Raw genomic sequence first — 54,759 nt, 5'->3', positions numbered from 1 at the left:
GACCTGCCCATGTCCCGCTCCACCTGGGACTACGGCCGCACCATCGGCCACTGCGGCGCCGCCGACCAGGTCCTGTCCCTCGACCACCTGCTCCTCACCGGCCGGCTCGGCCCAGGCGACCACCTGCTCATGCTGGGCACCGGGCCCGGCGTGACCGTCTCCGGCGCCGTCATCGAGATCATCGACACCCCTCCATGGCTCTGAACACCGAAGGGAAACCGACGCGCATGGCCGACAGCCCCCGCGCAGACCGTCCAGAACCCGTGGCGGTGATCGGCATCGGCTGCCGCCTGCCCGGCGACGTGCACGCACCGGACGAGTTCTGGGACCTGCTGCGCGCCGGCCGCAACACCACCGCGCCGCTGCCCGACGGCCGGTGGCGCCCGTACGAGCGGCGCAGCCCCGAGGACGCCGCCGCGCTGCGCGCCGCCGTACGTCATGGCAGCTTCCTGCGCGACATCGACGGCTTCGACGCCGAGTTCTTCGGCCTGTCGCCGCGCGAGGCCGAGCTGATGGACCCGCAGCAGCGCCTGCTCATGGAGACCGCGTGGGAGGCCCTGGAGCACGCGGGCGTGCCGCCGCACACGCTGGCCGGCACCGACGCCGGCGTGTTCGTCGGCGTCTGCACCGCCGACTACGGCGGCAGGCTGCTCGAAGACCTGCCCCAGATCGAGGCGTGGACCGGGATCGGCGCCGCCACCTGCGCCGTCGCCAACCGCGTCTCCTACTCCCTCGACCTGCGCGGCCCCAGCATGGCGATCGACACCGCCTGCTCGGCGTCGCTGGTCGCCCTCCACCTCGCCGCGCAGAGCCTGCGGCTCGGCGAGAGCGACGTCGCCCTGGCCGGCGGCGTCAACCTGCTCGCCACGCCGGGCCAGACCCTCACCCTCGGCACCGCGGGCGCCCTCGCGCCCGACGGGCGCTCCAAGTCGTTCGACGCCGGCGCCGACGGCTACGGGCGCGGTGAGGGCTGCGGCGTCGTCGTGCTCAAGCGGCTGTCGGACGCGCGGCGCGACGGCGACCGCGTCCTCGCGCTCGTCATCGGCAGCGCCGTCAACCAGGACGGCCACACCAACGGCATCATGGCGCCCTGCGGCGAGGCCCAGGAGCACGTGATGGCCCGCGCCTGCCGCCAGGCCGGGGTCGAGCCGTCCACCGTCGACTACGTCGAGGCGCACGGCACCGGCACCCGGCTCGGCGACCCGCTGGAGGCCGCCGCGCTGTCGGCCGTCTACGGCGCCGCCCGTCCCCCTGGCGACCCGTGCCTCATCGGCTCGGTCAAGTCGAACATCGGCCACCTCGAAGGCGCGGCCGGCATCGCCGGCGTCATCAAGGCCGTGCTCGCCCTGCACCGCGCCGAGATCCCGCCGACCGTCCTGACCACCCTGAACCCGGCCATCCCCTGGGAGAGCTCGGGCCTGCGCGTGGTGACCGAGCCCACCGCCTGGCCGACCCGCGACCACCCCCGCAGGGCGGGCGTCTCCAGCTTCGGCTACGGCGGCACGGTGGCCCACATCCTCCTGGAACAGGCGCCTCCCGTCGAAGAGCGGCCCGAGGAAGGGACTGTGGGCGAGCGCCTCTTCCCCCTGTCCGCCGCCTCCACCCAGGCCCTCCGCGTGTACGCGGCCCGCCTCGCCGACCACATCGAGACCGGCCCCGGTCCGGCGTCGTCCGAGCCCGGCTCGGCGTCTGGCGGGGCTGGGCCGGCGTCGTCCGAGCCCGGATCTGGGCCGGCGTCGGTTGGGCACACGCTGGCGCTGCGCCGTACCCACCTGGCTCGCCGTGCGGTCGTGACCGCCGCCGGGCGGGACGACCTCGTCGCCGCGCTGCGGCGGCTCGCCGACGACGTGCCCGCCGAGACCGTCATCATCGGGGACGTGCTGCCGGACCTCGGGCCCGGGCCCGTGTGGGTGTTCGCCGGGCAGGGGTGCCAGTGGCGCGGGATGGGGCGTGAGCTGCCGGCCGTGCCGGAGTTCGCCGCCCTGGTCGACGAGGTCGAGCCGATCTTCGCCGAGGAGATCGGGTTCTCGCCCCGCCAGGTCCTGACCGACGGTGACCTCGACGCCATCGACCGCGTCCAGACCATGATCTTCGTCATGCAGCTCGGCCTCGCCCGGCTCTGGAACGCCTACGGCGTCGAACCCGTGGCCGTCATCGGGCACTCCGTCGGCGAGATCGCCGCCGCGGTGACCGCCGGCGCCATGAGCGTCGCCGACGGCGCCCGCCTCATCTGCCGCCGCTCCCGGCTGCTGCGCCAGGCCGCGGGCAAGGGAGCGATGGCCATGGTCGGGCTGTCGTTCGAGGAGGCGTCGGAGCGGCTGGCCGGGCGTACCGACCTGGTGGCGGCCATCGCGTCGGCGCCCGGATCGACCGTGCTGTCCGGCGACCCGGCCGCCGTCGAGGCCGTGCTGGACGAGTGGCCCGCCGAGGGCATCATCGTCCGGCGGGTCGCCTCCGACGTCGCCTTCCACAGCCCGCAGATGGAGCCGCTGGCCGTCGAGCTGGCCGCCGCCACCGCCGGGCTCGCGTTCGGCGCGCCGCGCATCCCCATGTACACGACCACGCTGCCCGACCCCCGGTCCACGCCGGTGCCGGACAGCGCGTACTGGGCGGCCAACCTGCGCGACCCCGTACGGCTGGTCGCAGCGACGGCGGCCGCCGCCGAGGACGGTCACCGCGTGTTCCTGGAGATCTCACCGCACCCCGTCGTCGCGCACTCGATCACCGAGACGCTGTCGGAGCACGGCTACGAGGACGTCTTCGTCGGCACCACCCTGCGCCGCAACCAGCCCGAGCTGCCCACCTTCGAGGCCGCGGTCGGCACCGCCCACTGCCACGGCGTCGAGGTGGACTGGCGGCGCCTCCAGCCGTCCGGCGGCCTGACCACGCTGCCCCCGTACGCCTGGCAGCACCGCCGCCACTGGCGCGACCCGTCCACCTCGAACGACCACCCGGGCCACGACGCGGACTCCCACACCCTGCTGGGCGCCGTGACCAGCGTCGCCGGCAGCGACGTCCGCGTGTGGCGCACCAGCCTCCAGGACGCCGACCGCCCCTACCCGGGCAGCCACGCGCTCAACGGCGTCGAGATCGTGCCGGCCGCCGTCCTGGTCAACACGTTCCGGCAAGCGGCCGCCCAGGGATCGGACGAGGACGTCACGCTGACCGGCGTCGAGATGCTGCATCCCCTGATGACCGCGGAACGCCGGGAGATCCAGGTCGTCCACGAACCCCCGGCCGTCCGCCTCGCCGCCCGCACCCCGGCGGCTCCCGGCGAGCCGGAACCGGCCTGGCTCGTGCACGCCGCCGCCGACGTGTCGGCCGCCCGCCAGGTCAAGCCCGACGTCCTCCCGGACGCCGGCGACCTGCGCCCCCTCGACCCTGGCCACGTCCACCAGCGCCTGGCCTCCGTCGGGGTCCCGTCCACGGGCTTCGACTGGACGATCGGGGCCCTCCTCGGAGCCGAGGGCGCCCTCCGCGCCACCGTCCATGGGGAGCAGGGGAGCTGGTCGGCGGCGCTGGACGCGGCGATGTCCGTCGCGCCCTGCGTGTTCCCCGGAGATCCGGTGCTGCGCATGGTGGTGCGGATCGACGAGGTGGTCCTGACCGGCACGCCGCCGGCCACGGTGATCATCGACGCGGCGATGGACCCCGAGGCGGAGGACACCGTACGGGCGCTGATCGCCGACGTGGACGGCCGCGTGCTCGGCCACCTCACGGGACTGCGCTACCCGGTGATCGACGCCCCAGCCCCGGCGGAGGACGACCTGCGCGGCCCCGCCGAGTCGTTCACCGGCCTGTCACCCGAGGACCTGCGCGAGCGCGTGCAGCCCGAGGTCCGCGCGGAGATCGCGGCCGTGATGCGGCTGGACCCCGACGACCTGGCGCTCCGGCGTCCGCTCGTCGAGCAGGGACTGGACTCGGTGATGACCGTCATGGTCCGCCGCCGTCTGGAACGGCGCTTCGGCTGCCGCCTCCCGGCGACCCTGCTGTGGCAGCAGCCCACGATCACCGCGATCGCCGCCCACCTGGCCCAGCTCCTCACCGCTCCCCGCCCGGAGCCGGAGGCCCAGGACGGCCCGCCCCTGATCGCCGGCTGAGCAGCGGGCGGCCCGAGCCTCGGGCCGCCCGCCCAGGTCATCAGGCCTTTCTGATGGCGTCGGCGACCTCGGCGGGGGAGGCGTGCCAAGGGGCGCCGTGGCCGGGCAGGACCCACGACGCCCGCAAGCCGGCGATGCGGTCGAGCGAGGCGAGGGCCTCGGCCGGGTCGTCGGTGAAGGGGGCCGGTTGGGGGCCGACGCGGCCGGTCAGGACGTGGCGGGTCGTCAGTGCGTCGCCGACGCAGACCGCGTCGGCGATCGGGACGTGCACCGCCACGCTCCCCGGCGAGTGCCCCGGCATGCCCACGATGACCGGGCTGCCGGGCAGGTCGAGGACGTCCCCGTCGGCGATCTCGGTGACCTCCTTGACGTAGCGGGTGCGCAGGCCGTTCTTGCGCAGGGAGTAGGCGAAGAACCCGGCCGTGGGGCCGATCCGCATGGGACCCACCGCGACCTTGCCCTTCTCTCCCGTACGGGCGCGCGCCGCGTCGCCCGCGTGCACGAACACCGGCACGCCATGGGCGCTGCGCAGGCGTTCGGCGAACCCGAGGTGGTCGGAGTCGCCGTGCGTGAGGATCAGCCCGCGGACGTCGGCCTCGGTCTTGCCGAGGGCGCGCAGCTCGTCCTGCAGGTCCTGCCAGTGTCCTGGCAGGCCCGCGTCGATCAGCGTGATGCCCTCGGGGGTGTCGATGAGGTAGCACGCCACGATGTCGTTGCCGAGGCGGTGCAGATGAGGTGCGAGTCGCATGGTCTCTTCCGGGGGCCGTATGGAACTGATTCAATGGCTAATGTAGTTAGCCATCAAGGCTAACGTCAATAGCTTTCAAGAAGGAGGAAAAGGGTGCCGGCTCCCGAGAAGACCTCGCTGAGCAAGATCGTCGCCGCGGGACGCGAGTTGCTGGAGGAAGTCGGCCGGCAGGGACTGACGATGCAGAACGTCGCCGAGCGGGTCGGCGTCCGCGCTCCGTCCCTGTACAAGCACGTCGCCAACCGCGCGGCGCTGCTGACCGCCGTCGCGGAGGCCACCGTCGACGACCTGAGAGCCCAGGCGGAGGCGACCGACGGCTCCCTGGAGGAGTTGATGCGCAGTTACCGGCGCTTCGCCCACGCCAGGCCCGAGGGGTTCAGGCTCATGTTCGACGCCTCGACCGAGGCGCTCGCCCGGACGACCGAACCGGTGCTGCGCGCCTCGGGGCGGCTCGCCGGCGAGCAGCACGCCCTGGAGGCCGCACGCACGGTGACGGCCTGGGCCACCGGCTTCATCAACATGGAGCTCAGCGGGCACTTCCGGCTCGGCGGCGACGTGGAACAGGGCTTCGAGTACGGCCTGGCCACCATCTGCCGCGCGCTCGGCAACGGAGCCGGTCAGGGGTAGACGCCCGCCACCGGGGAAATGGCCAGGTACAAGGCCCGTGCGCGGCGATGCCGGACGATCCGGGGCCGCCACCAGGGACGCCGCGCACGCACCGCCTCGGGGAGGAGGCGCATGATGCCCGCATCCATCGTGGCCGGGTTCGACGACTCGCGGCCGGCGTGGTCGGCGCTCGGCTGGGCGGCCGCTGACACCGCCCGCCGGGGACTGCACCTGCGGATCGTGCACGTACGCGAACCCTGGTGCGCCGAGCACCCGATGGACGCCTCCGTCGAGACCGACACCCTCACCGCCCGCTGCGAGAGCATGCTGGCCGGCGCGGCCGCCCGCGCCCGCGACACGGCTCCGGACACGCCGATCTCCACCGCGCTGGTGACGGGGGCGGTGACGGAACGGCTGGTGACCGAGTCGGAGGCGGCCGACACCGTCGTGGTGGGCAGCAGGGGGCTGGGCGGGTTCGCCGGGCTGGTGCTGGGCTCGGTCGGGCTCGGCCTGGCCGCGCACGCCGCGTGCCCGGTGGTCGTGGTCAGGCGGCTGCCCCGCGCGCCCACCGGCGAGGTCGTCGTCGGGTACGACGGGTCGCCGGCGGCCGAGCGCGCCCTGGAGTACGCCGCCAAGCAGGCCGTCGCCCGCCAGGGACGCCTGCACGCGCTGCACGGCCTGCGCTGCCCGCCCGCCGCCCCGCACCCCGTCGGCTTCGGCCCGCTCATCGTGGACGACGGCGACGACATCGCCCGCCGCCTCGCCGAATGGCGCGAGGCGCACCCCGGCGTCGAGCTGTCGGTGTCGATGAGCTTCGAACACCCCATCGCGGCCCTGTCCGCGGCCTCCCGCACCGCCGACCTCGTGGTGGTCGGCTCGGTGGGCCTCAGCGGCCTGCCCGCGAACCGGCTCGGCTCCGTGGGCCACAGCGTCCTGCACCGAGCCCACTGCCCGGTGGCCGTGGTCCCCGGCCCGAGCGCCGCGGCCCAGCCTTGACCCTCGCCGCAGACCGGCCTCAACCCTGCCGGGGGCGTACCACCGCGACAGGGCACACCGCGTGGTGGAGCAGGCCGTGACTGACCGAGCCCAGGACGGCGGAGGTGAAGCCGCCGCGGCCCCGCGAGCCGACCACGACCAGCTCGGCCGAGGCGGAGGCGTCGGCGAGAGCGGCGACCGGGTGCGCATGCACCTGCGAGCCGTCGAAGCGCACGTCAGGGTACTCCCGCGTCCAGGACGCGAGCCGCTCCTGCGCGGCGGCGCGATCCTCCTCGAAGGAGTCGGTGAACAGGCCGGCGAACTGCGGGCCGTAGGTGGCCAGGATGGGCTGCGACCAGGCGTACACGGCGAGGATCCCGGCGTCCTGGGCCCTGGCCTGCGCGACGGCGTACCGCATGGCCTGGTCGGCGGTCGCGGAGCCGTCGTCGCCGACCACGATCCTGCCGTGCTCGCGCGCGGCGGCGCCCGCCCGTACGACGACGACCGGCCCCTCGGCGTGCCCCGCGACGGCGAGGCTCACCGAGCCGAGCGCCAGCCCCGCGAACCCGCCCACGCCCCGGCTGCCCAGCACCACGCAGTCACCCGTCACCGCCTGCCCGAGCAGCGCCTCGACCACGTTCCCCACGAGCAGCTCGGTCTCCACCTCCAGGGCGCCCGCCGCGCGGGCCCGGTCGGCGGCCGACTCCAGCGTGCCCGCGCAGTACTTGAGCCCCTCGGCGCCCCGCTTCTGCTCGCACACGTGCACGAGCCGCAGCGGCAGGCGCCTGCGCCGGGCGTCGGCGGCCGCCCACTCCACGGCCGTGTGCGCAGGCGTGGAGCCGTCCACGCCCACCACGATGGGTCCGCTCACGTGCTCACCTCCTCAGTACGCCAGTCGGGCTCAGTACGTCAGCCGGGCTCAGTACGTCAGCCGGGCGGGACGGTGCGGTCGCATGACGGTCGCCGGCGTCGCGGTCCGGCTGCCCAGGGACGGAGCCGCGAGCCTCACGGGACGGTAAAGGCTCGGCCGCGCCATGCTTGCCCCGAGCCGCGTTTGCCGGGAACGCCCCCGGTGAGGGGACCTGAATGAGCGGTCTCGTGATCGTGGGCACCGACGGCTCCGCTCCCGCCGCCGCGGCGGTCGGGTGGGCCGCCGACGATGCCGTGCGTAAGCGCGCCGAGCTGCGCATCGTGCACGCGCTGGACCGCGGGCCCTACGCCATCACCGGGGTGGCCGTCCCCGCGCCCTACGTCATCGCGGGAGCCGACGTCCCCGAGCTGGACGAGGCCCTGAGACGCGCGGCGGCGAAGGTGCTGGAGGAGGCCGAGGCGGTCGCGCGCGCCCGGCAGCCCGAGGTGCCCGTCACCACGCGGGTCGTCGACGGGACGCCCGCCGCCGTGCTCATGGACCAGGCGCGGGACGCGGACGATCTGGTCGTCGGCGACCGCGGGCTCGGCGGCTTCACCAGGGCGCTGCTCGGGTCGGTGACCATGAAGGTGGCGGGGCAGGCGCCGTGCCCGGTGGTCGTGGTGCGTGACGGCCCCGTTGATCGGACAGGTGATCGGACAGGCGAGCGTACGGGCGGGAGTACGGGTGAGATCGCCGTCGGCGTCGACGGCTCGGAGAGCTGCGAACCGGCCATCGCGTACGCCTTCGAGCAGGCCGCCCTGCGCGGCGCCACGCTCCACCTGGTCCACGCGTGGGAGGTGCCGGTCCACGCGTTCGCGCCCGAGATCTCCTACGACGCGGACGAGGTCCGCGCCGCCAGGCAGGAGCTGGTCCGCGCCCGCACCGAGCGGTGGCAGGCGGCGCACCCCGAGGTGCCGACCGTCATGGACATCCGGTGCGCGCACCCCGTGGACGCCCTCACCACCACCCCGTACGACCTGGTGGTCGTCGGCTCCCACGGCCGGGGCGCGATCGGCGCGCTGCTGCTCGGCTCGGTCAGCAGAGGCGTGCTGCACCACGCGCGCGGCACCGTGGCGGTGGTGCGCCCACCGGCGTGAGCACGGGACCGAAGGCGGTCGCCCGCGGGACTTCCTACCCGGGTGCCGGGGCCTGCGACAGGGGAGGGTGAGAGCAGGAAGGAGGGGTCATGAACATCGAGTCGCTGACCGCGTCGCAGGTGATGAGCAGGGTCCTGGTGGTCGTCACGCCGGACGAGTCGCCGCTGATGGCATGGGAGCTGATGCGCAGGGCCGACGTGCATCACCTGCCCGTCGTGGAGAACCGGCACGTGCTCGGCATCCTGACCCGAGAACACCTGGCCGCCTCCTGGTCGGGCAGCCCGGAGGAGCAGTCCACCCGTCCCGTCCGGTCGTTGCTGCAGCGCGTGCCGCTGCCCCGGGTACACCCTGACGCGCCGCTTTCCAGGATCGCCGCCCTGATGCTCGACACCTGCTGCGACGCCGTGCCCGTGCTGTCGGACGACGGGCTGATCGGGCTGGTCACGGCCAGGGACGTGCTGTCGGCCGTGGCCGGGCGCGCCAGGCCGGAGGACGGGCCGGGCGAGGTCGTGACCGGAATGTTCCACCTTGAACCCGTCCTTCCCGGCGGGAAGAGCTGAAGGAGAGGTGACGTCATGCCGATCCCCGTCAAGGACGTCATGGGCCGGGTGGCCATCGCCGTCCTGCCGGACGCGACGTTCGCGGAGATCGTGGCCGCCATGAGACGGTACGCGGTCGGCGCGGTGACCGTGATCGACGCGGAGCGGCGGCCGATCGGCGTCGTCTCGGAGGACGACCTGCTGCTCAAGGAGGTCGATCCGGTACGGCACGGCGTGTCGATCTTCGAGTCGCGCAGGCAGCGGCACGAGCACGACAAGGCCGCAGGGGTCACCGCGGGCGAGCTGATGACCTCGCCGGCGATCACCGTCACCCCGGACACGCCCGTACGCGACGCGGCGCGGCTCATGCACGCCAAGCGCATCAAGCAGCTGCCGGTGGTCGATCAGGAGGCCGGCCGGGTCGTCGGCACCCTGCAGCAGCGCGACGTGCTGCGGGTCTTCACCCGGCCGGCCGCCGACCTGGAGAGTGACGTACGCGCCGTGCTCCCGGACGACGGCTCGTTCACCGTCGAGGTGGCCGCGGGCGTGGTGCGGATCGGCGGGCGGGTGCGCCGCAGGTCGCAGGCCATCGCGCTGACCGAGGCCGTCCGCGCGGTCGAGGGCGTGGTGGACGTGGCCTGCGACGTGACCTACGACGACGACGACCTCATCGGCGTCCCGCCGCTGCTGTGACCGGGGAGGCAGGTGATGGGCGGACACATCGTGCTCGGCTACGACGGCTCCGACTTCTCCATGCAGGCCCTCGACTGGGCGCTCGACGAGGCCGAGCTGCGCCACCTGCCGCTGCTGGTCGCGCACGCCTGGCAGTGGCCGTACGGCGAGGCGGACGAGGAGGCCAAGTCCCACCTGCGCAAGGCGGCCGAGCACGTGGTGTGGCACGGCGCCGACTGCGCCCGGCACACCAGCGCCGACGTCAAGGCAGAGACCGACCTGTACGAAGGGCCGGCCGCCGAACGCCTGATCGAGCTCTCCCGCGACGCCGAACTCGTCGTGGTCGGCTCGCGGGGGCTCGGCGCGCTGCCGCGGGCGGTCGTCGGCTCGGTCGCCGACCGCACCGCCCTGTACGCCGCCTGCCCCGTCATCGTCGTCCGCGGCCCCGGGCCGCTGCCTCTCGCGCCCGCCCCAGGGCCCGTCGTCGTGGCCGACCCCGAGCCGGGCGCCGCCGTCCTGGAGTTCGCCTGCCAGGAGGCGCACCTGCGCCAAATCGGGCTGGTCGCCCAGAGCGCCCTCCGGGAGTGGTCGGCGAGCCATCCCGGCGTACGGATCGCGCCCGCCGGCCACGCACCGGCCACGCTCATGGTCGTCCGTCGCGCCACCGCCACCCGCGACGGCCTCGCCCGCCACCTCCTCCAGCACGCCCCCTGCCCCGTCGCCGTGGTGGGCGCGGAAATGGGCGCGGAGATGGGCGCGGGCCACTGATCGGCGTGGGCGCGGGAACCTGCCGGAGCGGGCATCGGCCGTCAGTCGGTCTTGGCCGGGGTGCGGGTGAGGCGGGCGTCCAGCGTCCGCATGCCCTTCTCGTGCGCGATCCCCTCGAACAGGCTCCTGGCCTCCACCCAGACGGCTCTGGCCGTGCCGTGGTCGCCCGCCGCGCCGTGCGCGTCGCCGAGGTCCTTCAGCGCGTGCGCCAGGTACGGCACCCAGCCGCGCGTGCGCCACATCGCGACCGAGCGTTCGAGGGTGGAGATGGCGCCGGCCACGTTCCCCTCGGATAGGTCCAGCCGGCCGAGCACGGCGAGCGAGTCGGCGACGTAGTGGCCGTAGTTGCCCTCCTCGCTGTAGGCCAGCGTCAGCTCCGCGGTGGCCCTGGCCCGCTCGTCGCCGATGGCGGCGTACAGCTTGGCCAGATACAGCAGCGAGAACGTCTCCTGGTAGCGGTAGTTCGCCCGCCGCGCCATCTCCCGCGACCTCTCCAGCAGCTCCTGCCCGCCGGCGAAGTCGCCGCAGAACGCCTTCGCCGCCCCCAGGAACTGCATGATGGTCGTCCTGTAGTGCGGGTTGCCGAGGGCCTCGGCGACCTTCGTCGCCCGCTCCAGCACGGAGTGCGCCGCCTGCGGGTCGTCCTCGCCGTGAATGATCGCCATCACGTGCAGCGCCCGCGCCTGGCCGCCGAGGTAGTCCGCTTCGACGGCCGTCCGCAGGGCCCGCTCGGCCAGGGCGAGCGCCTGCGCGCTGCCGTTCCCGTCGGCGGTCATGCTCCAGGCCAGGCTGGCCAGCGCGTCGGAGATCCCGATCGGGTTGTCCAGCTCGGTCCACAGGTCGAGGAGCCGCGTGGCGCCGGTCCGCATCCTGATCATCGCCGGCCCCTGGCCGGGCGGTGAGTTCCAGGTGGTGACCTCCAGCAGGCCGCGCATCAGCACGCCCTCGCCGCGCCTGTCGCCGCTCTCGCGGCAGAGCGCGAGCGCCTGGTCGTGCATCCGCTGCCAGCCGTCGTACAGGCCGCGCGCGTTGAGGTACTTCTCGGTGGAGCCCGCGAGGTCCCACGCCAGCTCGGTCAGCCGCGCCTCGCACGCCTGCGCGACCCCCGCCATCAGCGCGGCGTGCTCCGCGCCGAACCAGGCCATGTGATCGGCCACCAGCGGGCCCGAGATCCGCGCGGGCAGCCGCCAGCGGGGCGCCTCGCTGTGGATGGAGGCGTAGCAGGAGCCCGGCACGCGCTCCGCCGCGACCTCCGCCAGCGCCAGCCACGCGCCCAGGGCCCGCTGCAGCGCGGCCTGGCGCTCGGGCTCGGGGTCCTCGCGGTGGGCGCGTTCGCGGGCGTACAACCTGATGAGGTCGTGGAAGCGGTATCTGAGCCGGCCGGTCTCGTCGGGCCCGGTCTGCGCCAGCAGATGCGTGTCGACCAGGGTCTCCAGCTCGCGCTCCGCCTGGCGTACCGAGACGTCGAGCAACGCCGCCACCGCCCACGAGGCGAAGTCGGGCGCGTCGAGCAGCCCGGCCAGGCGGAAGGCCCGCTGCGCGCCGGCGGACAGCATCCGGTAGCTCAGCTCGAACCCCGCGCGCACGTCGAGGTCGCCCGCCACCAGCTCGTCGAGCCGGTGGCGCTCCTCGCCGAGCACGCCGGCGAGGTGCGACAGGCTCCAGTGCCTCCTGCTGAGCAGCCTGGCCGCCGAGATGCGGACGGCCAGCGGGACCCGGCCGCACAGCCGCATGATCTCCAGAGCCGCGTCCATGTCGTCCTTGACGCGGTCGTCGCCGACGATGCGCTTGAGCAGGTCGATGGCCTGGCCCGCGGGCAGCACGTCCAGCTCCAGCAGGCTCGCGCCCTCCAGGCCGACCAGCCGGACCCGTCCGGTGAGCAGCACCGCCGTGCCAGGCGCCCCCGGCAGGAGCGGCCGCACCTGCTTCTCGCCCGCGACGTTGTCGAGCAGGATGAGCATCCTGCGGCCCGCCATGCAGCTACGGAAGAGCGCCACCCGTTCTTCCAGGGACTGGGGGATGCCGTGGGTGCTGACGCCGAGCGCGAACAGGAGACGGCTGAGCACGTCCTCGGGGCGGGCCGGGTCCGCGGAGGCGCCGCGCAGGTCGGCGTAGAGCTGGCCGTCGGGGAACCGCTCGGCGATGCGGTGCGCGACGTGCACGGCCAGCGTCGTCTTCCCCAGGCCGCCGATGCCCGCGATGCTGGCGATGGCGACGGTGCCGGGCCGGGGTCTGGTGAGGACGCCGGTCAGGTGCAGCACCTCGTCGTCCCTGCCGGTGAAGTCCGCGATGTCCGGCGGCAGCTCGGCCGGCGTGGGAGCCGCCCGCGTCGCCGGGACCGTGACCTGGGCGGGCGCTTCGGTGGGCTCCTGGGCCGGCTCGGCGGGCGGCGTCGTGCCGCGCGGCTCCAGGTCGAGCGAGGGGTCCTGGGTGAGGATCCGGTGATGCAGGTCCTGCAGCTCCTCGGCCGGGTCGAGGCCGGTCTCCTCCACCAGGATCGCGCGGGCGCGGGCGTACTCGGCGAGCGCGTCGGCCCGCCGGCCGCACCGGTACAGCGCCAGCATCAGCTGCGCTCGTAACCGCTCCTGCAGCGGGTACGCGGCGGTGAGCGCGGTCAGCTCGCCCAGCAGCCCAGCGTGCCGGCCCAGCTGCAGGTCCACCGCGATCCGCGACTGCAGCACCGACAGGCGGACCTCCTCCAGCCGGGTGGCCTCGGCCGCCAGCATCGGCACGTCCAGCCCCGCGAACGCGGGCCCGCGCCACAGGCCGAGCGCCTCCCGCAGCAGCCGGCCGGCCTCCGGCAGGTCGCCCGCGGCCTCCGCCGCCTGCCCCGCGCCGGCCAGCTCCTCGAACCGCGTCGCGTCCAGCTCGTCCGCGGGCACCGGCAGCAGGTAGCCGGCGTCCTGGCGGACGACGAGGTCCGGCGCGCCCAGCCGCCGCCTGAGCCGGTGGATGTACGTCTGCACGTTCTTCGTGGCGCTCTTAGGCGGCGTGTTGCCCCACAGCGCCATGACGAGCTGATCCTGCGACACCGGGTGATTGGCATGGCACAGCAGCACCGCCAGCAGCACCCGTGACTTGGGCGTGCCCACATCGAGCCGCGCACCGTCGCGCCACACCGCCAGCGGACCAAGTATTCCGAACTCCATGGCGCCCCCTCGGTCGGGACGCACTGTAAACCTTGCCAGAGCGCTTCGTCGCTTCTTCCGGGATATAGAAATCATTGCGATCCGGCCGGAAGCCCGAACCTCAGCCGCCGCGGGCGACCGGCTGCGCGGAGACGGCGTCAAGGACCGCGTCGCCGTGCTCGCGCGCCCACTCCGTCAGCACGTGGATCGGCTCGATCAGCGTCTCCCCGAGCGGCGTCAGCTCGTACTCGACCCGGGGCGGCGCCTCCGCGTACGCCTGCCTCCGGCCCGCCGCGCCGCACGCCCGGCTACGGGAACTCGGCCTGCCAGTGCTGCGGCACGGCCGGGCTGGTGGAGCTGTTCGTCGGGCTCTGGTCGGTCACGGGGCGGGCCTCCTGCCTGGAGTTCGCCCGTACGCTCGCCGCCGACCTGGTGGCCAGGGCCGACGACCACGACGGGCGCGGCTACCGCTGGTACCAGGCCTACCGCCGGGTCAGGCCCGGCGAGGTGAGCGCCGGCACCGGCTACATGGTCGGCGCGGCCGGCATCGGCGCGGCCCTCCTCCACCTGGACGCGGCCGGGCAGCCCGACCAGGCGCGCCGGGTGCTCCTCCTGCCCGACAACCCATTCCCCGTCCTCCCGATCCCGCGCATCACCATCCAGAACGGCTGACCTCTGCGAGCGGCTGCCCGGCGATCATCCGGCGCGGCGTACCGGGGTCTCAGCTCTCCGCCGGCACGATGACGCTGTCGTGCGCCTCCAGCACCAGCTCGGCGTCTTTGGGCGGGTTGAGCCGCACCCCGCGTAGGCCGGGGACTCCTGGCTGTGGTCGTGCACGCAGCAGGCTCATCCACGCCACGCCACGCCGGCCCAGTCGCCGTTCTCCTCGGTGTCGGAGTCGGTCAGCGACACCACCAGGATGGTGACGAGGGCGATCAGCAGGAGTGAGGCGAGCCCCAGCCAGCCGATCAGCGCGGGGGTGCCGCGGCCGGGGTGCGGCGGAGCCGGGGCAGGGCGAGCCCCAGGAGGACGAGCGCCACGCCCGCCAGCCGGATCGGCGCGGGCAGCGCGCCCTGCTGGACGCAGTCGATGACCACGGCCGACAGCACCTGCCCGCTGATCACCAGCACGGAGGCGGTCATCGCGCCGAGCCGGGGGAAGACGTAGCTGTTGACCGCGACGAACAGGGCGCCGAACACCCCGCCCGCGTACGCGGCGACGGGCGTGTCCGTGACGTCGGGCCAGGTGCGCAGGACGAGCAGGACCGCGCTGAGGAAGGCGAAGCCGACCACGTGGTTCCACACCGACGCGCGGAAGGCGCCCTTGTGGGTGCCGAGCCGGCCGTTGACCGTGCGGCTGGTGGCGATGAGGACGCCGTTGAGCAGCGCCAGGGAGACGAGGAAAATCATGATCACGCCCCCGCCACGATGAGGACGCTGCCCGCGAGCACGCAGCCGGCCACCGCGAGGTCCATGCCGGTGACGCGGCGGCGTGGCGTGTGCAGCAGGCCCAGATGGTCGGAGACCGTGCCGAAGATCATCTGGCCGGTGAGCATCAGCGCGACCGTGCCGGCCAGTGCGAGCTCGCTGTTGACCGCGATGGCGGACAGCACGACGACGAGCGCGCCGGGGACGCCGCCCAGGTAGTACCAGAGCGGCACGCGGCCGTCGTCGGGGCCTGGGGCCGGTGCGCGGCGGGCGAAGACCGGCACCAGGGCCGCGGCCACGAGGGCGCCGATCGCGTGGGCGGCCCAGGACGCGTACAGGGGGTCGGTGTAGCCGGCGAGCACCGCGTTGGCCTGGGTCATCAGCGTGAGCAGTACACCTCCGGCGATGGCGAGGGGGAACACGGTCGCGTGGCGCATGGCATCGAATGTAATGAGAAATTCGGTCAAACGGGTAGGTCTTAACGGTTGTGGCGAAATCGTGCTGAGCCGGGCTGAGCGGGGGAGGGACTTGCTGCCTGTGGAGGACGGTGGCCGGATGACGCCCGATAAGGTCGCTGCATGACCGCGCCCACCTCTCCCTGCGACGCGTTTGACGCCTCCCCGCCGGCCGACCCCTTGGCCGACCCGGTACGCGCCGCGCTGCTCGGAACGCACGCCCACCTCGCGGAACAGCGCGGCAGGGTGCTGCGCTACCCGCTCGACGTCTCCCCGTTCGTGTCGCTGCCACCCGACGCGGGCCCGGCCGACTGGGCGGACGCGGCGGCGCTGGCCGGCGCGGACGGCACCGTGCTGATGACCGGCCCCGCCCCGGCGCCGCCTGCCGGCGTTGCCGAGTCCATGCTCATCCCCGGCGTCCAGCTCACCGGCGAGCACGTCGCCGGGGCGCACGACGACGGCGTGGTACGCCTGGGGCCCGCGGACGTGCCGGAGATGCTCGACCTCGTCGCGCGCACCCAGCCGGGACCGTTCCTGCCCCGCACCGTCGAGCTCGGCGCCTACCTCGGCATCCGCCGCGGCGGCGCCCTCGTGGCGATGGCCGGCGAGCGGTTCCGCCCGCCCGGCTGGACCGAGATCAGCGCCGTCTGCACCGACCCCGCCCACCAGGGGCACGGGCTGGCGCGGCGGCTGGTGCTCGCGATCGTCGCGGGCGTCAAGGAGCGCGGTGAGCAGCCGTTCCTGCACGCCGCCGACACCAACACCGGCGCGATCCGCCTGTACGAACGGCTCGGCTTCCGGCTGCGCCGCCCGGTCGAGTTCCGCGTCGTGAAGCTACCGGCGTCAGCCTGAGGCTCAGAGGGAGGCTCAGAGGGAGGCTCAGAGGGAGGCGAGGAGGGACAGCTTCTCGGCGCTGTCGGTGCCGGCGTCGGGGTGCATGACGACGAGCGTCTGGCCGGGCGCGCCGTCGAGGCTCAGCCGCTCGCGGTTCAGCCACAGCTCGCCGACCTGCGGGTGGTCGAGGTTCTTCGGCGTGCCCGCGCACGTGTTGACGTCGTGGCGGGCCCACAGCCGGGCGAACAGCGGGCTGGCCAGCGACAGCTCGCCGACCAGCTCGATGAAGCGGGGGTCGTCGGTGTCGGTGCCCACGGACTTGCGGAACCCGGCGACCATGCCCGCCGCGCCGTCCTCCCAGCGGGGGAGCAGGGCCTGCTCGGCGGAATCGAGGAACATGTCGCGCAGCCGGTTGCGGCCCGCCACGAGCCGCGGTGACACGGCGGTGGCCAGGGCGTTGGCGGCCAGCACGTCGAGGTAGCGGCCCTCCACGTACGCGGGGAACGGCATCGTGCCGATCAGCTTGGCCACCCCCGGCGGCACGGTCTCCTTGCGGGCGCGCCGCCGTCGCCGCCCGGGCTGCTTCGCCCCGAGATGCAGCAGGTAGGCCGTGGCGTCGTCGTCGAGCAGCAGCGCGCGGGCGAGCGACTCGAGGACCTGCGGCGAGGGGTTGCGGTCGCGGCCCTGTTCGAGCCGCAGGTAGTAGTCGGTGCTGATGCCCGCGAGCATCGCGACCTCCTCCCGGCGCAGCCCGCGCACCCGCCGCACGCCTGTGGCGAGGATGCCGGCCTGGCCGGGGGTGACGAGCTCCCGGCGAGCGCGTACGTAATCGCCCAGAAGGTTCATGACCCCCACGGTACGCGGTGCCGGTGCGGCCGTGCCTGGCCCTGCCGCCCCCAGGATGACGGGGGCTCTGGTCGTGTCACCGTGTGCCCGGCAGCCTCGTGTCCTGCACGAACACCGCATCTGAGCGAGGAGCATCGAGCATGTCGACGTACGTACTGGTCCACGGAGCCTGGCACGGCGGGCAGTGCTGGGAGCGGGTCGTCCCGCTGCTGGCCGAGGCGGGGCACCGGGTGTTCGCGCCGTCGCTGACCGGCCTCGGCGACAAGGCCCACCTGCGCGGCCCGGAGGTGGGGCTGGACACCCACGTCGATGACATCGTGAGCCTGCTCACCGAGCAGGACCTCACCGACGTGATCCTGGTGGGCCACAGCTACGCGGGGCTGGTCGTCACCTCCGCCGCCGACCGCGTGCCCGAGCGCGTCGGCCGGCTCGTCTACCTCGACGCCATGGTCCCCGAGGACGGCGAGAGCGCGGTGGACGTGCAGCCCATGACGCAGGCGCTCATCGACCGCGCGGCCGCAACGGAGCCCGGCTGGCTGGTGCCGCCCATGCCCGAAATGCCGCCCATGGGGCTGTTCGGGGTCACCGATCCGGCCGACGTGGCGTGGCTGCGGGAGATGCTGACGGACCAGCCGGTGGGCTGCTTCGTGCAGCCGGTACGGCTGGCCGACCCGGCCCTGCGCCTCATCCCGCAGACCCACATCCACTGCGTGGCCGGCGTGCCCGAGGGGATCGAGCGGCGGCCTGTCCCGGCCTCCGCGCAGGTGTGGGAGCTGCCGACGGGACACGACTGCATGATCACCATGCCGGCCGAGCTCACCGAGCTGCTGCTCAAGCTGTGACGCAGGCGCCGGCGATCACGTGGCCGCCGCTGGCGAGCACCACCGCCTCGTCCCTGACCGGGTAGAAGGGCAACGCCGCGATCGCGGCGAGCCGCGCACACGGGAGCGTTGCAGCGCCGCCCCGGCCGGGGGCGGCGCTGCGAACGTGCTCAGCCCACCCTGGCGGCGAGCAGCGAGGTCAGCCCGTCGACGGTGACGCTCTCCAGCTCGGCCACCACCGCCCCGTGACCGTCGCCCAGCGCCGCGCCGTCCTCGGGCACGGCCACCACCAGGCAGCCCGCGGCCAGCGCGGACGCGACGCCGGGCACCGAGTCCTCCAGCGCCACGCAGCCGCGCGGATCGACACCCAGCCGCCGCGCCGCCGTCAGGTACGCCTCGGGGTCCGGCTTCGGCCGGCTCACCTCGTCGCCGCAGACCACGACCTGGAACGTGCCGGGGTCGAGCTGGGCCAGCACCTCGTCCACCAGGACGCGGTGGCTCGACGTCACCAGCGCCGTGGGGATGCCCCGCCGGCGTACGGACTCGACCACGGCCTGCGCGGCAGGCCGCCACGGCACGCCGAGGGCGAACAGCTGCCTGGTACGTTCCAGCAGCCACGCCGCCGACTCCGCGGCGTCCGCCGTGACGTGCAGATCGTCGTGGAGGAGCTGCGCGGTGTCGCGCAGGTTCCTGCCGACCACCTGGCGGCGGATCTCGGGCCGCAGCTCGCCGCCGAGCCTGGCGGCCAGGCCGGCGAGGCTGACGTCCCAGAGCGGCTCGCTGTCGAACAGGGTGCCGTCCATGTCGAACAGCACCGCTTCCATCCCGGCCGTCCGCACGGTCAACGCAGCGCCTCGGCGAGCCAGCGCTGCACCGTGCGGGGGTCGTCGCCGGTGGTGCCGTCCACGCCGAGCTCGACCCAGTGGCGCAGATCGTCCTCGGTGCGGGTGGGCCAGCCGTGCACTGGGAAGCCCTCGTCGTGCAGCCGCTTGACGACGTCGGCGGTCAGCCCCTCGCCGCCGCTGTGGATCCGGCTGGAGCCGGTGTCCTTCAGCAGCTGACGGTAGCCGCCGGGGTGTGCCTCGGCGTCGGTCCACTTGGAGACGATGATGCCGCGCGGGATGTCCGGCAGCCTCTCGGCCACCGTGGCCATCGCCTTGACCGAGAAGCCGGTCAGGATCGTGCGCTCGGCGTACTCGGGATGCTGGGGGAAGAAGTCGGTCAGGCCGTCGATGGCGGCCAGGTCCTTGATCTCCAGCTGCACGAACCTGGTCGTCGCCTGATACATCTGCTCCAGCGTGGGCACCCGCTCACCCCCGCCCACGTCCACCGCGCTGATCTGCGCCCAGGTCAGCTCCGCGACCGGCCCCAGGTCCTTGCCGTCGGGGCCGGCGGCGGTCCGGTCGAGCGTCGCGTCGTGCAGCATGAACAGCTGCCCGTCCGCGCTGATGCGGACATCGGTCTCCAGCTCGTCGACCCCGACCTCCTCGGCCACCCGGTAGGACGCGATGGTGTTCTCGGGTGCTTCGGCCATGGCGCCGCGGTGTCCGACGATGGCAAATGCCACGATCTTCCTTCCTCGATTCTTCTCTTTGTCCGTGACGTCCCGTGGGGGCGGCCGTCGGAGCGGCGGCACGAGAGGTCCGAAATCAGGGCGCCACCAGCCGGTGATACTTCGGCATCACCCGCTGGACGGCGGGGTCGAGGTTGCGCATCGCCTCGCGCAGCGTCTCGGCCGGGTCGGCGTTGGCGGAGTAGACCTTCTGCAGGACGATCAGCATCTCGGAGATCGTCTCGTTGACGTAGCGGCGCATGACGTCCGCCTGGCGGGCCCGGCTCAGCTGGTCTTGGGCCACCTGGTACTGCGGCGACTTGGCGTTGCGCTCCTTGATCTTCGGCGAGTCGAGCGAGCTGGTCGTCACCGGGAGATAGCCGGTGTTGAGGCTCCACTCGGGCGCACCCGTACTGGCCAGGTACTTGACCAGCTCCCAGGTGGCCTGCTTGCGCTCCTTGGTCGCGTTGCGCATGATCGCCAGCCCGCTGCCGCCGGTCGGCACGCCCGGCTGGTCCTGCTCGGGCAGGAAGGCCGCGCCGATCTCGAACGTGGCCGCCTTGAGCAGCGAGGTCAGCGCGCCGGTCGAGTTGCAGATGGTCGCGGTCACGCCGGCCGCGAAGTCGGCGTTCACGTCGCCGGACAGGTAGGCCATCTTGTCGTCGTGGATGAACGCCCGGTCGAACTCCAGGGCGGCGACCGTCTGCTCCGACTCCAGCATCGGCGTCATGCCGTCGGAGTAGGCGCCGCCGAAGGCCCAGGACGAGCCCTGGAAGTACCAGTCGTCCTTGCCGTTGTAGGCGCGCATCCTGATCTGCGAGCCGTTGTGCTTGTAGCCCTTGAGCTGCTGTCCCCATTCGCGCAGCTCGGTGAAGGTCTTGGGGCCGCGGTCGGGCAGGCCGGCACCGGCGAAGATCTCCTTGTTGTAGTAGAAGAGCGGCGTCGAGCGGGCCCAGGGCAGCCAGAAGATCTCGTTCCTGATCGTGCCCTCGGCCAGGAACGTCGGGTGGAACGCGTCGGAACGGAAGCCCGCGTCGAAGTAGCCGCTCAGCGGCTCCAGGGCCTCGGCGAGGTAATAGCGGTTCCAGTTCACGTCGCTGAGCGTGACGATGTCGGGCACCTGCGCCACCGCGAAGCTGGCGGCCAGCTTCGAGTCGAGCGCCGGGTAGCCGGGGAACAGCTGGATCTCGCAGTAGATGTCCTGCTGCGAGTTGTTGAACCCGTCGATGATCGTCTGCAGGACCTCGGCGTTGTGCGCGGTGAACGCGCTCCACAACACCACCCGCTCGCGGCGGGCGAACGTGTCCGGCACCTGCCCGCTCACCTGGGCGTAGTCGCCCTCCTTGCGGCCGGCGCAGGCGCTCAGCGCCAGGCCGGCCGCGGTCGCGGCGGCGGCGGACAGGAGCCGGCGTCGGCTGAAACTCGGTCCCGTCACGCTGCTTCCTTTCTCAAGTACGTGATGCTCATCGGCGCAGCGCGCTCCCGGCCAGGCCGGCGACGATGTAGCGCTGCGCCAGCAGGAAGACGATGGTCACCGGAAGGACGACGAACAGGGTCCCGGCCATCAGGGCGCCCCAGTCGTTGATGCCGTCGTTCTCCTTGAGGTAGAGCAGGCCGATCGGCAGCGTCCGCATGTTGACCGAGTTGGTGACGATCAGCGGCCAGACGAAGTTGTTCCACTCGTCGATCAGGGCGATGAGCCCGACCGTGATGATCGCCGGCCGGGACATCGGCACGATGAACGACCAGATCGTCCGCAGGTGCCCGGAGCCGTCGATCTGGGCCGCCTCCAGCACCTCGTACGGCAGCGACCGGAAGAACTGGTGGAGCAGGAACGTACCGAACGCTGAGGCCACACCGGGCAGGATGAGGCCGGCGTAGGTGTTCAGCAGGTTCAGCTGGCCCACGGTGATGTAGTTGACCAGCAGCGTCACGTGCCCTGGCACCATCAGCGCGCCGAGCATGAAGACGAACAGCCAGCGCTTGCCGGGGAAGGGCAGGAACGCGAAGGCGTAGGCGGTGAAGACCGCGAGCACCACCTTCAGCACCGTCCCGACCGCGGCCACCACGACCGAGTTGACCAGGAACTGCCCGAACGGGGCCAGCTCCCAGGCGGTGACGAAGTTCTCCAGCGTCAGCGACTGCGGGATCAGCCGCATCGGCCAGCTGTTGATGTCCTCGTTGGTCTTGAACGCCGTGGTGACGAACAGGTAGATCGGGACGAGGAAGATCAGCGCGGTGGCCACCAGGCCGAGCACGCCCCACCAGGGCGTGCGCCGGGAGGCCGGCGACTTGTGGCGGGTGGGCTCGGTGGCCGCCGCGGTCGGCATGACCGTCATCAGTAGTGAACCCTCCGCTCGACGAATCGGAACTGCAGGACGGTGATCGCCATCAGCACCACGAACATGATCATGGAGGCCGCGCTGGAGACACCGACGTTGGTGCGGTTGAACGCCTCGTCGTAGATGAACCAGCTCAGCGTGGTCGTGGAGCGGGCGGGCCCGCCGTTGGTCATCATGGCGATCACGTCGAACGCCTGGAAGGCCGAGATCGTCTGGGTGATGACCAGGAAGAACGTGGTGGGGGAGAGCAGCGGGAAGATCATGCGCCGGAACTGCGTCCACCGGCCGGCGCCGTCGATCCTCGCCGCCTCCAGCACCTCCGAGGGGATCTGCTGGATGCCCACCAGGTAGACGATCGCGACGAAGCCGAGACCCTTCCAGATGGAGACGATGATCAGCGCCCACAGCGCCCACGAGCCGTCGGTGGTCCAGGCCGGCGAGGTGGCGCCGAACGCCTCGAACACCAGCCGGCTCAGGCCGTGGTTGGGGTCGAAGATGAACAGCCAGATGGTCGCGATCGCCGCCCCGGACAGCACGTGGGGGGCGAAGGCGAGCGTCTGCACCGAGGTGGTGCCGCGTATGCGTTGCGCGAACAACATCGCCAGCGCCAGGCCGAGCACCAGGGTCACGACCACGACGACGACCACCCACACCAGCGTGCGGAGCAGCACGTCGGGGAATGACCAGCTGCTGAACAGAGCCCGGTAGTTGAGGAACCCGGCCCACTCGGCCGCCGGCGAGATGAAGTCCCAGGTGGTGAAGCTGAGGTAGATGTTCTGGATGATCGGCCAGTACGCGAAGACGGCGATCAGCACCAGGTTGGGCATCGCGAAGGCGGCGAACAGCAGGTAGCCACGCCGGCGACGGCGTGCCGCAGCCTGCTGGCCGGACGCCTTCTGCCCGGTGTCGTCAGGCCGGCGGGCGCTGACGGAGAGTGCCGATCCCGATTCGAGATCGCTGACTCCACTGCTCACGGGCTACCACCCATCGCGTCGGGAACGAACGTGTGCCGACTTTACTGGCGGTTAAGTGCTCGATTCTGGTCATTTGGTGCCGAATCTGTGACCATTGCGCGAACGTTTCCATCACATGTGCAAGGGTGTCAGCAGATGTCGAGCGTGTTTCAAGGTCGTGCCTTCGACCGTCAGCAGCGCATCCTCGGCTACGTCCGCAGCGAGGGCCGTGCCGTCGTCTCCGAGATCGCCGACATGTTCGCGATCTCGCCCGCGACCCTGCGCAGGGACCTGCGGGCACTGGAGGCGCAGCGGCTGATCGTCCGCTCGTACGGCGTCTTCTACCCCACCGACATCGGCCGGTACGAGACGCCGCTGGAGCACCGGCACAAGGCCAAGACCCAGGAGCGGGTGGCGATCGCCGAGGCGGCGACCGCGATGATGGCCGACGTCGGGACCGTGTTCATCGACGAGGGAGCCCTGCCGGAGGACCTGATCGGGCCGATGCGCCGGCTGAACAGGATGACGGTGGTGACCCGGTCGGTGACCGTCGCCGCCGAGCTCGGCCGCCACTCCGACCACGACGTCATCATCGTCGGCGGCCGGCTGCGCCCGGCGACCATGGGCACCGTCGACAAGTGGGCGACGGCGATGCTCGCCGAGCTGAACGTGGACCTCGCGGTCATGGGCACCAACGGCGTGTCGATCGAACGCGGGCTGACCACTCCCGATCCGACGGTGGCCGCGGCCAAGACGGCGGCGCTGCAGGCGGCCCGCCAGTGCGTGCTGGTGTGCGAGCACACCAGGTTCGGCGTGGCCAGCTTCGCCAAGTTCGGCGAGCTCGACCAGGTGACCTGGGTCGTCACCGGCAAGCAGCTGCCCAGGGCGGCGGCGCAGCGCTACGGAGAGGCCGGCCCCAAGATCCTGCGCGTCTGACCAGGACCCGCCCCGATCTCCTGAGAGCCGCGGGCTAGGGATAACCCTGGGCAGGGCCCTGACGTCGGGCCGGTCGTACGGGAGGACACTGAGGCCCTCAGCGGCCCGGTAGGGGTGGCCGGGCCGTCGCGGTAGGCGCCGAGGTGCGTGGTCGCCTTCCCGATGCCGTACGCGCCGCGCAGGCAGAGCAGCGGCGTCCCGCAGCGCCCAGGTCGCGGTTGTGCTCGGCGGCGGGCAGCCGCCACGGCCTGGTGCCGACGTGCGACAGCCGGGCGTCCGGCGCTCGGAGGACCCGGCGACCCGGCGCAGCAGGTCGAGGCCCCTTCAGCCGCCTCGACGGCCTGGCATGACAGCGCCTACCCCTCCGGCCCCGCTCAGGGCCGGAGGGGTCGTCGAAGTGATCAGGCGCCGGCGGCGGCGAGCCGGGCGAGCTGGTCGTCGGTGAGCTTGACGTCCAGGGCCGGCAGCGCCGCCTCGTACTGCTGAAGGGTGCGCGGCCCGATCAGCGGGACGATGCTCGGCGCGCTCTGGTGCATCAGCCACGCGAGGACCAGCGCGTTCGGCGCCACGCCCGCCTCCGCGGCCACCTCGGCGACCGCAGCCAGCCTGGCCTCGGCGTCCGGGCCCTCGTACGGGTCCATCGCCCAGTGGCCGCGCCGCTTGGCCGGGTCGTCGTAGATGCCCTTGAGGATGGGGGAGTAGGCGACCAGCGTGAGGTCGTCGTGCGTCTCCAGGTAGTCGAGCTGCTCGTCGTCCACGATCGAGGCGTGCCGCAGCCCGGCGCGGCGGCGCAGGTAGGAGTGCTGCTGCTGGAGCGCGACCGGCGCCGGCCAGCCGTGCTGCGCGCACAGCTGCCTGATCCGCTCCAGCCGCCAGGTCCGTACGTTGGACCAGCCGATGTAGCGGGCCTTGCCGGCCTGGACGATGCCGGCCAGCGCCTCCAGCGTCTCCTCCAAGGGCGTGGCCCGGTCGTCGACGTGCACGTAGTACAGGTCGACGTGGTCGGTGCCGAGCCGGCGCAGGCTGCCGTCGATCGCGTCGCGCAGCGTCTTCGCCCCGGCGCCGACGAAGGTGCGGTAGGCCGCGTCCCAGTCGGGCCCTTCGTCGGTCCAGACGGCGTCCAGGTCGCGGACGACGGCACTGCCCTTCGTGGCCAGGAACACGTCGTCACGCTTGCCCGACCGGCGCAGCCAGCGGCCGATCAGCTCCTCGCTCTCGCCGCCGAGACTGCCCCGGTTCTCCCACCAGCAGTAGCAGTCGGCGGTGTCCAGGAAGGTGCCGCCGGCCGCCACGTACCGGTCGAGCATCGTGACGGACTCGTCCTCCGGCGTGACGGTGCCCATGATCATGCAGCCCAGGGCGAGCCTGCTGACCTGCTCGCCGGTACGTCCCAGCTCTACGGTCTTCACGCGACTTCTCCTGTCGTCGAGGACGGTCGGATGCCCGCGGCGCCTCACGGTGAGATCGAGGCTAGGAGCTGAAGTGCGCTCCAGGTCAAGGCGCGCTCAGCCGGGTGTTCTGGAAGGAGGCGAAGCGCCACCCTTCGGCGGTGCGGACGGCGGTGAAGGAGACGGTCGAGCTGCGCAGCTCCCCGCCGACGGCGGTGCCGCCCTTGGAGACCACGAGTACGGCCCCGTCGGCCAGCCGCTTGAACCGGGGCTCGGCGGGGGCGGGCATGGTGGAGCCTTTGAGCGGCCCGTCGAAGAGCCACCGGTGCGTGGCCTCGATATCCAGCCTGCCCTCGGTGTGGGTGCCGTCGAAGGTGATGTAGTCGGCGTCCTCGGTGAAGAGGGCGGCGTAGGCGGTGGCGTCGCCCGCGTTCCAGGCGTCGGCCAGGCGGGTGAGCAGGGCGGTGATCTCGGCGTTCTCGGGCATGGTCGCGGCTCCTTCGCTGATGCTCTAACCATTATTGCGAGTTGCACTATAGCCTCATCGTATGCCTATAGTGCAACTCGCCATAGAGAAAGGTGCCTTAGCGTGAAGATCCTTGTCATCGGCGCGACCGGCCGTACCGGAAAGCACGTCCTGGCCCAGGGCGCCGCGCGCGGCCACGAGATCACCGCCTTCGCTCGCCGCCCCGAGCTGCTCACCGACCGCGGCGGCCTCGCGGGCGTGATCGCGGGCGACGCGCACGACCTCGCGACCGTACGCGCGGCCGTCCAGGGGCAGGACGCCGTCATCTCCGCGGTCGGCGGCAGCGGCATTGCGCGCACGCTCATCACCGCCATGCGCGAGGCCGGCGTGCGGCGGGTGGTGATGACGAGCAGCAGGTCGGTGCCGGCCACCCGCCCCAGGCTCGCGGTCACCCTGGCCTGGCTGTTCTTCCGCGCGGCCTACGTGGACCTCGCGCGGGCGGAGGGCATGCTGCAGGTCAGCGGGCTCGACTACACCATCGCCCGCGCGACCATGCTGAACGACAAGCCGCCCGCAGGACGGGTGCACATCGACTTCGAGGACGACGCCACGGGCGGGGCGGCGCAGCTCACTCGCGCCGACTATGCGATGGCGCTCCTCGACGCGGCCGAGGACGCCGCGCTGGCCGGCCGGGCCATGGGCATCTGCGGCCCCAGATGACGCCTTAAGGTATCGATCATGATGAGCCCGGATGAACACTTCCAGCAGGTCGGCGCCGAGCTGGCCGACCTCGGCGTACGGATCTCCACGATGATGGGCAGGCCCGCGCTCAAGGACCAGGCGGGGAAGGTGTTCGCGAGCCTGCAACGCGACGGCGCGATGGTGTTCCGCCTGGTCAGGGACACTCCCGAGTACGACGCCGCACTGGAGCTGGACGGTGCGTCCCTGTTCGACCCGATGGGGCAGGGCAAGGTGGTGAAGGACTGGGTGGTCGTGCCTCCTTCCGCGTCCGAGAGGTGGACGGACCTCGCGGAAGCCGCTTTGAGCCGCCCGCGCTGACCCGTTGCCACAGCTGTGGCGCGAGGGTGCTACAGCCGTAGCCATGGACGCAATATCCGGCCCCAGTATTGGCCGTTACGAAGTTTCTTGTACACGAATTCCGCTGGGACCTTCTCCATCGACATCCGCCCAAGCTTGACCATGTCGTCGATGGCACCGATGATGGCCGCCCGAAGTTCCGGCGGGAGCTCGCCGACCAGGTCATGCTTGCCGTCCCACGCTTGCTTGGGTTTGGTGCTGGTCACCAGGACGTAATGCGCCGGTCGGGCGGGATTGCCCATGAGACCTCCTTGGCAGGAATCTTCCTCGACGCTAGGAAGCGCCCGCGCCGCAGGTCCACGAACGGTTATGGGCACGAACCTGTCCGATGAGCGGCAGGGATCCGCCGGAGCGGCACCTTCGGGTGGGCGCTCGGCGATCGTGGTGTTCAGGCTCTAGCGATCCAGAAGGGACTCCTGTCTGCGGTGGCCGTCCACGTCGCGGTTGTCGACCCCCTGCCCATGTTCCGGCAGGGGGTCGCCACTGTGTTGTCCGCTGCGGGCTACGACGTCGAGACTCCTGCGGACGTGCTGGCATGGGTGCGACGTGGCAGGCGGCAATTGGTTCTGCTGACGCTCGTCCGAGAGCCTGACTGGGACCTCCTCGAACGGCTATGTGACGAGGGAGGAACGCACGCCGTGATCGCGGTCATCGGCGAGGACGACCCGGGAGCGGTCGGGGCCAGAGCGGTGCGTACCGGCGCGCGATCGGTGCTCGAGCGGGAGGTGACGCCGGGAGCCCTGCGCCGCACTGTCGAGGCGACGGCCGACGGGCAGGCGGTGATGCCAGCGGCGGTGGCGAGTGCGCTCAGTTCAGAACCGCGGTCGGCCGACGGGGTCCCGGTATTCCTCAGTGCGCGGCCAGCTGTCGTGGCTACGACAGCTGGCCGCGGGATCGACGGTCGCCCAGCTGGCCAGGCGGTCCGGATACTCGGAGCGCGCGATGTTCCGGATGTTGCAGACGCTCTACCAGGAGATGGGCGTCTCGACCCGCATCCAGGCGATCATCCGCGCGCAGGCGGAGGGCTGGTTACGCGCGGACGTGGAGCCGGAAGAGGACACCGTCGCGGGCTCCCGGGGACCGTCAGCCAGCGGCCTGGCCAGGTCGTGCCCGGTCGCCTTGTCCAGCTCGCGCAAGTAGCGGGTGAAGTCCTTGACGGGCAGCGCGCCGACCGCGAAGGAAGTCACCATGGTCGGCCAGACATGGCGTTCCGAAACGCGCGGCGCCGTCCGCGTCACCAAGATCACGTAGGTCCGGTGGTCCGTCGTGGTGGCGAGCGTCTCGAACGCCTCGTTCAGCTCGTCATCGGCGATCTCTGCGGTGCCGGCGTCCAGCAGGTGTTCGGCGCTCTCGATCACGATCACCAGGCGTCTCTTGCCGAGCGCCTCCAGAGCCGCCCTGAACTGATCGGGCGCAGCCGCGTGCGGCTCGTATTTCTCCCACGCGACCGGCTGGACCCCGCGCAGCCGTTCCATGTCGTCGACCAGCGCGCTCAAAGGTAATCGCCGGTCGGGCGCGGCCTCGTAGGAGATGACGTGCGGGCGCACCGGCGACCAGCGCCGCTTGCGCAGATCGTCCAGGACTGTGCTCACCAGCCGCGACTTGCCGATGCCAGGCTCGCCGCTGACGACTACCACGCCACCGGAGCCGTCGAGCAGCCTCCAGCGCAGTGTCGTCCGCTCGTCCGTGCGATCCCACAGCCGGGAGGTCGTGGACACCGTCTCGACGGGAGGCAGGGCGGCGGGACCGACGCGTGCCGCATGCGCGACGGGTCCTGCCTCGTCCGCGGTCCGGCTCTGGGCCTGCTCGCGGTGGGCGGTTCTGCTCTGGAGGACGAAGAAGAGGACCGCGAGCGTCGGGCCCAACGCGCCGGCCACCCAGCTCGCCTGCTCCCAGAAGTCCTTCTGCTCGGAACGGAAGAGCAGCGTGACCGTGAACGGTGCGACCGCGATGCACCCGGCCCACACCCACCGCCGCCACCCGTCTGGCCCCACCACGTCATCATCGCGCCATCGACATCACCGAGAAAGTCAGGTTTCTGCCACCTTCCGTCTCCGTCACCGGGGGTACAGCCCGATCTGCCGGTAGACGCTCTTGAGGTAGGCGAGCATGCCGTCGGCGTCCGGTGGGTCGGGCTGGAGGACGCGCCAGGTGACGGCTCCGGCCATCATGTCGATGAGCACGTCGAGGTCGGCGTCCTCGGCCACTGTGCCGTCCTGCTGGGCGCGCCGCAGCATGGCGGTGGCCAGTTCGCGGCGGGGCAGGACGTGGTGGCGCCAGTAGACGGCCATGAGCTGCGGGTGGCTGACGGCCGCGCCCATCATGCGGGCGACCAGCGCGCGGAAGGCGGGGCTCGCCGTCGTCTCCGCCGCCGTCTTCAGGCCGGCCTCGATGATGTCCTGCGGCGCCAGCGCCCGCACCTCGCCGGGGGTGGGCACCATGTCGGCGCTGACCAGTTGCTCGACGGCCTGCGCGATCAGGTCCTCCTTGGTGGTCCAGCGGCGGTAGACGGTGAGCTTGCCCACCTCCGCGCGCTTGGCGATCTGCTCGATGCTGGTGCCCTCGACGCCGCGCTCGATGAACAGCTCAAGCGCGGCACGCAGGATGGCGGCGTCGGTCTCGGGGTCGCGGGGGCGTCCGCGTCCTCGGGCGGCGGTCAAGCGAGTGCTCCGTCCAGCCAGCGGGTGATCTCGGCGGGGCCGCCCTCGCAGGCGAGGTGGGCGTCCGGGCGTACGAGCATAGTGGGCGCGGGGCCGGTCGGCCGCAGGTGGAGCACGAGGTCGCCGAGCCGCCGGCGGGCCGCGTCGAACGCGGCGCCGTCGCCGAGCACCGCCCAGCGGCCGCGCAGTTCGGCGTGCAGCCGGGTGGGGGTGCCGTCGGGGCGCGTGCAGTCCAGGTCGGGGATCCGGTCGCCGGGACGTGGCCGCCGCCCGCCGCCCCCGAGCGGCCCGCGCCGGTAGCTGACCCACAATTGGGACGTCGTGTACGTGACCCGCCGCTGCAACCACCCGATGTTGAACACGGGGACGAGAACCCGGTCGCGCAGGAAACGGCCGAAGGGCCCGGAGGCGATGTTGACCTTGGTGGTGGCGCTGCTGCCGCGCAGCACCTGGGTGGCGAGGGGGCGCCGCTCGGCCTCGTACGTCTCCAGCAGCCGCTCCCCGGCCCCGCCCCGCACGACGAGCGCCAGCTTCCATGCGAGGTTCTCGGCGTCGCCGACGCCGGTGAGCATGCCCTGCCCGCCGAACGGCGCGTGCACGTGGGCCGCGTCCCCGGCCAGCAGGACGCGCCCGCGCCGGTAGGTGTCGGCCAGCCGTCGATGCACCCGGAACAACGACGCCCACGACGCGTCGAGCAGCCGGATGTCCCGCAGGCCCGTGCGCTCGGGCAGGATGCGGCGCATGCGCTCGACGATCTGCTCCTCGCCCGGCTTGTCGTCCTGGAAGGCGGGGTCGTAGGCGAGCAGCCGCCAGCGCCCGCCGGGCATGGGCATCGCGCCCAGCATGCCTTCCTGATGCACCCAGCCGCTCGTGCCCGAGCGGTCGAGGGTGGTGTCGAGGCGGGCGTCGACGAGCAGGAAGCGTTCGCTCAGCTTGACGCCGGGAAAGCCGATGCCGGCGAGCTTGCGTACGGTGCTGCCGCTGCCGTCGCAGCCGACCAGCCAGCGGGCCCGCACGGTACGCCCGTCGCCCAGCACGGCGGTGACGCCGTCGGTGTCCTGATCGGCGGAGACCAGGGCGGAGCCCCATTCAGGAGCGCCGCCCAGCTTGGCCAGGCGCTCGCGCAGGCGCGCCTCGACGCGGGCCTGGGAGATCACCATCGGGGGAGCGGCGGTCTTCATGCCGGGGTCGCCGAACCTGATGCGCATGATGGCGCGGTCGCCGGCGTAGGTGGTGATCGTCATCGCCCTGACCGACTCCTCGGGCAGGCCGCTGAGCGCGTCGAGCCGGTCGAGCACCTCGGTGCCGCGCGCGTGGACGAAGTTGGCCCGCGAGGTGGTGGCCGGGGCCGCGGCCCTGTCGATCACGCGTACGGAGACGCCGTGTTGCAGGAGAGCACACGTCAGGGCCAGGCCGACCGGCCCGGCACCCACTACGAGAACGTCGGTGTCCATCGCCACTCCCTCAATAATTAACGGAACGGTATCGTAAACAAAATGGAGCGCCGCTGTCCATGGCCCTCCGCGTCAGAGAACCGTCAGTCCGCGACGGCCCAGTCCATGAGCGCCTGCAGTGTCACCGCGCCGATCAGCCGCCCGTCCTCCACCACCGCCACCAGCGGGCTGTGCGTACGGGCCATCAGCGCCGCCATCTCCAGCACGGTCGCGCCCGGGTCGGTGATCGGCAGCTCGCGCGGCTGCTCGGGAAGGGCGTCGCGGACCGTACGGCCGGCCAGGGAGCGCAGGAACCGGTCGGCGTGCGCCTCGTCCACCACCCTGGCCAGCGCCGGGTCGTCCTGGCAGTACGCGGGCACCGCGAGCCGCAGCACCTGTGTGCCCGGCAGGATGCTCAGTGGCCGGCCCCGCTGGTCGAGCACGATGAGGCCGGGCAGCTTCTGCTCGGCCAGCAGCTTCGCGGCCTCGTGCACGGAGGTGTCGAGCGTGACGGTGGGAAAGGGTGCGGTGAGATCGCGGGCGCGCATGTGAGGGGACCTCTCATGATCGACGGTTACGGCATCGCCGACCAGACTTCCCGGCACACCGACCACGAACGTACCAACAAGGAGCGGTCCGGCGTGGTGAATTCGATCGGCGGCGAGAAACCCGGCCGGTATCTAGATATGGGAAGCAATATCTGTATATGGTCGCGTCATGAAGGACAGCAGCGATAGACCGCTCGATGACCTGACGGCGCGTGCCAGGATCAGGGACGCCGCGCTGGCCCAGTTCGCCGAGCGCGGCGTCAAGGCCGCCCGGCTGCAGGACATCGCCGCGGCCGCGGGCGTGTCCGTGGGCCTGGTGCAGCACCACTACGGCACGAAGGACGGGCTGCGCGACGCCTGCGACGCGTATGTCCTCGACCGGCTCGTCGAACGCTCGAAGGACGAGGTCGCCAAGCCGGGCCCGGGCGGCCTGGCCGCCCTGTACGACGGCAGCGAGCCGATGGCCCGCTACCTCGCCCGTGCCCTCGTGGACGGCAGCCCCGCCGCCGACGCCTTCTTCGAGGGCGCGGTCCGGGTGACCGAGGAGTTCCTGACCGGCACCTGGCCCGACCGCTTCCCCGCGGGCTCGGCCAAGGCCCGCGACGCGGCCGCCGTGATGAGCGCGATGCATGCGGGCACGATCGTCCTGCACGGCCACCTCGGCCGCAGGATGGGCGTGAACGTGCTCTCGGGCGAGCACGCCACCGCCATCGGCGCCGCCATGGCCGACGTGTACGCCGCCATGGGCGACTTCGTCCGCTCGCCGGCCGGCCGCCGGGTCACCGGGGAGCACGACGATGACTGACCCGATCGAGATCACCGGCCTGGTCAAGACGTACGGCAGGACCCGGGCCCTGGACGGCCTGGAGCTGTCCGTCCGCCAAGGAGAGGTGCACGCCTTCCTCGGCCCGAACGGCGCGGGCAAGACCAGCACGCTGCGCATCCTGCTCGGCCTGCTGCGCGCCGACGCCGGCCACGTCCGGCTGCTGGGTGGCGACCCGTGGCGGCAGACCGTCGAGCTGCATCGCCGGCTCTGCTACGTGCCCGGCGACGTGCGGCTGTGGCCGGGCCTGACCGGGGGAGAGGTCATCGACGTGCTGGCCAGGCTGCGCGGCGGCGTGGACCCGGCCCGCCGGGCGGAGCTGATCGAGCGCTTCGAGCTGGACCCTGGCAAGAGGACCCGCGCCTACTCCAAGGGCAACCGGCAGAAGGTGGCCCTGGTCGCCGCCTTCGCCTGCGACGCCGAGCTGCTGCTGCTCGACGAACCGACCTCCGGCCTGGACCCGCTGATGGAGGCCGTCTTCCGCGACTGCGTGGCGGAGGAGCGGGCGCGCGGCCGGACGATCCTGCTGTCCAGCCACCTCCTGGCCGAGGTCGAGTCGTCGTGCGACCGGGTGACGATCATCCGCGCCGGACGCACGGTCGAGAGCGGCACGCTCGCCGACCTGCGCCGGCTGACCCGCACCGCGATCACCGCCCGGCTGCCCGGCCCGCCCGGCGGGCTGGCGTCGCTGCCCGGCGTGCACGACCTGGCCGTGGACGCGGACGGACAGGTGCGCTGCCAGGTGGATACCGGCGAGCTGCCCGGAGTGCTGGCCCGGCTGGCGGCACTCGGCGTCCGCGAGCTGACCGCCAGGCCGCCCACTCTGGAGGAGCTGTTCCTGCGCCACTATCAGGCGCCGCTCTCCGGCAGGGCGGGCTGACATGGCCGGGACGACCGCGCTGATCCGGCTGATCCTGCGCCGCGACCGCGTCTGGCTGCCGCTGTGGCTGCTCATGGTCGCCGGCTTCGCCTACGCGACCGTCGCCACCATCGAGACCCTGCTGCCCACCCTGGAGTCGCGCCGCCAGTACGCCGAGCAGATCGCCGCCAACCCCGCCGTGCTGCTCATGCAGGGCCCCGCCTACGAGCTGGGCGTCGGCGCCATCGCCGCCCAGCAGCGCGCCGCCGCCACGATGATCTTCGCGGCGCTCGGCAGCGTGATGTTCCTGGTCCGCCACACCCGCTCCGACGAACAGGCCGGGCGGCGCGAACTCCTCGGAGCCGCGCCGGTCGGCCGGCACGCGCCGCTCACCGCCGCGCTGACCGTCGTTCTGGCCGCCGACGCCGTCCTCGCCGCCCTGATGGCCGCGCTGCTGACGGCGGCGGGCATGCCGGCGGCCGGCTCGCTGGCCTGGGGCCTGGTCGCGGGCTGCGGGGGCGCCCTGGCCACGGGCATGGCCGCCGTCGCCGTGCAGCTGACGCGCGGCGCCCGGCCGGCCGCGGTGGGCACGCTCACCCTGTTCTTCGCCCTGTACCTGGCCCGCGGGGTCAGCGAGCTGACGGGCGCGGCGTGGCTCGGCTGGCTGGTGCCGACCGGCTGGCTGCTGCGGGCACGACCGTACGCCGGCGAACGCTGGTGGGTGTTCGCCGCGGCCGCCCTGGTCGCCGCCGGGCTGGTGGTGCTGGCGTACCGGCTGGCGGAGCGCCGTGATCTCGGCGCCGGGCTGCTGCCCGATCGCGCGGGCCCGGCGACCGCGGCGGCCTGGCTGCGCACCTCGCCGGCCCTGGCCTGGCGGATGCAGCGCGCGGGGGTCGCCGCCTGGCTCGCCGGCGCCGTGCTGTTCGGGCTGGTGCTGGGGTTCGGCGGGCAGGAGGCGATCGAGCGGTTCGGCCGGAGCCCCGGCCTGGCGGTGTGGGCGTCCAGGATGGGCGGCGCCGGCGCATCGGAGGTCTTCTACGGACTGGTGATCTACGTCTTCGGCGCCTACACCGTCGCGCTCTGCTCCCTGCTGACGCTCTCCCGGCTGTGGCGGGAGGAGGCGGACGGCAGCGCCGAAGTCCTGCTGGCGGGGCCGACCGGGCGGCTGCGATGGGCCTCGGGACACGTGCTGATCGCCCTGGCCGTGCCCGCGCCGCTGCTGGCGGTCGTCGGCGTGCTGTGCGGGATCGGCGCCGGTGACGTACCCGGTGTGCTCGGCATGACCATGGCGCTGCTGCCCGCCGTCTGGGTGCTCACCGCTCTCGCGACCGCCGCGTACGGGCTGCTCGGCCGGGCCGGAGCCGTCGCCGCCTGGGCGGCCTTCGCGCTGGTCGTGCTCCTGGAGTTCGGCTGGGAGATCGGCGTGCTCGGCGACGGCGTCTTCCTGCTGTCCCCGTTCGCGCACGTGCACTACTCGGCGCTCGCCGACCCGGGGCCGGTCACCATGGCCGCGCTGAGCGGCGTCGCCGCGGCCCTGCTGAGCGTGGGCCTGGCCGCGCTGCGGCGGCGTGACCTGATCGGGTGAACACCGGCGAACCGGGTGCTGTTACGGTAGGTCGCGGTGTGCCGGGAAGTCTGGTCGGCGGAAGTCTCAGCTTCGGATGTCGACCGGAGGTCTCCGCCCCTCATGCTCCTGACAGCGTTCGCTCTCCTGCTCCTGCTGGCCGTGCTGCTGTCCAGCCTCGCCCACCGCACCATCCTGTCCACGGCGGCGCTGTTCCTGGTCGCCGGGTTCGTCCTCGGGGACGGGGTCCTGGGCGTGGTCTCGCTGACGGCGGCCGACCCGCTGGTGGCCACGCTGGCCGAGCTGGCGCTGTTCGCGGTGCTCTTCACCGACGGCATGCGCGTGGGCTGGCAGGATCTGCGCAGCGCGTGGCGGCTGCCCGGCCGGGCCCTGGGCTGGGGGCTGCCGCTCACGCTGGTCATCACCGCGGTCGGCGCTCACTACCTGCTCGGGCTGGGCTGGATCGAGTCGCTGCTGGTCGGGGCGATCCTGGCGCCCACCGACCCGGTCTTCGCCGCCGCGCTGGTCGGCAACGAGAAGGTGCCGCCCCGGCTGCGGCAGCTGCTCAACGTCGAGTCGGGCGTCAACGACGGGCTCGCGCTGCCGTTCGTGCTGGTGTTCCTGGCCGTCGCCGCCGGCTCGCACGACCTGCACCTGGGCGAGCTCGGTCTGGAGCTCGGCCTCGGCGTGCTGATCGGGGTGGCCGTGCCGTGGCTGGCCATCAAGCTGGAGCGGACCCGCTGGTTCGCCGCCTCCACCCAGTACGAGCCGCTCAACGCTCTGGCCATCGGCCTGCTCGTGCTCGCCATCGGCAAGGCCACGCACGGCAACCTGTTCCTGGCCGCCTTCTCCGCCGGCATCACCGTGGCCACCTTCGGGCCGCGGCAGCGCGAGTCGTTCGAGCACTTCGGCGAGCTGATCGCCGAGCTGTTCAAGCTCGCGGCGCTGCTGGTGTTCGGCGCCCTCATCACGCCCTCCCTGCTCGCCGTGGGCTGGCAGGGCTGGCTGTTCGCGCTCGGCGCGCTGGTGCTGGCCAGGCCCATCGCCATCTGGGTGTCGTTCCTGCGCTCCGGCCTGACGATGCGTGAGCAGGCCGCGGTGGCCTGGTTCGGCCCGAAGGGCTTCGCCTCGGTCGTCTACGGCCTGCTCGTCCTGGCCTCCGGGATCGGCACCGCCCAGCAGGTGTTCCAGATCGTGGCGGTGACCATCGTGGCCTCGATCCTGCTGCACTCCTCGACCGACATCGTGGTCGCCCGCTGGTTCGACGAGGAGCGCGAAGTCCCCGCCTGGTACGGCGTCGCCCGGCGGATCCGCGGCTCGAAGGAACGACGCGACGAGCCGGCCTCATGAGGTGATGCGGGCGATGGCCGTCGCGACGCCGTCCTCGGCGGTCACGCGGGCGGCCCCCGCGCCGGCGGCCGGGGCGAGCGGGATCGCCGCCTCTATCGCGGCGGCCAGGCGGCCGGGGGTGAGGCGGCCGGTCACGGGGGCCGGTGCGACGCCGAGCCGGTGCAGGCGGCCGGCCCAGAACGGCTGGTCGCCCAGGAACGGGCGCACCACCTGGGGGACTCCGGCGCGCAGGGCGGCGGCCACCGTGCCGATGCCGCCGTGGTGGACGGCGACCGCCACGCGCGGGAACAACCACTCGTGCGGAGCCTCCTCGATCACCAGGACGCCGTCCGGCTCGCCCTCGGGACGCAGCGCGCCCCAGCCGGTGGACAGGACGGCGCGGCGCCCGGTCAGCCGTACGGCCTCCAGCACCGTGGCCGTCAGCGTGCCGGGGTCGCCGCCGGCGGAGCTGCCGAAGCCGACGTAGACGGGCGGGTCGCCGTCGTCGAGGAAGCGGGCCAGCCGCTCGGGCGGCGTCCAGCCGCCGGTGGGCAGGGACCAGAAGCCGGTCGGCCGGGCGGCGGCGGGCCAGTCGGCGGGCGCGGGCAGCAGGTGCGGGCTCCAGGCGTGCAGGACGTCGCCCGCCTCGACCAGCGCCGTCACCGGCCTGGGCGTGCCGCGCAGGCCGAGCTTGTCCGCCCGCCAGCCCCGTACGGTGCCCCGGTACGGCGCCTCGACGGCTCCCGAGATCCGCCAGCTCGCCCGGTTGAGGCCGCGCGGCACCCTGAAGGGGAGGATCGGCGAGGGGAAGGCGGCGGTGGGCAGGTAGAGCGGCACCAGCAGGCCGGGCAGGGCAGGGACGCCGAGCTTCTCGGCGATCGAGGGGCCGCCGAGCGATTTCGGATGATAAATCACGACGTCGGCCGGTTCGGCGGTGAGCGCCGCCTGGTCGTCGAGCATCCGGCGCAGCATCGGCTTGACGGAGCGGGCGGCGGTGATGGCGGCGGTGATGGCGGCGCGCACGCCCTGCCCGCGGACGGTGTCCTGCAACCCCAGCATCTCGTCGTTCAGCGGCGCGAACTCCACGCCATGGGCGGCGGCGAGCGGCGCGAAACGGCGCGGCGCCGCCAGCAGCGGCCGGTGCCCGGCGGCCCGCAGGCCGAGCGCCAGGGCGAGGTACGGCTGCACGTCGCCACGGCTGCCCACGGTGATCAGTAAGGGTCTCATCGGCGGTCCTTGATCTCGTCCCACTCGTCGAGCAGCCGGGGGAAGCGGTCCATCATGAACGCGTACATGTCGCGCATGAGCTCCAGCCGCCGCCGTCGGGCCGGGTCGTCGCCCACCGCGCGCAACCCCTGCTCGGCCAGGGCGCGGAAGCCTTCGAACTCGGCCATCTTCGCGCGGAAGGCGCGGGCGAACACGTCCTCCGCCAGGCGGTGGCGGTCGCGCCGCTCGCCCCTGACCCGGAACCGCTCGATCAGCCCCGCCTGCTCCAGCTGCCGGAGGGCCACGCTCATGCTGCTCTTGGCCACGCCCAGCGCCCCGGCCAGCTCCGGCGCGTCGGCGCCGCTCGAGTCGGTGGTCAGCAGCAGGCCCATGACCCGGCCTGACGTGCGGCTCAGCCCGAGCCGCTCGTAGAAGAGGCCGGCGTCCTCCACGAACTCATCGACGCTCATACGTCGATCCTATCGCTTTGTTCGGGCCGATCCGAACAAAGCGAATCAGAAGGTGGCGACCGGGTTGACGGGGCTGCCGGAGGTGCCGGCGAGGCGGAGGGGGGTGAGGGCGAGGTGGAAGTCCCACTGGCCCAGCTCGGCGGCGGTGGTCGCGCACGCCTCCAGGTCGCAGTTGTCCAGGAGCCACAGGCCCATCGCGACGAGGGCCACCGCGTGGACGGGCATCAGCACGTCGTCGTAGCCCGACGGCAGGACCTCCTGCGGCGTGTCGGCGCCGATCAGGGCGACGCCGCGCTCGTGGAGCCACGGCAGGCAGGAGGCGTGCCAGCCGGCCTGAGTCCAGCCGTTGTCCGCCGCGCCTTCGTGGCGGGCGCGGCCCTGGCCGGTGCGCAGCAGCACGGCGTCTCCTTGACGTACCCGGACGCCCTGGCGGCGTTCTGCCGCCTCCAGGTCCTCGGGGAAGACGCCCTGACCCGGCTCCAGCCACGGCACCTCGCGGACGGCCGCGACGTCGAGCAGGACGCCGCGGGTGACGATGCCGTTCGCGGCGGCCGTGACCGTGCCCCACCCCGACCCCGTGGCGGCGTCGACCAGCTCGTGTGAACGCCCGTTGTAGAGCTTGCCGTCCCAGAAGATGTGGCACGGCGCGTCGAGGTGGGTGACGGTGTTGCCGTGGAAGGTGAGGCCGAGCCGCTCGGTCGAGAAGCCCCAGCGCCGGTCATTGGCGAACGTCGGCGACGGCATGTTCTCGGCGCCCGGCATCTCGGCCGCGCACGGGCAGGCCATCGTCGAGCGTTCCATGTCGCGCGGCACGGCGACCTCCCACGCGCACGACGCGCTCCTGCCGTGCCGCACGGCCCGCGCCGCCGCCAGGCGGACCTCGTCGGTGATGTGGTTGAGGGTGCCGAGCTGGTCGTCCTCGCCCCAGCGCCCCCAGTTCGACAGTGTGTCGAAGTAGCCGAGCACGTCGTCCTGCGTGCGTCGCCGCCTGGTCATATGGGCATCCCTCCGGTCTCACGCGGACGTCGAAGGCACGCTACCGCTCACCGGGCCGAGCGGGCGATCATCGGCGCGGCGCAGGACGTCGGCGAGCGTGACGTCCTTGCCCGTGAGGAGGGTGGCGAGGCGGTCCATGACGAAGGGCATCCGGCTCAGCCCCAGCATGAGGCGCCGGATCCGCAGGTCGGCCGGGGTGGCGGGCAGGAACCAGCGGGCCAGCGAGCGGGCGTTGCGCTGCCGTTCGGTGACGACCGGCCGCCACAGCCGCTCGAAGCCGGCGATGGCCGCCTCGATCGACGGCACGCGCACGAGCCGGTCGGCCAGCAGGTACGCCCCCGCGATCCCCAGCGACGCGCCCTGCCCGGCGATCAGCGACACCGCGTACGCGGCGTCCCCGAGCAGGACGACCCGGTCCGAGCTCCACCGCGGCAGCTCGATCTGCGCGACCTGGTCGTAGTAGATCTCCTCGGCCGGCGGGCACTGTTCGAGGGCACGCGGCGTCACCCAGCCGAGGCCGGCGTAGGCCCGCCTGATCGCCGCCCGCGGGTCGCCGGGCAGCGCGGGGTCGGCGCTGCGGTGCACGGTGAACGCGGCGACCCGCCCGTCACGCAGCGCGTAGAAGCCCATCTGCCGGTCGACCGAGTCGGTGAGGCGGAACGCGTGCTCGGTGGCGGCGTGCACGTCAGGCGCGTCGAAGGTGAACGCCGCCGTGTGCAGCCCCAGGTAGCGCAGGTAGCGCTGCTCCGGCCCGAACACCAGCCGGCGCACGGTCGAGTGGATCCCGTCGGCGCCCACCAGCAGGTCGGCGTCGAGGACGGTGCCGTCCGCGAGCGTCACGGAAACGCCGTCGGGGCGCTCGGTCACGCCGGTCAGCGCGGTGTCGTAGCGCAGCTCGACCCCGGCGGGCAAATGCTCGGCCAGGACGGCCTCGATGTCGGGGCGCATCATGCTCAGCAGCCGGCCGCGCGCGAAGCTCTTCGTCAGGACCGTGGCCTTCCGCCGGCCGTCCGCGCCGACGAGATGCCCTTCCTGATAGTGGTACGCCGCCCGCTCGAACGCGGGCAGCAGCCCCATGGCCTCGACCCCCTCCAGTCCGGGACCGAAGAAGTCGATCATGTACCCCTGGGGTCGGCGCCCGGGAGCCCGTTCGACCAGCACCACCTCGCCGCCCTCGGCCGCGAGCCGATGGGCCAGGGCCAGCCCGCTGATGCCGGCTCCGCAGATCACTGTGCGCACGGTCATTCCTCCTTGGCAGGGTCGGTGAGCAGCCTGCGCAGCACCGCCGGGGTGTCGTCGGCGGTCAGGCCGAGGCCGCGGTGCAGCAGCAGGCCGTCCACGCTGGCCGCGAGCACGGCGGCGGTCGCGTACGGGGCGGGCACCGCGTGCCGCTCCAGCGCCGCGCCGAACCGCTGACGGAACCCGGCGATCAGCGCGGCGATCCGCTCGCGCAACTCGTCGTCGCGGGTGCTCGCCAGGTAGGCCTCGACGAACAGCAGCGAGGTGGGGTCGGTGCCGGTGTAGGCGTCGATCGAGGCGAGCATCGTCCCGATCGCGGCGCCGGGCTCGGGGGCGCTCGCCAGCAGCTCGTCCATCTCGGCGAGCATGGCGCTCATCCTGCTGATCGCGGCCTCGTTCAGCAGGCTCGCCAGCGAGGGGAAGTGGTAGTGCACCACGCTCGGGGTCACTCCGGCGCGCTCGGCGAGTGTCCGGGTGCTGACCGCCGTCCAGCCGCGTTCGGGGATGAGCTCGGCCGCCGCGTTCAGCAGGCGTTCCCGTACGGCGCGCCCGCGCTCAGCCGCCGGTGATCTCATGACACCTCCTGATCAGGGCAGTCGTCCTGTACGACTGCCCTGATTCTAGGCGCGCCCGGCGGAGAAGCTCAAGCCGGGCCTGGTTCTCGGGGGCGTTCGAGGAGGAAGTGGCGCTCGGGAGCGTCATAGGCCGCCCGCAGGTGCCGGCCGATCATCGTGATGGCCGCACGCGCGGTCTCCACCGGCCTGACGTGGGTGAACCCGTGATCGGAGCGGGCGAACTCGCGGTGCTCGACCTTCGCGCCCTGCGCCCGCGCCCGCTCGGCGAACGCGCGCATGTCGTGCCTGAGGGGGTCCAGGCCGCCGGTGAGGACGAGCAGCGGCGGGAAGTCCCCGAGCCTCGGGTACGCGGCCGGCGACACGACGGGATCGGCCAGGTCGGCGCCCGCGAGGTAGGTCGCGCGGACCATCCGCGGCATCCAGCCGCCGAAGACCGGGAACCGCAGCGGCGGCGTTCGGCTCCCGTCGGGCAGCCTGAAGTCCGACACCCCGTACTCCAGGCTCGCGCCCACCGGCGCGGGCCTGCCGTCCTGCAACGCCTGGACGATCACGCTCAGCGCGAGCTTCGCGCCCGCGCTCGCCCCGCCGGCCGAGACCCGGCTCTCGTCCCAGCCCCACGCGCCCGCCTGGCCGAGTATCCACGAATAGACGTCGTAACACTGCTGCTCGGCGACCGGAAAACGAACCTGCGGGGCCACGTCGTAGTCGGGCAGGACGACGTAGCAGCCCACCTCGCTCGCCAGATACCTGGCGACGTTGTCCTCCTGCTCGGGACGGCGGGCCGCGAACGCGCCGCCGTGCAGGAGCAGGTGGACGGGCGGACGCCGCCCGGCCGCCCGCTGCGCCTCGATGTCGGCGGAGATCGGCCGGTACAGCAGGGCGCCCACGTCACCGTGCCGGGTCGGGACCGCGATCCTGGCCGGCACGGTGAGCGGTTTCGTGGCGAAGCGCAGCTTCGGCGACTCCAGCAGCAGCCGGCTCAGGATCGGGAAACCCGCCTGGAACGCGCGGGCGAGCAGCGCGGGCCGCCAGGCGATGGCCGCGTCTTTGAAGGGCATCGAAGAAGCTCCTGGTGTCGGGAGGGCGGCCGGCTCGCCGGTGCCGCGGAACGGCGGCGCCGGCGAGCCCGACGGGGTCAGCCGAGCCGTCGCGTGCCCGGATGGTGCGGGCACCCGATCACGGCCGTCACGCCGCCCGTTCCTCCGCCGCCCGTGCCTTGGCGAGCTTGCGCTCGCGCATGGCGCAGGCCAGCCGCACCGCCACCGAGCGGACGACCTCGATGGGCACGTTCGACGGCACGAACAGCTGCCCCTTCACCCGTGCGAGGTGCTGATGCCGGACGACGGACGGCCGCAGCTCCGACTCCCAGGCGGTCAGCGCGGCGTCGAGGGAGTCAGGGTGCTCCCGCAACGCCCGGCCGAGCTCGGCCCCGCCCCGCAGCGCGTACGTGGCCCCCATGCCCGAGTAGAGGTTCAGGCACCACGCCGCATCGCCGGTCAGCATCACCCGCCCGCTGCTCCACCGCGGCATCTTCACCTGGTGCACCGAGTCGAACAGGAAGTCGGGCGTCTCCTCCAGGGCGTCCAGGGCGTGCCGCACCACGGGGTCGTCCATGTCGGCGAACACCTCCCGCAGCCGCTCGACCCTGGCCCCGGCGAACTCGGCGTCGACGTCCGAGGTCCGGTACGTCAGCAGCACGGTCGGCGGCCGGTCGGCGAACCCGAACACCCAGGCGGCCCGGCCCGCACGGGCGACCGTGATGCTGTCCGCCTCCTCGAACGACGGCACCTGCTCCTTGAGCTGGAACGCGCAGATCATGGCGTTCCACCCGACCATGTGGTCCTCGTGCGGCCCGAAGACCATGCGGCGCACCTCCGAGCGCAGCCCGTCCGCGCCGACCACCAGGTCGAAGCTCTCCCAGCACACCTCGCCCGTGGCGGCGTCCTCCAGGAGCACGCGCACCTCGGCACCGGTGTCGTCGATGGCCAGCGGCCTCGTGCCGAACCGCACGGGAACGTCCCCGTGCACGCCCTGCCAGAGCGCGGCTTCGATGTCCCCGCGGACCACCGCGGCCGGGTCGCCCGGCTGGTGCAGGAAGCCGAGGCCGGATTCGAGGTCGCCGCGCCGGGTCAGCGACCACGCCTTGCCGCCGCCCGGCGGATTGCGGGTGTGCAGGTGGTCGCGGATGCCGAGGTCCGTGGCCGCCTGCCGGCCCTCCGGCATGAGGCCGACGAAGTAGCCGCCCCGGCGGCGTTCCGGAGCCCGTTCGACGATGACCGGCTGCCAGCCGGCCTGCCGCAGCCCGATCGCCGCCGCCATGCCGGCGATGCCGAGCCCGGCCACCAACGCGCGTCTCGCCATGATGGATCTCCTTTTCCGCGCGGCCTCAGCCGTGGACGACGACGGCGCGGGTGCGGCCCTGGTGCGCCCATGCCTCGCCGACGCGGCTGAGCGGGTAGGTGGTGTACGGCGCGTCGAAGGTGCCGTCGGCGAACCGGGTGATCATCTGGGGGAACTCGCTGATCATGTCGGCCTTGGAGACCGCGCCGAGCCCGCTGCCGGTGACCCGGAACCGCCGGCTGCGCAGCAGCGCCGCGGGCAGGGCCGCCTCGTCGCCGGCGAGCGAGCCGATCTGCACGTACGAGGTCGTCTCGCCGTCCTCGTCGGGGCGGAAGCCGGCCAGCGCGCCGAAGGCGGCCTCGGCCACCCAGCCCCACACGAAGTCGAGGATCAGCGTGGGCCGCGTCTCGGCGAGCACGGGGGTGAGCGCGTCCAGGGCCCCGCCCTGGGTCAGCGGGACGGTGAGCGCGCCGACGCCGGCCAGCGGCTCCAGCGCGCCGCGGTCGCGGCCGGCCGCGATGACCTGCTTGGCGCCGAGCGCCACCGCCGCCCGTACGGCGAGGCTGCCCGACATACCGGTGGCTCCGAGCACCAGCACGGTGCCGAGCCCGCCGGTCTCCTTGCGGTGGGCGGCCAGCGGCATCCAGCCGGCCGACGCGGGGTTCATGCCGGCGGCGACGGCGAGCGGGTCGGCCCCTTCCGGCACCTCCACCTCGAACGGGGTGACCATCGACTCCGCCATCGTGCCCCAGGGGCCTCGGGGCAGGCCCGTGTAGACCAGCCGCCCGTCCTCGGTCCTGGCAACGGCGTCCATGCCCAGGACGAGGGGGAACGCCTTGCCGCCGCGGTAGTGGCGGCCGGTGGCCATGCCGCGGACGACGTGGTGCAGGCCCGCGCCCACGAGCCGGACGGGCGCGCGGCCCGGCTGGGGCTGCGGCTCGGGGAAGTCCGCGCACACAGGGGTGGCGTCGGGAGAGGTGACAACGGCAGCACGCATGACAGCGCCTCCTGAACTAAGTTCAATTCCGGACGCCGTCAACGGTGCCTGAACTTTGTTAAGGTGTCAACCGTGGCGAAGGGCATCACTCGGGAGCGGATCGTGGCGGCGGCCCTCGACCTGCTCAATGACAAGGGCATGGACGCGCTGACGGTCCGTGCGCTGGCGTCCAGGCTCGGCGTGGGGGCACCCGCGCTCTACTGGCACGTCCGCAACAAGCAGGAGCTGCTCGACGAGATGAGCACGTTCGTCATGCGCCGGGTGATCCAGGCGCTCTCTGAGATCGATCCCGGCGCGGGGTGGCGGGACGCGATGGCCGCGTACGCGCGCGTCCTGCGCTCCGAATACCTCAAGCACCGCGACGGCGCTCGCATCTTCAGCGGCACCCGGTTCTCCGATCCCTCGGTGGTCACGGCGAAGGATCCGTGGCTGGAGAGCCTGACCGGGGCGGGGTTCGCGCTGGCAGAGGCGGACGACGCGATCGATCTGGTCACCGCGTTCGTGGTCGGCTTCGTGATCGAGGAGCAGGAGCGCAACCGGCCCGACGGCGAAGATCCCGAGCGATACTCGCTGGAGGGGCGCGACGCGTGGCTGGGGGAGGGCGCCGACCTGGTCAAGGCCGCCGGGCATCTGCGCGACGACGGTGACCAGCGCTTCGAACGGCAGCTCGGCGTCGTCCTCGACGGGCTGGCGGCCCGGTTGCGCTGATCTCCGCTACGCGCCGTTCAGGCCGAACAGGCGCTCGGCGTTGCGGTGGGTGATCTGCTCCCGCTCGCCGCTGGTGAGGCCGAGCCCGTCGATGAACTCACGTGTGCCGTCGAGCCGCAGGAAGGGGTAGTCCACCGACCAGATCACCCGGTCCAGCCCCACGACGGCGCGCACGAAGTCGAACTGGGGCCGCTGGTACATGCCGCTCGGGGTGACCCAGACGTGCGAGCGGTAGGTCTCGGTGATCGTCTGTGACAGGCCGGTGTCGCCGGGGGAGAGGACGTCGTCCAGCCTGCTGAGGTAGAAGGGCACCATCTCGCCCCAGTGGCCGCTGACGACCTGGAGGCCGGGGAGGCGGTCGAAGACGCCGGCGAGGATGAGCCGCAGCACGTGGATCCCCGCCTCGTGGTGCCAGCCCCAGCCGGCCAGCGAGAACTCCGTGGTCACCTTGTCGCCGAACCCGGCGTAGTAGGCCTGCTGGACCTGCGGCACCGGCGCGTACGGGTGCAGGTAGAGCGGCACCCCCAGCGCGGCGATCCGCTCCAGGACGGGCAGGTACGCCGGATCGTCGAGGAACCGGGCGCCCGGCCGCCCCATGATGAGGACCCCGCGCAGACCGAGGCCGGCCACGGCGCGGTCCAGCTCGTCCACGGCGGCGGCCGGGTCCTGCCACGGCAGCGCCGCGAACCCCTGGATCCGGTCGGGACGGGCGGCGGCCGCCTTCGCCAGCCGGTCGTTGGCCGCCCGGCACAGGGCGAGCCCCCGGTCCGCCGGCACGAGCTGCACCGGGTTGGTCCAGGAGACGATCTGCAGGTCGATGCCGTGCTCGTCCATCAGCCTGACGCGTCCTTCGCCGAGGTCGGCCCCGAGCTCGAACGCCTCGTCGATGTTCACGGCCGGCCGGCGTCCGGGGCCGGGACGCACGGGCGAGTCGCTGCGGCTCTGCAGGCGCATGTACGGCGTCTCGCGGGCGATGGCCGGGCCCGCCGCCGCGGCGATCGCCGGGTCGACGGCGTGTTCCTCGATGCAGATGAGTGTCATGAATGGTCCCCGATCTCAGGCCCTCGTCGCGCTGTCATGCGGCTGGGTCTGGTGCCGATTTGCCTGGTCGGAGCGGTCGTCACCATCATGGTCGGTGGTTCCGACCAGCTAAGTAAACTCTACTGTACCGTTTACTTTGAGGTGAGTGTGGCATGGCCCGACGCGGGCAAGAGTTGCGCGAGCACATCCTCGAGACGGCGAAGCTCGCGTTCCTGGAGGACGGCTTCGAGCGGACCTCGATGGACGCCGTCGCCGCGCGGGCGGGCACGTCCAAGCGGTCCCTGTACGCGCACTTCCCGACCAAGGACGTGCTGTTCCTCGCGGTCGTGGAGCACATCCGCGGCTCGTTCGGCGGCCGGATCCGCACCCCCGCCACCTACTCCGACGACCCGCACGAGGCGGTCGTGCGCTACTGCGGGCGGTTCGTCCAGCTCCTGCACTGGTCGGCGGCGGCCAGGATGATCAGGCTCGGCATCGCCGAGGCCGACCGCCTCCCGGATCTGGCGGCCGGCCTCTACGACGTCCTCTTCGGCACCACGGCCGCGGACCTGGCGGCCTACCTGACGACCGCCCTGGACCTCACGCCCGGCCGGGCGGAGGCGGCCTCACACGAGCTGTTCGGCCTCGTCCTGCATCCGGCGCTGCCGCGCCTGCTGTTCGGGCTGGAGCCCCTCGTGGACGAGCTGCCGGACGAGTCCACGCTGGCCTCCGACGTGGACCTCGACAGGATCAGACGGCTCCTGCGCGAGGTCCTGCCGTCGGCGGCGTGAGGCTACTGCGCCTGCTGGTCGTACAGGCCGTCCATCATCCGGACCAGCGGGGCCGCGTACGTCGAGCTCTCGCCCTCCTCGCTCGCCGACCCGCCGTACTCCACCTGCCAGTCGCCGGTCGAGGTGTTGCGGATGGAGGTGTGGCTCAGCGTGCCGCCGCTCGCGTTCTCGTCGTACAGGGCCCAGTGGTGGGCGGTGCGCTTGTTCGTCGCCGAGTCGACGCTGACCGTGTCGTCATGCCGCGAGGCGAGGAAGGTGTAGTCCGTGCCCATCTGCGACTGCGGCTGCTTGCCCAGCCAGCTGATGAAGCCGCTGCCGGGACGCATGTCGCTGCACTGCTCGTGAGTGATGGCGCACGCGGTCACCAGCGCGCTGCCGATGCCCTGGTGCGGGGTGGCGAAGGTGACCATGTCCTCGATGTAGAGGAAGGGCGGCCAGTCACGGGGCCAGTCGGTGGCGCCGATGTCGTCCGGGTCGACGGTCAGCCCGCTGATGTCGGGCGGCGTCTTGCCCACGCCGTACCTGTTGACGCCCTCGATGGCCGCCTTCGCGACGAGGCCGCCCATGGAGTGCGTCACCACGTCGATGGCGATGTCCTTGCTGGAGTACAGGTAGTAGACGGTCCACGCGAACTGGCGGCCGACCTCCTGGATGCGCGTGTCGGTCGTGCCCTTGAGCCTGAGGTCGCAGTTGGTGGCCTTGTTGTAGTAGCCGAAGGTGACGACGTCGCCCCAGCCGTTGCCGTTCAGCAGGTTCCTGGCGCTGTTCCACGCGCCCGAGCAGCTGATGTCCGCCTCGCGGTCGAACCCGTGCACCATGACGGTGACGCGGTGCCCGTCGGCCCGTGCGGGCGCGGCCGACGCGGCCGTTGCGGTGGCGATGAGGGTGGCCGCGACGATGGCCCCGATCAACGACAGGGATCTGGCTAACTTGTGCATCCACGGTCTCCGTTCCGTTGAGCCGGAGGCAGAGTAACGCGTGGACGATCATGGCGAGCCGCAGTTGAACGCCGGCACCGGCCATGGGAAGGCCCGCCGCCACGGCGGCAGTTGAACACGTCCCCGCCGCATGCGGCGGGGACGTGTCAGGGGATCGTGCCGTAGGCCAGCAGGTCCTCCAGATACGCCACGTGCGCCGGGGCGAGTTCCAGCCGGTACGTCTCGCCGTTCGCCGGATCGGTGATCGTCAGCACCGTCCGCGGCGCGTCAGGGCTGTAGTCGTGCACGCCGTCGACCAGTTCCTCCTGGAGGGTGAGGACCAGCGACTGCGCCGCCGTGTAGGGGGTGTCCATCGGTCAGGAGTCCCGTCTCCGTCCGCTCATTCGGTACGCAGCGCTTCCGCGATCGTCAGGGTGGCCGCCGAGCGGGCGGGCAGGAACGCGCCCAGCATGGCGATGGCCACGCCCGCCACGACCAGCGCACCCAGGGCCGCGGCCTGCCAGACGTCGAGCAGGATCGCGGGCGCGTTGAGCCCGACGGCGTCGAGCATGGCCTGCACGATGACCCGGTGCGAGGCCATGCCGATCGGGATGCCGACCAGGCCCCCGATGGCCCCCAGCGCCGCCATGGACGTGATCATCATCAGCGTCACCTGGCGCGGCGTCATGCCGATGGACTTCAGCATGGCGAGGTCGCGGCGGCGCTCGCGGGTGTTGAGCACGACGGTGTTGAAGACGCCCAGGGTCGCGACCGTGCCGAGGAGCAGCGTGAAGAGCGAGGCCGCGCCGATGATGGCCACGCTGTTCTGGTCGACCTGGGACTTGGCCTGCGGATAGAGGCCGGGGTCGGCGGCTTTGACGGCGGCGTTGAAGGTGTCGACGTCGGTGCCGGGGGTGAGCTGCACCTCGTACTGGGTGGCGCGGGCGCCGGGGTCGATCGCGGTCAGCGTGGGCCAGCTCACCATGATGAGGTCGTTGGAGGCGTCCATGACCTCGCCGACGATCGTGGCCTGGGTGCGGGCGGCGCCGAGCGCGATCGTGAGCCGGTCGCCGACGCGCAGCCCGAAGCGTTTCAGGAACGCCGAGGGGGCCGCGACCTCGTTGGGGCCGGAGAAGTAGCGGCCCGACACGACCACGTCGCCGCGGGTCGAGGCGTCGCCGCGCAGGAACTGCGCCTTGCTGCGGCTGGTGTGGCCGGGCAGCTGCACGTCGATCCAGGCGTCGGCGGTGACGTAGCGGACGCCGGGCTGGGAGCGCAGCAGCGCCTCGATGGCGGCGTCGTCGAGCTTGGGCCTGACCTGGTCGGGGCGTCCGACGTAGATGACGGAGTGGACGTGGCCGACGCGCTGCGCGGTGTCGCCGTACGCGGTCATGGTCTGGAACAGGCCGGTGGCGAGCGTCACCGCGGCCACGCCGAGCACGATGGCGGCGAGCGTCAGCGTCGAGCGGCCCGGCCGGGCGAACGGCATCCCCAGCCCGAGGCTCATGCTGCGGGGCAGCCGCGTGCCGGACAGCACGCGCTGGATCGCCTGCCCGCGGCCCGCCCTGGGCGCGCTGCCGGAGCGGATGGTCTCGGCGGCCGACAGCCGGTGCGCGCGCGAGGCGGGGATGAGCGCGGCCAGCACGACCACGGCCGGCACGCCGAGCAGCGCGACCAGGTAGACCCACCAGCTGACGCCCAGGCCGATGGACGCGCCGATGCCGGCGAACACGCGATCGAGCAGCGGCTGCGAGATCAGCGCGCCGAGCCCGGTGCCGACGAGGCACCCGGCGGACCCGGGCAGCAGGACCATGGCCAGATAGACCGCCATGACCTGGTTGGGGGTGAAGCCGAGCGACTTGAGCACGCCGATGTGCCGCTGCCCCGCGACGACGGCGCCGCTGATGACGTTGGCCACGATGAGCACCGCGACCAGCAGCCCGAGCAGCCCGAACCCGGCGAGGAACGGCAGGTAGGAGGTGGCCGCCCTGGAGACGTCCTGCTTGACGGTGAGGTACGGCTGCTGGTTGAGCACGCCGGCCGGCGGCAGGTCCGCGGTGACGTTCGCGGTGGCGGCTCGCACGTCGTTCTCGGTCTCGGCCTTGGTGAACCGGTAGAGCATCTGGGCGGTCGTGGGCTTCATCGCCTGCATCTGCGCGGGCGTGACCCAGGCCTCGGCCGTCCTGGTGACGCTGGAGGCCAGGCCCACGATGGTGAAGCTCAGCCCTTCCCTGGTCTGGACGGCGGAGCCGACCATGTCGCTGAAGAGCGGCTCGACCGGCCGGTTCACCACGATCTCGCCCGGCTTGGCGGCCCAGCGGCCCGCCCACAGGTCGACCTGGTCCACCGGCCCGCCGGGGCCGGGCCGCCCGACGACCGTGAGCGGTCCCTGCGGCAGGCTCTGCCGGGTGTCGGCGACGGTGAGCACGCTCTGGCCGTACGGCCCCGCCGCCGCCTCGACGCCCGGCTTGGACGCCGTCTCCGCGAGCCGCGCGTCGGGGACCTCGGCCCGGTCGAAGGTGACCACGACGTGGGGGCCGCGCTGCTCGGCGAAGGTGCGGTCGAACGGCCCCGACGACGCCTCCAGCAGGCCGAGCGCCACGACGATCGCGACCGTGGAGCACAGGACCACCACGGCGAGGATCGTGCTCTGCAGCCGGCGCCGCCGCACCGCGGCCAGCGCGATGCGCATCACCACGTTCATGGGGTCCACTCCAGCGTGCGCTCCGCGGTGACCCGGCCGTCGGCCAGCTCGATGACCCGGCCGGCGCACCGCTCGGCGAGCCGCTCGTCGTGGGTGACCAGCATCAGGGTCTGCCCGATCTGGTGCAGGTCGAGCAGCAGGTCCATGACCTGCTCACCGGAGTGGCTGTCGAGCGCGCCGGTCGGCTCGTCGGCCAGCAGCACGGCGGGCCGGTTCATCAGCGCGCGGGCGACGGCGACGCGCTGCCGCTCGCCGCCGCTCAGCACCGCCGGGTACATGCGGGCGCGGTCGGAGATGCCGAGCTCGTCAAGCAGTTCCATCGCCCGCCTGCGCGCCTGGGCGGCGGGTGTGCCGGTGAGCTGCGCGGCCAGCGCCACGTTGTCCAGCGCGGACAGGTCGTCGAGCAGGTTGAAGAACTGGAAGACCATGCCGATGCGGCGCCGCCTGAACAGCGCGAGCCCGGTCTCGTTCATCCCGGTCAGGTCCTCGCCGTGGACGATGACGCGCCCTGCGGTGGGCCGGTCGAGCCCGGAGATGAGGTTGAGCAGGGTCGACTTCCCGCAGCCGGACGGCCCCATCACCGCGACCGCCTCGCCGGCGCGGATCTCCAGCGAGACGCCGCCGAGCGCCACCGTCTCGCCGTATTGCTTGCGTACCTGATCAAGTTGTACGACGATCTCGGTTCCGGTTGTCATGAGAAGGAGGCTACAAACGGCGCGGGAGGCCGGTCATCCTTCCCCGGATGTAGATCCACCCCGATGTCATCCTGTGGATGTAGTGCGGATCTCCACGTCGTTTGCCAGGGTGGAACGGTGGGCGGAGTCTGGGCGTACGCCTTGGTCGTCGTCGTGGTGGTGCTGCTGGGAGTGACGCTGGCGCTGAGCGTCGCCCTCGTACGAGCGCAGCGGCGGCACCGCGCGGCCATCGAGGAGCAGGGCAGGTTTCTTGAGCGGGAGAGCGACCGGGCCGCCAGGGCGGCGGTCGACGCCGAGCGGGCGAGGATCGCCAGGGAGCTGCACGACATCGTCAGCCACAACGTCAGCCTCATGGTCGTCCAGGCCAGCGCGGCCCGTGAGGTGATGACCCTGCAGCCGGAGGCGTGCGCGGAGGCGCTGAAGGCGGTGGAGAACGCCGGCCGGTCGGCGATGTCGGAGCTGCGTCACCTGCTCGGCCTGCTCGCCCCCTCGCCCGACGGCGTCGAGGACCCCGCGGAGGACGCGCTGGTGCCGTCGCCGAGCCTGAGCGGGCTCAACCCGCTGATCGACCGCTTCGCCTTCGCCGGGCTCACCGTCGAGACCCGCATCCTGGGCGAGCCGAGGCCGCTGCCGCCGGGCATCGACGCGACCGTCTACCGGATCATCCAGGAGGCGCTGACGAACGCGCTCAAGCACGCCGAGCCGGACACGAAGGCCGAGGTGACGATCCGCTACGCCGACACCCAGATCCGCGTGGAGGTGCTCAACACCGGCCCCAGCACGCTCACCGCCGACCAGCCGCCCGAGCGGGGCCGCGACGTCCCGCAGGCCCGGCAGCGCACAGGCGACGACGGGGCCGGGCGGGGCCTGCTGGGGCTGCGCGAACGGGTCGCCGTCTATGGCGGCGACCTCGACGCCAGGCGCCGGCTCGGTGGCGGCTACCGCATCCGCGCCCGCATCCCGCTGAACGCGCCGCAAGCCGGCGACCCGCCAGGCCCGCCCGGTGCGGGCGCCGCACTCCGACAGGACGGCCGATGACCCCCGAGCCCTCGCCCCGCGTGCTGATCGTCGACGACCAGGCGCTCATCAGGACCGGGTTCCGGCTGATCCTCACCACCCGCGGCATCGACGTGGTGGGGGAGGCGGCCGACGGCGTGGAGGCGGTGACGGCCGCCCGGGAGCTGCGGCCGGACGTCGTGCTCATGGACATCCGCATGCCGAACCTCGACGGGCTGGAGGCGGCCAGGCGGGTGCTGGCGCAGGACCCGGACTGCCGGGTGCTCATGCTGACCACGTTCGACCTCGACCGGTACGTCTACGCCGCGCTGGCACTCGGCGCGAGCGGCTTCCTGCTGAAGGACGTCACGCCCGAGCACCTGGCCAACGCCGTGCGGCTGGTCACCACCGGCGACGCCCTGCTGGCCCCGTCGATCACCCGCAGGCTCGTCGAACGCTTCGCCGCGCAGGACCAGGCAGGCGGCGCCACGACCACGAGCGTGCCCGCCGATCTGGCCGTGCTGACCGCGCGCGAGCTGGAGGTGCTGACGCTGGTGGGGCGCGGGCTGTCCAACGCGGAGCTGGCCGAGGCGCTGACGCTGAGCGAGACCACGGTGAAGACCCACGTCGCGCGCATCTTCACCAAGCTCGGCCTGCGCGACCGCGCCCAGGCCGTCGTGGTCGCCTACGAGAGCGGGCTGATCAGCGCGGGCTCCGTCGGTTAGCCCGCCCGGCGGGCGGCGGCCCCGGTAGCGGCCCCGGCGGCGGCCCCGGTAGCGGGCGTCCGCTGCTCGGCCGGGTGCAGCCGGTTCAACAGGGGGCCGGTGAGCGCGGTGGTGACGACGGCCATCACCACCATGAGCGCGTAGAGGCGTTCGTCCAGCACGCCGAGCTCCAGCCCGACGCCGAGCACGACCAGCTCCGTCAGCCCGCGCGTGTTCAGCAGCGCCCCGAGGGTGACCGCGCCCCGCGCGTCCAGGCCGCCGATGCGGGCGCCCGCGTACGCGCCGGCGAACTTGGCGGTCACCGCCGTGACCAGGATGACGGCCAGCTCTCCCCACTCGCCCGCGCTCAGCCCCGACAGGTCGATCGTGAGCCCCGCCATCACGAAGTAGACGGGCAGCAGCAGCGTCCCGCACAGCGGCTCGACCCGCCGGATGACGCACGCGCGCACCTCGTCGCCGCCGGACGTGGACAGCAGCACGCCGAACAGGAACGCCCCGAAGATGTAGTGCAGCCCCAGCCAGTCGGTGAACGCGGCCGACAGCAGCAGCCCCGCCAGCACGACCGCGAAGAAGAGCCCGCCGCCCGCCTCGCCGCTCCTGCGCAGCCGGGCCGCGCGGCGCAGCAGCGGGCGCACGAGCGTGACCATCACGACGACGTACGGCACGAGCAGCAGCAGCCACCACTGGAGGCGGGCGCCGGTGGCGAGCGCGACCACCAGCGCGAGCAGCGCCCAGGCCAGCACGTCGCAGACGGCCGCGCAGGCCAGCGCGGTCGAGCCCATCCGGGTGCCGGTGAGCCCGCGGTCGGCGATGATCCGCGCGAGGACGGGGAACGCGGTCACCGACATCGCCACCGCGAAGAACAGCACGAACCCGGCGGCCGACCCCCTCTGATGCCCCGCGAGCAGCGTCGCGGCGAGCAGCGCGCCCAGCGCCAGCGGCACCGCCGTGGCGAACAGCGAGGTCCACACGGTCACCCGGCCGCCACCCCGCAGCGCGCCCACGTCCAGCTCGGTGCCGACGACGAACATGAACAGCGCCACCCCGACCCCGGCGAGCGCGCTCAGCACCGGCCGCACCTCGACGGGGAAGATCACGGCCGTGACGGCGGGACTGAGCAGGGTGGGGCCGAGCAGGACGCCGGCCACGATCTCGCCCACGACGGCGGGCTGACCGAGCCGGCGGGCGAGCCCGCCCATGACCTTCGCCAGCACCACGACGAGCGCGAGATCCAGCAGCAGCATGTGCGTGGGAAACACCGGGAAACCCCATTCTCGGAGTGACGCCGCAGTGATTGCCGGGCGCCGACTTTATCCGGGTCGCTCGCCGTCCGTCTGCGTTCAACCGGGGTGCGGAGGCGGTTGAACGCGCCGTCCCGCGAAAATAGGCTCCGGGCGGCCGCTGAATGCCCTTTCACCGAGGTGTGCCGACCGGAGATGTCGCCCGGCGACACGGCGGGAAACAACGGTTACCGTGACGGGCATGCTGGTACTGGGGCTCAGTGGAAACTTTTCCGACGGGGACGTCGATCTCGCGTCCCGCATGAACGACGATTTCTTCCACGACGCGGCAGCCTGCCTGATCCGGGACGGCAAAACCATCGCGGCGGTGGAGGAGGAGCGGTTCAACCGCATCAAGAAGACCACCAAATTCCCGACCGAGGCGATTCGCGCCTGCCTTGACCTGGCCGGTGTGACGCCGTCGCAGATCGACGCCGTCGGCCACTATTTCCAGGAGATCTTCGTCGACCGGGCACTGCACGAGCTGTATCTCCAGCATCCGGAAGCGCCCATCCGCTATTCGCGGGAACTCATCACCGACCATCTCGGCGCGGAATTCGGCATCGAACTCCCGGCCGAGCGGCTGGTGTACGCGGAACACCATGTGTCGCACGCCGCGTCCTGTTTCCTGCGCTCGGGAATGAAGGACGCGCTCGTCGTCGTCATGGACGGGCGCGGCGAAATGCATTCGACGACCGTGTTCCGCGGCGGGCGCGGCGGGCTGGAGCCGCTCGCGACGTACGGCATCGACAAGTCGCTCGGGCAGTTCTACGAGGCGGCGACCCATCTGCTCGGTTACCGGATGGGCGACGAGTACAAGGTCATGGGGCTCGCGCCGTACGGCGACGCGAACGTCCACCGCGACATCTTCGACTCCCTCTACACCTTGAAGAGCGGCGGCGACTTCGAATTGCGGCCGATCACCGGCGCGTTCTTCGTCAACGGCTTCGTCCCGCGCAGAAAGGGCCAGGACTTCACCCGCGAGCACATGGACTTCGCGGCGGGCGTGCAGCGCACGCTGGAGCGGATCGCCATGCACGTGCTCGGCTACTGGGCCGACTACACCGGACTGACGAAGCTGTGCTTCGTCGGCGGCGTCGCGCACAACAGCAGCCTCAACGGCGTGATCCTGCGCTCAGGAAAGTTCGACGAGGTCTTCATCCACCCCGCCGCGCACGACGCCGGCGCCGCCGAGGGCGCCGCGCTCGCCGCCGCCACGCAGC

General features: G+C 72.6%; 57 protein-coding genes and 1 pseudogene (1 of these 58 only partly in view). 24 read left to right on the top strand and 34 right to left on the bottom strand.

Annotation, left to right across the window (positions count from 1 at the left end; translation table 11 throughout):
• Together ABZW11_RS34745 and ABZW11_RS34740 are read left to right on the top strand one after the other, a co-directional pair.
• On the top strand, nt 1-204 hold the final stretch of the coding sequence (locus ABZW11_RS34745) for a ketoacyl-ACP synthase III family protein (RefSeq protein ID WP_355426646.1). Its footprint begins 840 nt before the window's first position; the window shows 204 of its 1,044 coding nt (coding positions 841-1,044); its start codon lies off the left edge, out of view; the stop codon is at nt 202-204.
• Between the two features lie 23 nt (nt 205-227).
• Nucleotides 228-4,100 carry a beta-ketoacyl synthase N-terminal-like domain-containing protein gene (locus ABZW11_RS34740; protein ID WP_355426643.1) on the top strand — a complete coding sequence of 1,291 codons (3,873 nt, stop codon included), beginning with the start codon at nt 228-230 and terminating at the stop codon, nt 4,098-4,100.
• A 40-nt stretch (nt 4,101-4,140) separates the two neighbouring features.
• On the opposite strand, the gene ABZW11_RS34735 is transcribed toward ABZW11_RS34740, so the two are convergent.
• Entirely contained in the window at nt 4,141-4,848 is a 708-nt protein-coding gene (locus ABZW11_RS34735; protein ID WP_355426640.1) for an MBL fold metallo-hydrolase, read from the bottom strand.
• Between the two features lie 93 nt (nt 4,849-4,941).
• On the opposite strand from ABZW11_RS34735, the gene ABZW11_RS34730 reads away from it, so the two are divergent.
• Both ABZW11_RS34730 and ABZW11_RS34725 read left to right on the top strand, forming a co-directional pair.
• Nucleotides 4,942-5,475 (top strand): WHG domain-containing protein, encoded by a 534-nt coding sequence (locus ABZW11_RS34730; protein ID WP_355426638.1) that lies wholly within the window; start codon nt 4,942-4,944, stop codon nt 5,473-5,475.
• 111 nt (nt 5,476-5,586) lie between these two features.
• Nucleotides 5,587-6,450 (top strand): universal stress protein, encoded by an 864-nt coding sequence (locus ABZW11_RS34725; protein ID WP_355426636.1) that lies wholly within the window; start codon nt 5,587-5,589, stop codon nt 6,448-6,450.
• A 19-nt stretch (nt 6,451-6,469) separates the two neighbouring features.
• Here the strand turns inward: ABZW11_RS34725 and ABZW11_RS34720 are convergent, their stop codons facing one another.
• Entirely contained in the window at nt 6,470-7,300 is an 831-nt protein-coding gene (locus tag ABZW11_RS34720; RefSeq protein ID WP_355426633.1) for a universal stress protein, read from the bottom strand.
• A gap of 215 nt (nt 7,301-7,515) precedes the next feature.
• On the opposite strand from ABZW11_RS34720, the gene ABZW11_RS34715 reads away from it, so the two are divergent.
• The 4 genes from ABZW11_RS34715 (at nt 7,516) to ABZW11_RS34700 (ending at nt 10,415) form a co-directional block, all read left to right on the top strand.
• Nucleotides 7,516-8,436 (top strand): universal stress protein, encoded by a 921-nt coding sequence (locus tag ABZW11_RS34715; protein ID WP_355426629.1) that lies wholly within the window; start codon nt 7,516-7,518, stop codon nt 8,434-8,436.
• Nucleotides 8,437-8,525: 89 nt separating this feature from the next.
• Entirely contained in the window at nt 8,526-8,996 is a 471-nt protein-coding gene (locus tag ABZW11_RS34710) for a CBS domain-containing protein (RefSeq protein ID WP_355426626.1), read from the top strand.
• A gap of 15 nt (nt 8,997-9,011) precedes the next feature.
• Entirely contained in the window at nt 9,012-9,668 is a 657-nt protein-coding gene (locus ABZW11_RS34705; RefSeq protein WP_355426623.1) for a CBS domain-containing protein, read from the top strand.
• Between the two features lie 15 nt (nt 9,669-9,683).
• Nucleotides 9,684-10,415: a universal stress protein gene (locus ABZW11_RS34700; protein WP_355426620.1), complete on the top strand. Its 732-nt coding sequence runs from the start codon at nt 9,684-9,686 to the stop codon at nt 10,413-10,415.
• A gap of 41 nt (nt 10,416-10,456) precedes the next feature.
• On the opposite strand, the gene ABZW11_RS34695 is transcribed toward ABZW11_RS34700, so the two are convergent.
• Nucleotides 10,457-13,564 (bottom strand): BTAD domain-containing putative transcriptional regulator, encoded by a 3,108-nt coding sequence (locus tag ABZW11_RS34695; RefSeq protein ID WP_355426617.1) that lies wholly within the window; start codon nt 13,562-13,564, stop codon nt 10,457-10,459.
• A 100-nt stretch (nt 13,565-13,664) separates the two neighbouring features.
• A pseudogene (locus tag ABZW11_RS34690) lies at nt 13,665-13,814 on the bottom strand (winged helix-turn-helix transcriptional regulator); the annotation flags it as partial.
• Between the two features lie 80 nt (nt 13,815-13,894).
• Here ABZW11_RS34690 and ABZW11_RS34685 point away from each other — a divergent pair.
• On the top strand, nt 13,895-14,215 hold the full coding sequence (locus ABZW11_RS34685) for a hypothetical protein (protein WP_355426614.1): 321 nt from the start codon (nt 13,895-13,897) through the stop codon (nt 14,213-14,215).
• A gap of 49 nt (nt 14,216-14,264) precedes the next feature.
• Here the strand turns inward: ABZW11_RS34685 and ABZW11_RS34680 are convergent, their stop codons facing one another.
• The 3 genes from ABZW11_RS34680 to ABZW11_RS34670 all read right to left on the bottom strand — a co-directional run bounded on the left by ABZW11_RS34680 (nt 14,265) and on the right by ABZW11_RS34670 (nt 15,407).
• Nucleotides 14,265-14,393 (bottom strand): hypothetical protein, encoded by a 129-nt coding sequence (locus ABZW11_RS34680; RefSeq protein WP_355426611.1) that lies wholly within the window; start codon nt 14,391-14,393, stop codon nt 14,265-14,267.
• 118 nt (nt 14,394-14,511) lie between these two features.
• A complete protein-coding gene (locus ABZW11_RS34675) occupies nt 14,512-14,952 on the bottom strand; it encodes a DMT family transporter (protein ID WP_355426676.1) in 441 nt (146 codons plus the stop codon).
• A gap of 2 nt (nt 14,953-14,954) precedes the next feature.
• Nucleotides 14,955-15,407 (bottom strand): DMT family transporter, encoded by a 453-nt coding sequence (locus tag ABZW11_RS34670; protein ID WP_355426608.1) that lies wholly within the window; start codon nt 15,405-15,407, stop codon nt 14,955-14,957.
• A gap of 141 nt (nt 15,408-15,548) precedes the next feature.
• On the opposite strand from ABZW11_RS34670, the gene ABZW11_RS34665 reads away from it, so the two are divergent.
• Nucleotides 15,549-16,277 carry a GNAT family N-acetyltransferase gene (locus ABZW11_RS34665; RefSeq protein WP_355426606.1) on the top strand — a complete coding sequence of 243 codons (729 nt, stop codon included), beginning with the start codon at nt 15,549-15,551 and terminating at the stop codon, nt 16,275-16,277.
• 27 nt (nt 16,278-16,304) lie between these two features.
• On the opposite strand, the gene ABZW11_RS34660 is transcribed toward ABZW11_RS34665, so the two are convergent.
• Nucleotides 16,305-17,105, bottom strand: a complete 801-nt coding sequence (locus tag ABZW11_RS34660) for a helix-turn-helix transcriptional regulator (RefSeq protein WP_355426603.1) — start codon at nt 17,103-17,105, stop codon at nt 16,305-16,307.
• A 140-nt stretch (nt 17,106-17,245) separates the two neighbouring features.
• On the opposite strand from ABZW11_RS34660, the gene ABZW11_RS34655 reads away from it, so the two are divergent.
• Nucleotides 17,246-17,947 carry an alpha/beta hydrolase gene (locus ABZW11_RS34655; protein ID WP_355426600.1) on the top strand — a complete coding sequence of 234 codons (702 nt, stop codon included), beginning with the start codon at nt 17,246-17,248 and terminating at the stop codon, nt 17,945-17,947.
• 149 nt (nt 17,948-18,096) lie between these two features.
• Here ABZW11_RS34655 and ABZW11_RS34650 read toward each other — a convergent pair whose 3' ends face one another.
• From ABZW11_RS34650 to ABZW11_RS34630, 5 genes are all read right to left on the bottom strand, one after another.
• Nucleotides 18,097-18,765: an HAD family phosphatase gene (locus ABZW11_RS34650; protein WP_355426673.1), complete on the bottom strand. Its 669-nt coding sequence runs from the start codon at nt 18,763-18,765 to the stop codon at nt 18,097-18,099.
• Between the two features lie 2 nt (nt 18,766-18,767).
• A complete protein-coding gene (locus ABZW11_RS34645; RefSeq protein WP_355426597.1) occupies nt 18,768-19,493 on the bottom strand; it encodes a glycerophosphodiester phosphodiesterase family protein in 726 nt (241 codons plus the stop codon).
• 82 nt (nt 19,494-19,575) lie between these two features.
• Nucleotides 19,576-20,913, bottom strand: a complete 1,338-nt coding sequence (locus ABZW11_RS34640; protein WP_355426594.1) for an ABC transporter substrate-binding protein — start codon at nt 20,911-20,913, stop codon at nt 19,576-19,578.
• 28 nt (nt 20,914-20,941) lie between these two features.
• Nucleotides 20,942-21,817: a carbohydrate ABC transporter permease gene (locus ABZW11_RS34635; RefSeq protein ID WP_355426591.1), complete on the bottom strand. Its 876-nt coding sequence runs from the start codon at nt 21,815-21,817 to the stop codon at nt 20,942-20,944.
• Nucleotides 21,817-22,794 carry a sugar ABC transporter permease gene (locus ABZW11_RS34630; RefSeq protein WP_355426588.1) on the bottom strand — a complete coding sequence of 326 codons (978 nt, stop codon included), beginning with the start codon at nt 22,792-22,794 and terminating at the stop codon, nt 21,817-21,819. Before ABZW11_RS34630 ends, ABZW11_RS34635 begins: the two co-directional genes overlap by 1 nt.
• A 135-nt stretch (nt 22,795-22,929) precedes the next feature.
• Between ABZW11_RS34630 and ABZW11_RS34625 the strand changes: the two genes are divergently transcribed.
• Nucleotides 22,930-23,709 (top strand): DeoR/GlpR family DNA-binding transcription regulator, encoded by a 780-nt coding sequence (locus ABZW11_RS34625; RefSeq protein ID WP_345385133.1) that lies wholly within the window; start codon nt 22,930-22,932, stop codon nt 23,707-23,709.
• A 401-nt stretch (nt 23,710-24,110) separates the two neighbouring features.
• Here ABZW11_RS34625 and ABZW11_RS34620 read toward each other — a convergent pair whose 3' ends face one another.
• Together ABZW11_RS34620 and ABZW11_RS34615 are read right to left on the bottom strand one after the other, a co-directional pair.
• Complete coding sequence (locus ABZW11_RS34620) at nt 24,111-25,118, bottom strand: aldo/keto reductase (protein WP_355426585.1); 1,008 nt, start codon at nt 25,116-25,118, stop codon at nt 24,111-24,113.
• Nucleotides 25,119-25,203: 85 nt separating this feature from the next.
• Entirely contained in the window at nt 25,204-25,584 is a 381-nt protein-coding gene (locus tag ABZW11_RS34615; protein WP_355426582.1) for an SgcJ/EcaC family oxidoreductase, read from the bottom strand.
• Between the two features lie 102 nt (nt 25,585-25,686).
• Here ABZW11_RS34615 and ABZW11_RS34610 point away from each other — a divergent pair, with 102 nt between their 5' ends.
• Nucleotides 25,687-26,283, top strand: a complete 597-nt coding sequence (locus tag ABZW11_RS34610; protein WP_355426579.1) for an NAD(P)-binding oxidoreductase — start codon at nt 25,687-25,689, stop codon at nt 26,281-26,283.
• An 18-nt stretch (nt 26,284-26,301) separates the two neighbouring features.
• Nucleotides 26,302-26,622: a hypothetical protein gene (locus ABZW11_RS34605; RefSeq protein ID WP_355426577.1), complete on the top strand. Its 321-nt coding sequence runs from the start codon at nt 26,302-26,304 to the stop codon at nt 26,620-26,622.
• 29 nt (nt 26,623-26,651) lie between these two features.
• Here the strand turns inward: ABZW11_RS34605 and ABZW11_RS34600 are convergent, their stop codons facing one another.
• From ABZW11_RS34600 to ABZW11_RS34580, 5 genes are all read right to left on the bottom strand, one after another.
• Complete coding sequence (locus ABZW11_RS34600) at nt 26,652-26,903, bottom strand: hypothetical protein (protein WP_355426574.1); 252 nt, start codon at nt 26,901-26,903, stop codon at nt 26,652-26,654.
• Between the two features lie 723 nt (nt 26,904-27,626).
• Entirely contained in the window at nt 27,627-28,655 is a 1,029-nt protein-coding gene (locus ABZW11_RS34595) for an AAA family ATPase (RefSeq protein WP_355426571.1), read from the bottom strand.
• A 63-nt stretch (nt 28,656-28,718) separates the two neighbouring features.
• Nucleotides 28,719-29,321 carry a TetR/AcrR family transcriptional regulator gene (locus tag ABZW11_RS34590; RefSeq protein ID WP_355426568.1) on the bottom strand — a complete coding sequence of 201 codons (603 nt, stop codon included), beginning with the start codon at nt 29,319-29,321 and terminating at the stop codon, nt 28,719-28,721.
• Nucleotides 29,318-30,775: an FAD-dependent monooxygenase gene (locus ABZW11_RS34585; protein WP_355426566.1), complete on the bottom strand. Its 1,458-nt coding sequence runs from the start codon at nt 30,773-30,775 to the stop codon at nt 29,318-29,320. Before ABZW11_RS34585 ends, ABZW11_RS34590 begins: the two co-directional genes overlap by 4 nt.
• 83 nt (nt 30,776-30,858) lie before the next feature.
• Nucleotides 30,859-31,302 (bottom strand): CBS domain-containing protein, encoded by a 444-nt coding sequence (locus ABZW11_RS34580; RefSeq protein WP_355426563.1) that lies wholly within the window; start codon nt 31,300-31,302, stop codon nt 30,859-30,861.
• A 15-nt stretch (nt 31,303-31,317) separates the two neighbouring features.
• Here ABZW11_RS34580 and ABZW11_RS34575 point away from each other — a divergent pair, with 15 nt between their 5' ends.
• The 5 genes from ABZW11_RS34575 (at nt 31,318) to ABZW11_RS34555 (ending at nt 35,898) form a co-directional block, all read left to right on the top strand.
• Nucleotides 31,318-31,491, top strand: coding sequence for a hypothetical protein (locus tag ABZW11_RS34575; protein WP_355426560.1), 174 nt, complete (start codon nt 31,318-31,320; stop codon nt 31,489-31,491).
• Nucleotides 31,472-32,107: a TetR/AcrR family transcriptional regulator gene (locus tag ABZW11_RS34570; RefSeq protein WP_355426557.1), complete on the top strand. Its 636-nt coding sequence runs from the start codon at nt 31,472-31,474 to the stop codon at nt 32,105-32,107. The genes ABZW11_RS34575 and ABZW11_RS34570 overlap by 20 nt, the downstream gene beginning before the upstream one ends.
• A complete protein-coding gene (locus ABZW11_RS34565) occupies nt 32,100-33,005 on the top strand; it encodes an ABC transporter ATP-binding protein (protein ID WP_355426554.1) in 906 nt (301 codons plus the stop codon). Before ABZW11_RS34570 ends, ABZW11_RS34565 begins: the two co-directional genes overlap by 8 nt.
• A 1-nt stretch (nt 33,006) precedes the next feature.
• Nucleotides 33,007-34,569: a hypothetical protein gene (locus ABZW11_RS34560; RefSeq protein ID WP_355426551.1), complete on the top strand. Its 1,563-nt coding sequence runs from the start codon at nt 33,007-33,009 to the stop codon at nt 34,567-34,569.
• 102 nt (nt 34,570-34,671) lie between these two features.
• The gene (locus ABZW11_RS34555) at nt 34,672-35,898 is read left to right on the top strand and encodes a cation:proton antiporter (protein WP_355426548.1); all 1,227 of its coding nucleotides are present in this window, start codon (nt 34,672-34,674) and stop codon (nt 35,896-35,898) included.
• Here the strand turns inward: ABZW11_RS34555 and ABZW11_RS34550 are convergent.
• From ABZW11_RS34550 to ABZW11_RS34515, 8 genes are all read right to left on the bottom strand, one after another.
• Nucleotides 35,893-37,104, bottom strand: coding sequence for a glycosyltransferase (locus ABZW11_RS34550; RefSeq protein ID WP_355426545.1), 1,212 nt, complete (start codon nt 37,102-37,104; stop codon nt 35,893-35,895). The genes ABZW11_RS34555 and ABZW11_RS34550 overlap by 6 nt on opposite strands.
• The gene (locus tag ABZW11_RS34545; RefSeq protein WP_355426542.1) at nt 37,101-37,553 is read right to left on the bottom strand and encodes a MarR family transcriptional regulator; all 453 of its coding nucleotides are present in this window, start codon (nt 37,551-37,553) and stop codon (nt 37,101-37,103) included. Before ABZW11_RS34545 ends, ABZW11_RS34550 begins: the two co-directional genes overlap by 4 nt.
• A gap of 45 nt (nt 37,554-37,598) precedes the next feature.
• Nucleotides 37,599-38,549, bottom strand: a complete 951-nt coding sequence (locus ABZW11_RS34540; RefSeq protein WP_355426539.1) for a cyclase family protein — start codon at nt 38,547-38,549, stop codon at nt 37,599-37,601.
• A gap of 18 nt (nt 38,550-38,567) precedes the next feature.
• Nucleotides 38,568-39,794: an FAD-dependent monooxygenase gene (locus tag ABZW11_RS34535; RefSeq protein WP_355426536.1), complete on the bottom strand. Its 1,227-nt coding sequence runs from the start codon at nt 39,792-39,794 to the stop codon at nt 38,568-38,570.
• Nucleotides 39,791-40,363: a TetR/AcrR family transcriptional regulator gene (locus ABZW11_RS34530; protein WP_355426533.1), complete on the bottom strand. Its 573-nt coding sequence runs from the start codon at nt 40,361-40,363 to the stop codon at nt 39,791-39,793. The genes ABZW11_RS34535 and ABZW11_RS34530 overlap by 4 nt, the downstream gene beginning before the upstream one ends.
• A gap of 68 nt (nt 40,364-40,431) precedes the next feature.
• Nucleotides 40,432-41,421, bottom strand: coding sequence for an alpha/beta hydrolase (locus tag ABZW11_RS34525; protein WP_355426530.1), 990 nt, complete (start codon nt 41,419-41,421; stop codon nt 40,432-40,434).
• A gap of 127 nt (nt 41,422-41,548) precedes the next feature.
• A complete protein-coding gene (locus tag ABZW11_RS34520) occupies nt 41,549-42,724 on the bottom strand; it encodes an FAD-dependent monooxygenase (protein WP_355426527.1) in 1,176 nt (391 codons plus the stop codon).
• Between the two features lie 25 nt (nt 42,725-42,749).
• Nucleotides 42,750-43,700, bottom strand: coding sequence for a zinc-binding alcohol dehydrogenase family protein (locus ABZW11_RS34515; protein ID WP_355426524.1), 951 nt, complete (start codon nt 43,698-43,700; stop codon nt 42,750-42,752).
• A 72-nt stretch (nt 43,701-43,772) separates the two neighbouring features.
• Between ABZW11_RS34515 and ABZW11_RS34510 the strand changes: the two genes are divergently transcribed.
• Nucleotides 43,773-44,408, top strand: a complete 636-nt coding sequence (locus ABZW11_RS34510) for a TetR/AcrR family transcriptional regulator C-terminal domain-containing protein (RefSeq protein ID WP_355426521.1) — start codon at nt 43,773-43,775, stop codon at nt 44,406-44,408.
• Nucleotides 44,409-44,414: 6 nt separating this feature from the next.
• On the opposite strand, the gene ABZW11_RS34505 is transcribed toward ABZW11_RS34510, so the two are convergent.
• Nucleotides 44,415-45,449, bottom strand: coding sequence for an amidohydrolase family protein (locus ABZW11_RS34505; RefSeq protein WP_355426517.1), 1,035 nt, complete (start codon nt 45,447-45,449; stop codon nt 44,415-44,417).
• A gap of 152 nt (nt 45,450-45,601) precedes the next feature.
• Here ABZW11_RS34505 and ABZW11_RS34500 point away from each other — a divergent pair, with 152 nt between their 5' ends.
• Nucleotides 45,602-46,219 carry a TetR/AcrR family transcriptional regulator gene (locus ABZW11_RS34500; protein ID WP_355426514.1) on the top strand — a complete coding sequence of 206 codons (618 nt, stop codon included), beginning with the start codon at nt 45,602-45,604 and terminating at the stop codon, nt 46,217-46,219.
• Nucleotides 46,220-46,221: 2 nt separating this feature from the next.
• Here ABZW11_RS34500 and ABZW11_RS34495 read toward each other — a convergent pair whose 3' ends face one another.
• From ABZW11_RS34495 to ABZW11_RS34480, 4 genes are all read right to left on the bottom strand, one after another.
• A complete protein-coding gene (locus ABZW11_RS34495; protein ID WP_355426511.1) occupies nt 46,222-47,157 on the bottom strand; it encodes a hypothetical protein in 936 nt (311 codons plus the stop codon).
• A 146-nt stretch (nt 47,158-47,303) separates the two neighbouring features.
• Nucleotides 47,304-47,510, bottom strand: coding sequence for a hypothetical protein (locus ABZW11_RS34490; RefSeq protein WP_355426508.1), 207 nt, complete (start codon nt 47,508-47,510; stop codon nt 47,304-47,306).
• A 26-nt stretch (nt 47,511-47,536) separates the two neighbouring features.
• On the bottom strand, nt 47,537-49,840 hold the full coding sequence (locus ABZW11_RS34485) for an FtsX-like permease family protein (RefSeq protein WP_355426505.1): 2,304 nt from the start codon (nt 49,838-49,840) through the stop codon (nt 47,537-47,539).
• Complete coding sequence (locus ABZW11_RS34480; protein WP_355426502.1) at nt 49,837-50,535, bottom strand: ABC transporter ATP-binding protein; 699 nt, start codon at nt 50,533-50,535, stop codon at nt 49,837-49,839. Before ABZW11_RS34480 ends, ABZW11_RS34485 begins: the two co-directional genes overlap by 4 nt.
• Before the next feature lie 117 nt (nt 50,536-50,652).
• Between ABZW11_RS34480 and ABZW11_RS34475 the strand changes: the two genes are divergently transcribed.
• Together ABZW11_RS34475 and ABZW11_RS34470 are read left to right on the top strand one after the other, a co-directional pair.
• Nucleotides 50,653-51,573: a histidine kinase gene (locus ABZW11_RS34475; protein ID WP_355426499.1), complete on the top strand. Its 921-nt coding sequence runs from the start codon at nt 50,653-50,655 to the stop codon at nt 51,571-51,573.
• Nucleotides 51,570-52,256: a response regulator transcription factor gene (locus ABZW11_RS34470; RefSeq protein ID WP_355426496.1), complete on the top strand. Its 687-nt coding sequence runs from the start codon at nt 51,570-51,572 to the stop codon at nt 52,254-52,256. Before ABZW11_RS34475 ends, ABZW11_RS34470 begins: the two co-directional genes overlap by 4 nt.
• On the opposite strand, the gene ABZW11_RS34465 is transcribed toward ABZW11_RS34470, so the two are convergent.
• Complete coding sequence (locus ABZW11_RS34465; protein ID WP_355426493.1) at nt 52,253-53,515, bottom strand: cation:proton antiporter; 1,263 nt, start codon at nt 53,513-53,515, stop codon at nt 52,253-52,255. The two genes, ABZW11_RS34470 and ABZW11_RS34465, sit on opposite strands and share 4 nt — an antisense overlap.
• 223 nt (nt 53,516-53,738) lie before the next feature.
• On the opposite strand from ABZW11_RS34465, the gene ABZW11_RS34460 reads away from it, so the two are divergent.
• Nucleotides 53,739-54,759: carbamoyltransferase N-terminal domain-containing protein (locus ABZW11_RS34460; RefSeq protein ID WP_355426490.1), on the top strand; the 1,021-nt coding region annotated here is incomplete at its 3' end.

The organism is Nonomuraea sp. NPDC004580 (genome assembly GCF_040609855.1).
GTDB classification, from domain to species: domain Bacteria; phylum Actinomycetota; class Actinomycetes; order Streptosporangiales; family Streptosporangiaceae; genus Nonomuraea; species Nonomuraea salmonea.
This window is presented reverse-complemented; position numbering and strand designations above follow the sequence as displayed.

Bases quoted from the DNA above. Each gene is read 5' to 3' on its own strand.
- ABZW11_RS34740 (WP_355426643.1), top strand. From the start codon at position 228: ATGGCCGACAGCCCCCGCGCAGACCGTCCAGAACCCGTGGCGGTGATC.
- ABZW11_RS34735 (WP_355426640.1), bottom strand. From the start codon at position 4,848: ATGCGACTCGCACCTCATCTGCACCGCCTCGGCAACGACATCGTGGCG.
- ABZW11_RS34725 (WP_355426636.1), top strand. From the start codon at position 5,587: ATGATGCCCGCATCCATCGTGGCCGGGTTCGACGACTCGCGGCCGGCG.
- ABZW11_RS34715 (WP_355426629.1), top strand. From the start codon at position 7,516: ATGAGCGGTCTCGTGATCGTGGGCACCGACGGCTCCGCTCCCGCCGCC.
- ABZW11_RS34710 (WP_355426626.1), top strand. From the start codon at position 8,526: ATGAACATCGAGTCGCTGACCGCGTCGCAGGTGATGAGCAGGGTCCTG.
- ABZW11_RS34705 (WP_355426623.1), top strand. From the start codon at position 9,012: ATGCCGATCCCCGTCAAGGACGTCATGGGCCGGGTGGCCATCGCCGTC.
- ABZW11_RS34700 (WP_355426620.1), top strand. From the start codon at position 9,684: ATGGGCGGACACATCGTGCTCGGCTACGACGGCTCCGACTTCTCCATG.
- ABZW11_RS34695 (WP_355426617.1), bottom strand. From the start codon at position 13,564: ATGGAGTTCGGAATACTTGGTCCGCTGGCGGTGTGGCGCGACGGTGCG.
- ABZW11_RS34680 (WP_355426611.1), bottom strand. From the start codon at position 14,393: ATGAGCCTGCTGCGTGCACGACCACAGCCAGGAGTCCCCGGCCTACGC.
- ABZW11_RS34675 (WP_355426676.1), bottom strand. From the start codon at position 14,952: ATGATTTTCCTCGTCTCCCTGGCGCTGCTCAACGGCGTCCTCATCGCC.
- ABZW11_RS34670 (WP_355426608.1), bottom strand. From the start codon at position 15,407: ATGCGCCACGCGACCGTGTTCCCCCTCGCCATCGCCGGAGGTGTACTG.
- ABZW11_RS34665 (WP_355426606.1), top strand. From the start codon at position 15,549: ATGACCGCGCCCACCTCTCCCTGCGACGCGTTTGACGCCTCCCCGCCG.
- ABZW11_RS34660 (WP_355426603.1), bottom strand. From the start codon at position 17,105: ATGAACCTTCTGGGCGATTACGTACGCGCTCGCCGGGAGCTCGTCACC.
- ABZW11_RS34655 (WP_355426600.1), top strand. From the start codon at position 17,246: ATGTCGACGTACGTACTGGTCCACGGAGCCTGGCACGGCGGGCAGTGC.
- ABZW11_RS34635 (WP_355426591.1), bottom strand. From the start codon at position 21,817: ATGACGGTCATGCCGACCGCGGCGGCCACCGAGCCCACCCGCCACAAG.
- ABZW11_RS34625 (WP_345385133.1), top strand. From the start codon at position 22,930: ATGTCGAGCGTGTTTCAAGGTCGTGCCTTCGACCGTCAGCAGCGCATC.
- ABZW11_RS34615 (WP_355426582.1), bottom strand. From the start codon at position 25,584: ATGCCCGAGAACGCCGAGATCACCGCCCTGCTCACCCGCCTGGCCGAC.
- ABZW11_RS34605 (WP_355426577.1), top strand. From the start codon at position 26,302: ATGATGAGCCCGGATGAACACTTCCAGCAGGTCGGCGCCGAGCTGGCC.
- ABZW11_RS34600 (WP_355426574.1), bottom strand. From the start codon at position 26,903: ATGGGCAATCCCGCCCGACCGGCGCATTACGTCCTGGTGACCAGCACC.
- ABZW11_RS34585 (WP_355426566.1), bottom strand. From the start codon at position 30,775: ATGGACACCGACGTTCTCGTAGTGGGTGCCGGGCCGGTCGGCCTGGCC.
- ABZW11_RS34580 (WP_355426563.1), bottom strand. From the start codon at position 31,302: ATGCGCGCCCGCGATCTCACCGCACCCTTTCCCACCGTCACGCTCGAC.
- ABZW11_RS34575 (WP_355426560.1), top strand. From the start codon at position 31,318: ATGATCGACGGTTACGGCATCGCCGACCAGACTTCCCGGCACACCGAC.
- ABZW11_RS34570 (WP_355426557.1), top strand. From the start codon at position 31,472: ATGAAGGACAGCAGCGATAGACCGCTCGATGACCTGACGGCGCGTGCC.
- ABZW11_RS34565 (WP_355426554.1), top strand. From the start codon at position 32,100: ATGACTGACCCGATCGAGATCACCGGCCTGGTCAAGACGTACGGCAGG.
- ABZW11_RS34560 (WP_355426551.1), top strand. From the start codon at position 33,007: ATGGCCGGGACGACCGCGCTGATCCGGCTGATCCTGCGCCGCGACCGC.
- ABZW11_RS34555 (WP_355426548.1), top strand. From the start codon at position 34,672: ATGCTCCTGACAGCGTTCGCTCTCCTGCTCCTGCTGGCCGTGCTGCTG.
- ABZW11_RS34550 (WP_355426545.1), bottom strand. From the start codon at position 37,104: ATGAGACCCTTACTGATCACCGTGGGCAGCCGTGGCGACGTGCAGCCG.
- ABZW11_RS34545 (WP_355426542.1), bottom strand. From the start codon at position 37,553: ATGAGCGTCGATGAGTTCGTGGAGGACGCCGGCCTCTTCTACGAGCGG.
- ABZW11_RS34540 (WP_355426539.1), bottom strand. From the start codon at position 38,549: ATGACCAGGCGGCGACGCACGCAGGACGACGTGCTCGGCTACTTCGAC.
- ABZW11_RS34535 (WP_355426536.1), bottom strand. From the start codon at position 39,794: ATGACCGTGCGCACAGTGATCTGCGGAGCCGGCATCAGCGGGCTGGCC.
- ABZW11_RS34530 (WP_355426533.1), bottom strand. From the start codon at position 40,363: ATGAGATCACCGGCGGCTGAGCGCGGGCGCGCCGTACGGGAACGCCTG.
- ABZW11_RS34525 (WP_355426530.1), bottom strand. From the start codon at position 41,421: ATGCCCTTCAAAGACGCGGCCATCGCCTGGCGGCCCGCGCTGCTCGCC.
- ABZW11_RS34520 (WP_355426527.1), bottom strand. From the start codon at position 42,724: ATGGCGAGACGCGCGTTGGTGGCCGGGCTCGGCATCGCCGGCATGGCG.
- ABZW11_RS34515 (WP_355426524.1), bottom strand. From the start codon at position 43,700: ATGCGTGCTGCCGTTGTCACCTCTCCCGACGCCACCCCTGTGTGCGCG.
- ABZW11_RS34505 (WP_355426517.1), bottom strand. From the start codon at position 45,449: ATGACACTCATCTGCATCGAGGAACACGCCGTCGACCCGGCGATCGCC.
- ABZW11_RS34500 (WP_355426514.1), top strand. From the start codon at position 45,602: ATGGCCCGACGCGGGCAAGAGTTGCGCGAGCACATCCTCGAGACGGCG.
- ABZW11_RS34495 (WP_355426511.1), bottom strand. From the start codon at position 47,157: ATGCACAAGTTAGCCAGATCCCTGTCGTTGATCGGGGCCATCGTCGCG.
- ABZW11_RS34490 (WP_355426508.1), bottom strand. From the start codon at position 47,510: ATGGACACCCCCTACACGGCGGCGCAGTCGCTGGTCCTCACCCTCCAG.
- ABZW11_RS34485 (WP_355426505.1), bottom strand. From the start codon at position 49,840: ATGAACGTGGTGATGCGCATCGCGCTGGCCGCGGTGCGGCGGCGCCGG.
- ABZW11_RS34480 (WP_355426502.1), bottom strand. From the start codon at position 50,535: ATGACAACCGGAACCGAGATCGTCGTACAACTTGATCAGGTACGCAAG.
- ABZW11_RS34470 (WP_355426496.1), top strand. From the start codon at position 51,570: ATGACCCCCGAGCCCTCGCCCCGCGTGCTGATCGTCGACGACCAGGCG.